This is a genomic window from Pseudomonas sp. SYWMCR5 (assembly GCF_057197165.1).
The window spans coordinates 1-57,671 of record NZ_JBXUNH010000008.1 but is presented as its reverse complement, the minus strand read 5'-3'; the positions used below and the strand labels follow the sequence as shown (position 1 = coordinate 57,671).

The window sequence follows — 57,671 nt, the reverse complement described above, 5'->3', positions numbered from 1 at the left end:
GAACAGCGCGTAGGACTGGAACATCATGTTGATCGGCCGCTCGTAGGGCGGCATGTCGGTGATGTCGACACCATCGAGGAAGATCCGACCTTCGGTCGGACGCTCGAAGCCTGCAAGCATCCGCAGCAAGGTGGACTTGCCGGAACCGGAGCCGCCCAGCAGGGCGAAGATCTCGCCCTTGCGGATTTCCAGGGACACATCGTCCACGGCGATGGTTTCGTCGAACTTCTTCGTGACCCGGTCGATCTTGACCAGCACCTGCTTGGGCTGCTGGTCACCCTCGAGGGCTTTCTTATAGGCACCGGAGGCAACTGCCATGAGTGAAACTCCCAACAAGATTTTTGTGCCCGAGCGGCCTGCGTGCAGGGCCACGTCGGGTCTGGATTTTTACTTGCCCGACTTGACCTTGGTCCAGCTGCGGGTCATCAGACGTTGCACCTTGGGGGGCAACTCCGCGTTGACGAACATCTTGTCCAGCACTTCCTGCGGTGGGTAAACCGCGGCGTCAGTTCTCACAGCCTGGTCCATCAGGTCGCCAGCCTTGGGGTTGGGGTTGGCATAACCGACGTAATCACTGACCTGGGCGATAACCTCAGGTTTCAGCAAATAGTTGATGAAGGCGTGGGCCTCTTTCACGTTCTTGGCGTCCTTGGGAATCGCCAGCACGTCGAACCAGAGGTTGCCGCCTTCCTTGGGAATGGCGTAGGCCAGGTTCACGCCCTTCTTGGCTTCTTCAGCACGGGCCTTGGCCTGGAAGACATCGCCGGAGAAGCCTGCCGCGACGCAGATGTCGCCATTGGCAAGGTCGGTGATGTACTTGGAGGAGTGGAAGTAGGTCACGTACGGACGTACCGCCAGCAGCTTCTTCTCGGCCTTGGCGTAATCCTTGGGATCGGTGCTGTTGGGGTTGAGCCCCATGTAGTTGAGCACCGCCGGGAGCATCTCGTCCGCCGAGTCGAGGAAGGCCACACCGCACTTGGAGAGCTTCTTCATGTTCTCGGGTTCGAACAGCACCGCCCAGGAGTCGATCTTGTCCACGCCCAGCGTGGCCTTGACCTTGTCGACGTTGTAGCCGATGCCGTTGGTGCCCCACAGGTAAGGCACGGCGTACTGGTTGCCCGGATCGTTCTTTTCCAGCCGCTTCATCAGCGCTGGGTCCAGGTTGGAATAATTGGGCAGCAGATGCTTGTCGAGCTTCTGGAACGCGCCCGCCTTGATCTGCTTGCCGAGGAAATGGTTGGACGGCACCACCACGTCATAGCCGGTGTTGCCGGCCAGCAGCTTGCCTTCCAGGGTTTCGTTGGAGTCGAAGACATCCTGCACGGGCTTGATGCCCGTCTCTTTCTCGAAGTCCGCGAGCGTGGTCGGGCCGACATAGTCGGACCAGTTGTAGAAGTGCACCGTGGGCGCCGCTTGAACGCTGCAGGCCAGCGTCAGACCTGCTCCAGCCATCATGGCCTTGCGCAATACAGAAATAGACAAGTGGTTGGTCCTCACAATCAGAGCCTTCGGTGGCGGCTGGGAGCAGCCGTACACGCAAAACCGGCGCGCAACTTACCTGCGTGGCTGGGATGTCGCAATCAACAATCGAGGTTTATGCCCCCTGGGCCGGAAAACCCCGGCCCAGAGAGCCCCGCACAGGGCTTACTTGCCCGACTTGATCTTGGTCCAGCTACGGGTGATCAAACGCTGGGCGGCCGCTTCAGGGGCGGCGATCGCGTACAGATGCTTCTTCACTTCCGCTGGCGGATAGATGCTCGGGTCGCTGGTGATGTCCTTGTCGACGAACTGGGTCGCGGCCTTGTTACCGTTCGGGAAGCGCACGGCGTTGGTGATCTCGGCCATGATTTCCGGTTGCAGCAGGAAGTTCATGAACTGGTAGGCAGCATCTTTATGCTCGGCATCTTTCGGGATGGCGACCATGTCGTAGAAGGTGCCAGCGCCTTCTTTCGGAATGATGTAGTCCAGCTTGACCTTGTCGCCGGCTTCGTGGGCGCGGGCCTTGGACTGCTCCAGGTCACCCGAGTAGCCGACGGCCACGCAGATGTTGCCGTTGGCCAGGTCGCCGATGTACTTGGAGGAGTGGAAGTAGGTGATCGAAGGACGGATCTTCAGGAACAGGTCCTCGGCCGCCTTGAGGTCTTCCTTGGTGGTGCTGTCGGTCGGCTTGCCCAGGTAATGCAGCGCGGCCGGAAGCATTTCGGTCGGTGCATCGAGGAAGCTCACGCCGCAGCTCTTGAGCTTGGCGATGTTCTCGGGCTTGAACACGGCGTCCCACGAATCGATCTTGTCCACGCCCAGCGCGGCCTTGACCTTGGCCGGGTTGTAGCCGATGCCAATGGAGCCCCACATGTACGGGAAGGCGTACTTGTTGCCTTTATCGCTGGCGTCGCCAACGGCCTTGAGCAGGTCTTCGTCGAGGTTCTTCCAGTTCGGCAGCTTGGAGCGGTCGAGCTCCTCGTAGACGCCGGCCTTGATCTGCTTGGCCAGGAAGTTGTTGGACGGCACGACGATGTCGTAGCCCGACTTGCCTGCCAGCAGCTTGGCTTCCAGGGTTTCGTTGCTGTCGAAGACGTCGTACTTGACCTTGATGCCGGTCTGCTTCTCGAACTTGGCGATGGTGTCCGGAGCGATGTAGTCCGACCAGTTGTAGACGTTCAGCACCTTGTCTTCAGCGTGAACAGCAGTGGCCATGGCACCCATCAGGGCGGCGGCCAACAACGTCTTGCCCATTTTCTTCATGCGTTATGCTCCAGAATTTTTTTAGTAGCCATCTGTTCAGCTGCCAGGTCCCGTGGTGCAAGCGCCGGACGACTGAAACAACCGCTAGTCTGGCAAGTTACAAGGCGCTGTTTCAACAAAAGCAGGGCCTTGTAACGACTTAATGTCACATCGCTAGCCTAGCAAACGCCTATCGAATCGCTTCCAGGGTCAGATCCAGGCACTTGCGCGCCTTTTCCACCAGCTCGTCCACTTCTTCATGGCTGATCACCAGTGGCGGCGCGATGATCATGGTGTCGCCCACCGCGCGCATGATCAGGCCGTTGTCGAAACAGAAGTTGCGGCAAACCATGCCCACGCCCTTGCCTTCGTAACGGCTGCGGGTCGCCTTGTCCTTGACCAATTCGATTGCGCCGAGCAGGCCAAGGCCACGTACCTCGCCCACCAGCGGGTGGTCTTGCAGCTCGCGCAGTCGTTTTTGCAAGTACGGTGCCACTTCCGTGCGTGCGCGCTCGACGATCTTCTCGTCACGCAGGATGCGCAAGTTCTCCAGCCCCACCGCCGCTGCCACCGGGTGGCCGGAGTAGGTGAAGCCGTGGTTGAAATCGCCCCCTTCGCTGAGCACCTTGGCCACCTTGTCACGCACGATCACACCGCCCATGGGGATGTAACCGGAGGTCAGGCCCTTGGCGATGGTCATCAGGTCAGGCTTGAGATCGTAATAATCGGAGCCGAACCACTCGCCGGTACGGCCAAAGCCGCAGATCACTTCGTCGGCGACGAACAGGATGTCGTACTTGGCGAGGATCTCCTTGATCTTCGGCCAGTAGGTGTCCGGCGGAATGATCACCCCGCCGGCGCCCTGGATCGGCTCGGCGATGAAGGCGGCGACGTTGTCCTCGCCGACTTCCAGAATCTTCTTCTCCAACTGCTCGGCAGCCCACACCCCGAATTCATCCGGGGTCATGTCGCCGCCCTCACCGAACCAGTACGGCTGCGGGATGTGCACGATACCCGGGATCGGCAGGCCGCCCTGCTCGTGCATGCCGCTCATGCCGCCAAGGCTGGCGCCGGCCACGGTGGAGCCGTGGTAGCCGTTGACCCGGCCGATGAGCGTCTGCTTGTTCGGCTTGCCCTTGAGCGCCCAGTAGTGGCGAACCATGCGCAGCACGGTGTCGTTGCCTTCGGAGCCGGAGCCGGTGAAGAACACATGGCTCATGCCTTCGGGGGCCACGTCGGTGATGGCCTTGGCCAGCTCCAGCGCCGGCGGATGAGCGGTCTGGAAGAACAGGTTGTAGTACGGCAGCTCGCGCATCTGCTTCTCTGCCGCCTGGACCAGTTCTTCGCGACCATAGCCAACCGCCACGCACCACAGACCGGCCATGCCATCGAGGATCTTGTGCCCCTCGCTGTCCCACAAATGCACACCCTGGGCCTTGGTGATGATGCGCGGCCCCTTCGCCTTCAGCTGCTTGTAGTCGCTGAAGGGTGCCAGGTGGTGCTCGCCGCTCAGGTTCTGCCATTCACGGGTTTGCGGGTTGTTGACGCTCATCTGCTTCTCCACTATCCGATGGCCGCGCTCCTGCGGCCCCAGGGTTGATCACACGGCAAACAGCAGGAACTCGCGCTCCCAGGAACTGATGACGCGCTTGAAGTTTTCATGCTCGGCGCGCTTGGTGGCGACGTAGCCGGTAATGAACTTCTTGCCCAGGTACTGCACCAGCGACCGGCTGTTCTCCATACGCTCCAGGGCGTCCTCGATGGTCAGCGGCAGGCGCAGGTTGCGCCGCTCGTAGCCACGGCCCTGGACCGGCGCGCTGGCCTCGATGCCCTCGACCATGCCGATGAAGCCACACAGCAGGCTCGCGGCGATGGCCAGGTAGGGGTTGGCGTCGGCGCCCGGCAGGCGGTTTTCCACGCGGCGGTTCTGCGGGCCGGCATCCGGTACGCGCAGGCCGACGGTACGGTTCTCTTCGCCCCACTCCACGTTCACGGGCGCCGAGGTGTCCGGCAGGAAGCGGCGGAACGAGTTGACGTTTGGTGCGAACAGCGGCAACGCCTCGGGAATGAGTTTCTGCAGGCCGCCGATGTGATGCAGGAACAGCGTGCTCATGCTGCCGTCTTCATTGGAGAAGATGTTCTTGCCGGTGGCGATGTCGATCACGCTCTGGTGCAGGTGCATGGCGCTGCCGGGCTCGCCGGTCATAGGCTTGGCCATGAAGGTCGCGGCCACGTTGTGCTTGAGCGCGGCCTCGCGCATGGTGCGCTTGAACACCAGGATCTGGTCGGCCAGGTGCAGCGCGTCGCCGTGACGGAAGTTGATCTCCATCTGCGCCGTGCCGTCTTCGTGGATCAGCGTGTCGAGGTCCAGCTGCTGCAGTTCGCACCAGTCATAGACGTCTTCGAACAGCGGGTCGAATTCGTTGGCGGCCTCGATGGAGAACGACTGACGGCCAGTTTCCGGACGGCCGGAGCGGCCCACCGGCGGTTGCAGCGGGAAGTCCGGGTCTTCGCTGCGCTTGGTCAGGTAGAACTCCATCTCTGGCGCGACGATCGGCTGCCAGCCCTTGTCGGCGTAGAGCTTGAGCACTTTCTTGAGGACGTTGCGCGGCGACAGTTCGACCGGGTTGCCCTTCTTGTCGTAGGTGTCGTGGATCACCTGGGCGGTCGGCTCGATGGCCCAGGGCACGAGGAACACGGCGTCCTGGTCGGGGCGGCAGATCATGTCGATGTCGGCCGGGTCGAGCAGGTCGTAATAGATGTCGTCATCGACGTAGTCGCCAGTCACAGTTTGCAACAAAACGCTTTCGGGCAGGCGCATGCCCTTTTCGGCGATGAATTTGTTGGTCGGCGAGATCTTGCCGCGGGTGATGCCGGTCAGGTCGCTGATCAGGCATTCGACTTCGGTGATCTTGTGCTCTTTCAACCAATCGGTGAGCTGGTCGAGGTTGTTACTCATAAATACCTCAGGAGGTCATTTGACCCGGCCCCTGCGGGGCGGGCGCTACTGACGCCTGGCGTCGGTCAATGTCGGCGCATTCGGCGCGGCAGGGCCTGGCAAGGCCCACGCATTGATTCTGGATGGAGTATGTTGCCAAAGCAAAAACCCATGCGCAGGACGGCAGCCGATTCACGCGCAAAACGCGTATCGATCTCGAAAGCAAAGGGCAGGAAGGAAGAAAAGCGTGCAGTAAACTGCTACGGGGCGAGGGCTGACTGTGCCGGTCGTCAATTATTGCGGCCAGTCTGCTCCAGGGATGGGCCAGGCGCGCGAGGGCCTTTCGGCAAGCGGTGAAAATACCTGACTGCGCAGCGCAGGCGGCGCTTTCAGGTCGCGACTGGCGGACCATGTGACCCTCGTATTATTACTGTTATGGGTTGCGACCGAGCTTAGCCTCGTTCATTTTTTTTCACAACACCTCCGTAAAAAATAAAATACGCCACCATCGCCGTAGCCCTTTCCTACAGATTTAGCGGATAATGGGATGCCCTTATATGCAGCAAATCCGCCGTTGATGTGCCATTTCAGGGCATCAGGAGGTTGGCTTGACATCAGTTTGTCTTTTCGATTGACTGGGTCTGCAAGCCCCCCTTGATTGATATTTTTAACAACAAAGGTGTTGCATCATGTCGGTACCCCCGCGTGCCGTTCAGCTTAACGAAGCGAACGCGTTCCTTAAGGAACATCCTGAGGTTCTCTACGTTGACCTTCTGATTGCAGATATGAATGGTGTGGTTCGTGGCAAGCGTATCGAACGCACGAGCCTTCACAAGGTTTACGAGAAAGGCATCAACCTGCCCGCCTCCCTCTTCGCCCTGGATATCAACGGCTCGACCGTCGAAAGCACGGGCCTCGGCCTGGACATCGGCGACGCCGACCGCATCTGCTACCCGATCCCTGGCACCCTCTCCAACGAACCCTGGCAGAAGCGCCCGACCGCGCAACTGCTGATGACCATGCACGAAATCGAAGGCGAGCCGTTCTTCGCCGACCCTCGTGAAGTGTTGCGCCAGGTGGTGAGCAAGTTCACCGACATGGGCCTGACCATCTGTGCCGCGTTCGAGCTGGAGTTCTACCTTATCGACCAGGAGAACGTGAACGGCCGTCCGCAGCCGCCGCGCTCGCCGATCTCGGGCAAGCGTCCGCAGTCGACCCAGGTCTACCTGATCGACGACCTGGACGAGTATGCCGACTGCCTGCAGGACATCCTCGAAGGCGCGAAGGAGCAGGGTATCCCGGCCGACGCGATCGTCAAGGAAAGCGCCCCGGCGCAGTTCGAGGTCAACCTGCACCACGTGCCCGATCCGCTGAGGGCCTGTGACTATGCAGTGCTGCTCAAGCGCCTGATCAAGAACATCGCCTACGACCATGAAATGGACACCACTTTCATGGCCAAGCCCTACCCGGGCCAGGCTGGCAACGGCCTGCATGTACACATCTCCGTGCTGGACAAAGATGGCAACAACATCTTCACCAGCGAGGATCCCGAGCAGAACGCCGCGCTTCGTCACGCTGTCGGCGGTGTGCTCGAGACCCTGCCCGCTTCGATGGCGTTCCTCTGCCCGAACGTCAACTCGTACCGCCGTTTCGGCGCGCAGTTCTACGTACCGAACGCGCCGAGCTGGGGCCTGGACAACCGCACCGTGGCCCTGCGCGTGCCAACCGGCTCGCCGGACGCCGTGCGCATCGAGCACCGCGTGGCCGGTGCCGACGCCAACCCGTACCTGATGATGGCTGCGGTCCTGGCCGGTGTGCACCACGGCCTGACCAACAAGATCGAGCCGGGTGAGCCGATCGAAGGCAACTCCTACGAGCAGCTGGAACAGAGCCTGCCGAACAACCTGCGCGATGCCCTGCGCGAGCTGGACGACAGCGAGATCCTGAACAAGTACATCGATCCGAAGTACATCGACATCTTCGTCGCGTGCAAGGAGAGCGAGCTGGAGGAGTTCGAACACTCGATCTCCGACCTCGAGTACAACTGGTACCTGCATACCGTGTAAACGAAAACGCCGCCCTCAGGGGCGGCGTTTTTCATTGGACCTGGCCAGCCCTATCGCGGGACAAGCCCGCTCCCACAGGCTCTGCATCGGTCTTGAGATCTCTGCAGTACCTGTGGGAGCGGGCTTGTCCCGCGATAGGGCCGGTACTGACCTACAACGACTTCTCGAAAATCTTCGAATTGCGCTGGTAGTTGTACAGCGAAGCCCGCGCCGCCGGCAGGCGCTCCACGCCACTGGGCTGGAACCCGCGCTCGCGGAACCAGTGCGCCGTACGGGTCGTCAGCACGAACAGGGTATTGAGGCCCAACTGCCGCGCACGGGTCTCGATACGCTCGAGCAGATCGTCCCCCCGACCACCATGCCGGTACTCCGGATTCACCGCCAGACACGCCAGCTCGCCCGCCTCGGACTCGGCGATCGGATACAGCGCCGCACAGGCGATGATCATGCCGTCGCGCTCCACCACGCTGAACTGCTCGATCTCCCGCTCCAGCACCTCGCGCGAACGGCGCACCAGGATGCCTTGCTCTTCCAGCGGGCTGATCAGCTCCAGCAGGCCGCCGACATCCTCGATGGTCGCCTCGCGGACGATCTCGAACTGCTCCTGGGCTACCAGCGTGCCACCGCCGTCGCGGGTGAACAGCTCGGTGAGCAGCGCACCGTCCTCGGCATAGCTGACGATATGGCTGCGCGCCACGCCGCCCTTGCAGGCCTCGGCGGCAGCATCGAGCAGCTCGCCCTGGTAGTCGCTGCCCAGGCGCTGCAAGTGCGCCGGGACCTGCTGCGGCCGCAGCTCACGCACCAGCTTGCCTTTTTCGTCCAGCAGGCCCGGCTCGGCGCCGAACAGCAGCAACTTGTCGGCGCCCAGCTCGATGGCTGCGCGGGTGGCGACGTCTTCGCAGGCCAGGTTGAAGATCTCGCCCGTCGGCGAATAGCCCAGCGGCGACAGCAGCACGATGGAGCGCTCGTCGAGCAGGCGGCTGATGCCCTTGCGGTCGATGCGCCGCACCTCGCCGGTGTGGTGGTAGTCGACACCCTCCAGCACGCCGATCGGCCGTGCAGTCACCAGGTTGCCGCAGGCCACGCGCAGGCGCGAACCCTGCATGGGCGATGCGGCGATATCCATCGACAGGCGCGCTTCGATGGCCAGGCGCAGGGCGCCGACGGCGTCGATCACGCACTCCAGGGTCGCGGCGTCGGTGATGCGCAGGCCATGATGGTAGTGCGGGGTCAGGCCCCGGGCAGCCAGGCGGCTTTCGATCTGCGGGCGCGAACCGTGCACCAGCACCAGGCGCACGCCCAGGCTGTGCAGCAGCACCAGGTCGTGGACGATATTGCCGAAGTTGGGATGTTCGACGCCATCGCCGGGGAGCATGACCACGAAGGTGCAGTCGCGATGGGCATTGATGTACGGGGAGGCATGACGCAGCCAGTTGACGTATTCGGGCATGACAGGGCCTGTGGATAAGTGAACGAGACGGGTGAAGGCGCACAACGTTCGAAAGTCATCGTCGGAACAGGCTTGCGGTCACGCGCGGTCTCCTCTAGGCAGGAACGAATCAGGTCAGTGGACTTTTAGCTCAGGCAGTAGTGCCGGATAAGGTCACGCAATAGACGCACGGTAGGCTCGATTCGTGACATTTCAAGGTACTCGCCCGGCTGATGGGCGCAAGCGATGTCGCCGGGTCCGAGCACGATGGTCTGGCAACCCAGCTGTTGAAGATAAGGCGCTTCGGTGCCAAAGGCCACCGCTTCGGCACGATGGCCGGTCAGACGCTCGGCCAGTTGCACCAGCTCGGCATCGGCGGTCTGCTCGAACGGCGGCACCTCGGGGAACAGCGGCGCATAGTCGATGCGCACTTCATGGCGCTCGGCCACGGGCGTCAGCTTCGCGCGGATCGCCGCACGCAGTTGCTCCACGTCCATCCCTGGCAACGGGCGCAGGTCGAACTCCAGGGCGCACTGGCCACAGATGCGATTGGGGTTGTCGCCGCCATGGATGCAGCCGAAGTTCATCGTCGGCGTGGGCACGGTGAATTGCGGATTGCGGTAGGTCTGCTGCCACTGCTGGCGCAGGCCCATCAGCTCGCCCATCACCGCGTGCATGGCCTCCAGGGCACTGTGGCCCAGGCTTGGATCCGACGAATGGCCGCTGCGCCCGAGAATATCGATGCGGTCCATGAGGATGCCCTTGTGCATGCGGATCGGCTTCAGCCCAGTGGGTTCGCCGATCACTGCCGCCCGGCCCAGCGGTTGCCCGGCTTCGGCCAGGGCGCGGGCACCGGACATCGAGCTTTCTTCATCGCAGGTGGCGAGGATCAGCAGCGGCTGCTTGAAATCGTGCTCCAGCAGCGGGATCACCGCCTCGATCACCAGGGCGAAGAAGCCCTTCATGTCGCAACTGCCCAGCCCGATCCAGCGGCCATCCACTTCGGTGAGTTTCAGCGGGTCGCTGCTCCACAACTGCGGATCGAACGGCACCGTATCGCTGTGGCCGGCCAGCACCAGGCCGCCCGGGCCGGTACCGCGGCTGGCGAGCAGGTTGAACTTGCCTGGAGTGATCTCCTGGATCTCGCAACGGAAACCCAGATCGCCCAGCCAGTTGGCGAGCAGGTCGATGACCTGACGGTTGGACTGGTCCAATGCGGCCTGGGTGCAGCTGACCGAGGGGGCGGCGATCAGGGCGGCGAACTGGTCTTTGAGCGATGGCAACGGCATGCACGGACTCCTCGTAAAGCATGGGGGTCATCATAGCAATGCCGTCCCTTGGCAGGGCAACTCCTGTAGACTCTCCGCCAACCACGCCTTCCTTCGAGCCAGCGATGCACAAAGAAACCGAACTCAAGCTCCGCGCCAGCCGCGAGACCCTTGCCGCCCTGCGCGAGCACCCCTTGCTGAAGAAGCGCAACAAGTCCGGCTGGCAGACCCGCGAACTGCTCAACCAGTACTTCGACACCCCCGACCGCGAGCTCTCTGCAGCCCGCGTCGCCCTGCGCCTGCGCCGCGACGGCGAGGTCATCATCCAGACCCTCAAATGCCGTGGGCAGAGCGTTGCCGGCCTGTCCGAGCGCAACGAGTACGAGTGGTACCTGGACAAGGTCAAGCTGGACCTGAAGAAACTCGACGCCAGCTGCTGGCCCGAGCAATTGGCCGAGCTGGACAAGAAAACCATCAAGCCATTGTTCACCACCGATTTCACCCGCGAATACGCCGAGATCTCCTGGGGTCGCGGCAAGGCCAAGGTGGTGATCGAAGCCGCGCTCGACCAAGGCTTCGTGATCGCCGGCAAACGCAAGGAAGAAATCTGCGAGCTCGAACTGGAGCTGCGTGAAGGCGCCCCGGAAGCTCTGCTGGAGCTGGCCGCCGAGCTGTCCGCCACGCTGGCCTTGATGCCCTGCGACATCAGCAAGGCCGAGCGGGGCTATCGTCTGCTCGATCCCGACAGCTACGAGCTGAGCCTGCCACACACCGAGCTGGACGCCGAAATGGCCGTGGACGACGCCTACACCGCGCTCGCCTGGCAACTGCTGGGCAGCAGCCAGCGCCTGGCCGAACAGTACCGTCATAACGGCCACTGGCGCCTGCTGCAGGAATGGGTGCAGTGCCTGGCAGAGCTGCGCGCCCTCACCAGCAGCCTGGGCCAGGCCGCGCCACGGGCCACCACCCGTGACCTGCGCAGCCGCCTCGACGCCCTGCTCGAAGACTGGCGCCCACTGGTACAGGCCGGCAACGACGACGAAGACATCCGCCGCGCCGCACCCGAGCAGTTCGCCGAAGAGCTGGAAGACACGCGCTGGGGCCAGTTCTCACTGGAAACCTCGCGCTGGCTGCTGGCGCGCGCCTGGACCGTCGAGCGCAAGGGCCGCGGTGAGCGCCAGGGCAAGGCGCAACTGGCCAGCTGGCTGCACCACCAGCTGGGTGAAGAAGGCCGCGCGCTGAAGCTGCCGCTGTACACCCAGCGCCCGGAGGATCTGGGTGAACAGTTGCCGCGCATCGAGCAGTTGCTGACCTGGCTGCACCACGCCCGCCAGGTGCTGGAAGTGCCGCAACTGGACCGCCTGTACGGCGATCTGAAGAAGCTGCACGAACTGGCCGAGCAGCCGCTGGCCGAAGAGCAGTCGGGCGAACTGTTCGAAGCCCGCATCGAGCAGGCCCGCGCCATCGACCAAAGCCGCGCCTGGAAGCACCTGCTCAAGGTGTAAGACCGCGTCAGCTGCTTCGCGGGTATATCGGGGCACCGAACCGATGTACCCGCGAAGGCCTCACCTCGATAGCGGCAGGCAGGTGGTGGACTTGATTTCCGACAGCGCCACGATCGAGTTCACTTCCTGTATCCCTGGTACGTTCGACAACTTCTCGAAGAAGAACCGCTCGTAGGCCTCGATGTCCGAGGTGACGATACGCAGCAGGAAGTCGACCGCCCCCATCAGCACATAACACTCCAGCACTTCCGGAAAGCCGCGGATCGCCTCGGTGAATTCGGTGAAGTTCGACCGCCCGTGCGCGTTGAGTTTCACCTCGGCGAAGATTTGCGTGTTCAGCCCGACCTTCTTGCGGTCCAGCAAGGTGACCTGGCCGCGAATCACCCCTTCATCCTTCAGGCGCTGTATCCGACGCCAGCACGGCGACTGCGACAGCCCGACACGTTCGGCGATCTGCGCGCTGGACAACGACGCATCCTCCTGCAGCAGTTCAAGGATGCGTCGGTCGTAGGCATCCAACTCGCTTTGCATGATCAATTCTCCAAAGCCTACCAATGCGACAATTATTATTCGCCAAACCACAAAACCAGGTGAATCATAGCGAAGAAATGCCGGTTTCGACCTGCGAGAATTTCTCCACATCGAAGGAGACGCTCCATGAATGCACTCGAACGGCACACCCCTCAGCCCCGTAGCGACGCCTGGGCCGCCAGCGCCCTGCATGGCGAGGTCCGCTACCGCCTCGACATCGAGGCCGAGCCGGACAGCCTGTGCCGGGTACTCAACCTCTTCGCCCTGCAGTTCCTCACGCCGCACAGCGTGCAGGTGTGCCAGCGCGACGACCTGCTGGAGCTGGAGATCGGTATCGACGGCCTCAGTTGGCACCGCGCCGGGGTGATCGCGCAGAAGATGCGTAACCTGGTGTGTGTCGGCGAGGTCTTTCTGGAAAGCGTGCCGAAACTGTCTGAGGTGGCGGCGGGCTGACATCTGCCCCGCAAGATCCAGAAACGCCTTCGCCAAGGCACTGCCCCGCTGTGCAGCTACCCTTGCCTGGGCCTTTCAGCAGCCTCGGCAAGGACGCCGCCATGCACAACACTCAAGATGACAGCCTCGACCTCAAGCGCCTTCTCGACAGGCTGCTCGCCGAACATCGCCTGGCCCCCAGCGACGCCCTGCGTGCACTCGAACAGGCCCCCAGCCACCCTGGCCATCCTCTCGAAATCCTTGCCAGCCTCGCCCTGAGCGACCGCCTGCGCCCCGGCCATACGCTGGACCTCGACACCCTTTGCCAATGGCTCGCCGACAGCGTCGGCCAACCCTTCCTGCGCCTGGACCCGTTGCAGGTCGATCTGGCCCACGTCGCCGGCCTGATCTCCCCCGCCTTCGCCCAGCGCCACGGCATCCTTGCCGTGGCCATGGACGCGACCGGTGTTACGGTGGCCAGCGCACAACCCTACCAACGCGAGTGGGAAGCCGACCTGAGCCGCAGCCTCGGCCAGCCGATTCGCCGGGTGCTGGCCAGCCCTGTACAACTGCGCCAGCTTGGCGACACGTTCCAGCGCCTGTCGCGATCCGTACAGGGCGCCCACCAGCAGCAGCGGGCAAGCCTGGGCGAACTTGAGCAGTTGCTGGAGCTCGGTGGGCGCGGCGGCGCCATCAGCGCCGACGATGCCCACATCGTGCATATCGTCGATTGGCTGCTGCAGTACGCCATCGAGCAGCGCGCCAGCGATATCCATCTCGAGCCGCAGCGCGACGAGGGCCGCCTGCGCTACCGTATCGACGGCCTGCTGCATACGGTCTACCTGTTTCCGGCCAGCGTGGTCCTGGCGCTGGTCAGCCGCCTCAAGCACCTGGGGCGCATGGATGTCGCCGAGAAACGCCGCCCACAGGATGGACGCCTGAAAAGCCGCCTGCCCGGCAACGCGCAGGTGGAGCTGCGCCTGTCGACCCTGCCGACACCGTTCGGCGAAAAACTGGTGTTGCGCCTCTTCGACCCCGAACAGCTGCACGAAGACTTGGAGCGCCTGGGGCTCGAAGGGAGCTTGCTGGGTCAGTGGCACGCGCTGTTGGCAAAACGCCAAGGCATCATTCTGCTCACCGGCCCCACCGGCTCGGGCAAGACCAGCACGCTCTACGCCAGCCTCAAGCACCTGGCTACGCCACAGGTCAACCTGTGCACCATCGAAGATCCGATCGAGCGCCTGGAGCCCGGCTTCAATCAGTTGCAGGTCCAACCCAGCCTCGACCTCGGCTTTGCCAACGGCGTGCGCGCTCTGCTGCGCCAGGACCCGGACATCATCATGATCGGCGAGATACGCGACCGCGAAACCGCCCAGGTGGCGGTGCAAGCAGCGCTGACCGGACACCTGGTGCTATCGACCCTGCACACCAACGACGCCTGCAGCGCAATTACTCGCCTGCAGGAGCTGGGTGTGGCCGATTACCTGATAAAGGCCACGTTGATCGGCGTGATGGCCCAGCGCCTGGCACGCACCTTCTGCAGCGCCTGCAAGGGATGTCCTGGCACACGTGAAGCGGCGTGTCGCCTCTGTCGCGGCACCGGTTACCAGGGGCGCACCGGGCTGTTCGAACTGCTCGTGCTCGACGACGCCCTGCGAGCCCGGATTGGCCCGGGCAGCGACCTTGCCAGCCTGCGCCAGCAGGCTCTGGCACAGGGCATGCGCGAGCTGCGCCGCTGCGGTGAAGACCGGGTGGCCAGGGGCCTGACCAGCCTGGAAGAAGTCCTGCGGGTATGTGCCTGAGCGCCCGGCATACGCAGCGTGCAAAGGAACTTGCGGCCCGCGCGGCGATCCAAACTCGCATCACCCGCCCTCATCGTTCGAGGTAATTCACATGCGTTTCAAAACCGCCATTGCGGCTGCTGCCCTGCTGTCCCTGCCGATCGGCTCCGCCATGGCCGACGGCTTCTGGCGCAACGTCATTTCGTCCGGTGCGACCACCGGTTCCACCTACCTGACGTTCAAGGACCACAAGCTCGTCGCGGCCGCCCAGGACGATGCCGGCAGCTTCGTGGCGAGCGAAGGATCGATCCGCGGCCCTTACCTGGAAGCGGCGATGCGTCAGGTGCGCGCCGACAACCCTGGTGTCCAGGCCAGCGACATGGAACTGGCCAACGCAATCCTGGCCCGTAACCTCACCGCTCAGTAACCTGCACCCGACGCCCGCTGCGGGAGCGGGCTGCGCGCACAGACCCGCGCAGCACCGCCTCCACAGCAGGCCCGGGCTCAGCGATACGCGTCCACCGGCACGCAAGCACAGAACAGGTTGCGATCGCCGTACACGTTGTCCACCCGGTTCACCGCCGGCCAGTACTTGTGCAAGCGCACATGCGCACTGGGTGCGACCGCCTGCTCCAGACCATAGGGCCGATCCCAGGGCCCCAGTACATCGGCCAGCGTGTGCGGCGCATGCTTGAGCGGGTTATCGTCCGCCGGCCAGTTGCCCTCCTGCACCTGAGCGATCTCGTCACGGATCGCCAGCATCGCCTCGACAAAGCGGTCCAGCTCCGCCTTCGACTCACTCTCGGTCGGCTCGACCATCAGCGTGCCCGGCACCGGGAACGACATGGTCGGCGCATGGAAGCCATAGTCCATCAGGCGCTTCGCCACGTCCTCCTCGGTGATCCCGGTCTGCGCCTTGAGCGGACGCAGGTCGAGGATGCATTCATGGGCGACCCGCTGGTTACGTCCGCGATAGAGCACCGGAAAGGCCCCCGCCAGGCGACTGGCCAGGTAGTTGGCGCTGAGGATCGCCACCTCGCTGGCATCGGCCAGTTGCGGCCCCATCAGGGCGATATACATCCAGCTGATCGGCAAGATACTGGCACTGCCCCAGGGCGCTGCGCTGACAGCGCTGTTGTTCGGGTCCAGGCCCGCTACAGGCACCACCGGATGGCTGGCGACGAAAGGCTTCAGGTGCGCCCGCACCCCGATCGGCCCCATGCCCGGCCCACCACCGCCGTGAGGGATGCAGAAGGTCTTGTGCAGGTTCATGTGCGAGACGTCGGCACCGATATCCGCCGGGCGCGCCAGGCCCACCTGGGCGTTGAGGTTGGCGCCGTCCATGTACACCTGCCCGCCCTGTTGATGGACCACCTCGCAGATTTCGCGAATGCCCTCCTCGTACACCCCATGGGTCGAGGGGTAGGTGACCATCAGGCACGACAATCGATCCCCGGCTTGGCGCGCCTTGGCCTTGAGATCATCGAGGTCGACATTGCCCGCCTCGTCGCAGTCGACGATCACCACCTCCATGCCCGCCATCTGCGCCGACGCCGGGTTGGTGCCATGGGCCGACGACGGAATCAGGCACAGGGTGCGCTGCGGTTGATGACGGCTGCGGTGATAACGGGTGATGGCCATCAGCCCGGCATATTCACCCTGGGCGCCGGAGTTGGGCTGCATGCAGATCGCATCGAACCCGGTGATCGCGCACAGCCAAGCCTCCAGCTCGTCGATCATCGCCTTGTAGCCCTGCACCTGTGCGGCCGGTGCGAAGGGATGCAGCAGGGCGAAGCCAGGCCAGGTGATGGGGATCATCTCGCTGGTGGCGTTGAGCTTCATGGTGCACGAGCCCAGCGGGATCATCGACTGGTTCAGCGCCAGGTCCTTGTTCTCCAGCTGCTTGAGGTAACGCAGCATCTCGGTTTCGCTGTGGTGCAGGTTGAACACCGGGTGTTCGAGCAGCGGCGTGCTGCGCAGCAGAGTGTCCGGCACTGCCGGGGGCAGGGGCTGCTGGTCGAGGGTGGCGACGTCCAGCCCATGGTCGACACCAAGGAAGACGTCGAACAGCTTGAGTACCGTCGCTTCGTCACAGGTCTCGTCCAGGCTCACGCCCAGGTGCCCGCGCCCTAGGATGCGCAGGTTGATGCGCGCCTCTTCGGCACTTTCGATGATCGCGGCCTGGGTGCCGCCCACGTCGAGGGTGAGGGTGTCGAAGAAGTGCTGGTTGAGGCGCTTGATGCCCTTGGCCTGCAGCCCGGCCGCCAGGATCTGGGTCAGGCGCTGCACACGCTGGGCAATGCGCCGCAGGCCGTCGGGCCCATGGTAGACGGCGTAGAAGCCGGCGATATTGGCCAGCAACACCTGGGCGGTGCAGATGTTGGAGTTGGCCTTCTCGCGGCGGATGTGTTGCTCGCGGGTCTGCAGGGCCATGCGCAGGGCGGTGTTGCCACGGGCATCGCGGGACACGCCGATGATGCGCCCAGGCATCGCCCGCTTGTAGTCGTCACGACAGGCGAAATACGCAGCATGAGGCCCGCCATAGCCCATCGGCACACCGAAGCGCTGGCTCGACCCAAGCACCACGTCGGCCCCGGTTTCTCCAGGCGGCGTCAGCACCACCAGGCTCAACAGGTCGGCGGCAACGCACGCCAGCGCCTGCTGGCCATGCAGGTGCTCGATCAGCGGCCGCAGGTCGCGGACCTCGCCATGGGTGTCGGGGTACTGCAGCAGCGCGCCGAACACCGAGTGCTTGCCGAGGTTTTCCAGCGAATCGACGATCAGCTCGAAGCCGAAACCTTCGGCACGGGTTCGCAAGACCGAGAGCGTCTGGGGGTGGCAGTGCTCGTCGGCGAAAAACGCATTGCTCTTGCTGCGTGCAACCCGCTTGGCCAGGGCCATGGCCTCGGCGGCGGCCGTCGCCTCATCGAGCAGCGAGGCGTTGGCCAGCGGCAGGCCACTGAGGTCGATGATCATCTGCTGGAAGTTGAGCAGCGCCTCGAGGCGGCCCTGGGCGATCTCGGGCTGATAGGGTGTATAGGCCGTGTACCAACCAGGGTTTTCCAGCACGTTGCGCAGGATGACGGTTGGCGTGACGGTGCCGTGATAGCCCATGCCGATCAGGCTGGTCCACACCTGGTTCTGCCCGGCGTATCCGGCCAGCCTGGCCAGGGCCGCCTGCTCGTCGAGGGCGGGGGGCAGGTCAAGCGGGCGACCAAAGCGGATACCTGGCGGGACAGTCTGCTCGATCAGGGCATCGCGACTGGCAACGCCCAGGGCCGCGAGCATGGCGCTCTGCTCGCTGGCATCGGGGCCCAGATGGCGCTGCAGAAAAGGGTTGGGCACTTGCAGTTGCTGCAGGGATGGCGACTGGGACATGGCGATCTTCTCTTCCTGGACCAGTTCTCGTGGAGACTTACAAGTCTAGGAAGGGATCGACGATGTTGCGGAAAAACTTGCATCCAGGGCCGCATCGCAGCCCTGGTCCGATCAGGTCAACCGCCGACCCGGAAGCGATCCACTTCCTGGCGCAACTGCCCGGCCAGGCCCTCGAGCTCCTTGGCCGTGGCCGCCAGTTCATTGGCCACGTCGTGCTGCTCGCTGTTGGCCTGGGCGATGCTCTGCAGGTTACGGCTGAGCAGGTTCGCGGTGCTGCTCTGCTCCTGGGTCGCAGTGCTGATGGCCGTGAACTGCTCGCCCGCCGCGCGGCTCTGCTCGTCGATGCGCGCCAGTGCCTCAGCGACCTTGTCGTTGCGTTCCAGGCCTTCCTGCATCAGGCGATTGCCCTGCTCCAGGGTGCTGATGGCATGCCCGGTCTGCTGCTGGATACTGGCGATCATCCCGGAAATCTCGTCGGTGGCCTGACGCGTGCGCGCCGCCAGGCCACGCACTTCGTCGGCGACCACGGCGAAACCACGGCCCTGCTCGCCAGCGCGGGCCGCCTCGATGGCGGCGTTGAGCGCCAGCAAGTTGGTCTGCTCGGCAATCGCGGTGATGACCCCGACGATGCCGCCGATTTCCTGCGACCGTGCGCCCAGGCTGTCCATCACCGTGGCGGTGCCGCCCAGCGCCTCGGCGATCTGCTTGAGCGAGACGGACGCCTGGTCCATGGCGCTGCGGCCGATGCGCGTCTGCTGGGCGTTGTCCTGGGCCATGCGCTCGGTGCCGGCCATGTTCTCGGCGATGTTCATCGACGTGGCGCTGAACTCCTCGACGGCGCCAGCCATGCTGGTGATCTCGCCTGACTGCTGCTCCATGCCCTCGCAGGCACCAGACGAAAGCCCGGCCAGGGAGCGCGAGCGCGCGCTGACCTGCTCGGAAGCACTGCGAATGTGCTCGACCATGGTCGCCAGGGCATTCCCCATCTGGTTGAAGCTGCGCGCCAGTTGGCCAATCTCGTCTTCGCTGGTCACCGCCAGGCGCGCACTGAGATCACCCGCGCCCAGGGCTTCGGCCTGGCGCACCAGGTCGTCCAGCGGGCGCAGCTTGCGCCGCAGCAGCCAGAGCGTGGCGAGCACGGCCAGGACCATCGCCAGCAGGCTGCCGATCGCCAGGCGCAGGCCGACACTCCAGGTCACCTCGCGGATTTCCGCCTCGGGCATGCTCGCCACAACAGTCCACGGCCCCTCGGCAAAGGGTTCGACCACGCTGAACAGTTGCTGCTGGCCGTTGGTCCAGAAGCGGCCCTTGTCGCCCAGGCCGGCCACTGCGGCAACCGCAGCCTGCGGATCGGCCACGCCCGCAGGCGGCACCAGCCACTGCCCCTGGTTGTCGAGCAGCGCCAGCGAGCCGGTCTGGCCGATGCGGAAGCGCTTGAGATTGGCGAACTGCGCATTCTGCGCATCGGTGTAGTCGAAGCCGACGAACAGCACGGCGATCACCCGGCCGCTGGCATCGCTCACCGGCACGTAGCGGGTCATGTAGTTGCGGTCGAACAGCAGCGCACGCCCTACATACATCTGCCCGGCGAGCAGCTTGGCGTAGGCTGGGTGCTGGCGATCCAGCTGCGTGCCGATGGCGCGGCTGCCGTCCTGCTTCTTGAGGTTGGTGGTGATGCGCACGAAGTCATCGCCGCTGCGCACGAACAGCGTCGCGATGCCGGCAGTCATCTGCTGGAATTCATCGACGACCCTGAAGTCGTTGTTCATCAGCTGGTCGCCCAGGTACAGGGCGGGCGTGGCCTGGCCGGCTACCTGCACGGTCTCGTCGGCATGCAACGACAGACCCGAGGCAAAGCGGCGCTCGAACAGGCCACTCAGGCGCTGGGTGTTGTCCTTGAGCGAGCCGTGGAAGGTGTCGAGCTGGTCGGCCAGCAGCCGCGCTTCACTGGCCAGGTGTTGCTGGCGGGTGGCGAGGTTGGCGTCGTCCAGCGAGCGCAGGGCGAACAGGGTACTGCCGGTGATCACCAGCGCCAGCACGATGGCGAGGGCGATGCCGAGTTGCGAGGCAATCCGGGCACGGGGTCGAGACATTGCGAAGCTCCTGGCAAGAGGCCGGGATCGTCCTGATCACGCTGACCACCCGCTTCATATTGAACGGGAAATCGCGTCCTCTTCCGGGACGCTGGTGCTAATAGATCGGCGTCGCGGGGGAATACTTGAGTGTCGGACCGGGAAATGCGCAAACGTTTTCCATGCGGTGTGACCGTGGAATCGCGGCGCCTGCTTCGCGGGCAAGCCCGCTCCTACAAACTCACGAATACCCTACTCACTGAGGCGCTGTGGCCTTCCAGCCACCACCCAGCGCCAGGAACACGCCGATCTGTCCCATCGCCACCTGGGTATTGGCTGCCGCCAGTTGCGCACGCACGTCGGTGTAGGCGCGGGTCGCCTGCAGGTCGGCGAGGAACGACTCGCGCCCGGCCTCATAGCAGCGATGGGTCTGGTCGGCCGCTTCCTGCGCCGAACGCTCGGCGTCGGCCAAGGCATCGCGACGGTCCAGCAGGGCGCTGTACTGCGCCAGGCGGGTCTGGGTTTCGCGGATGGCGTTGAGCACCACGCCATCGAAATGCGCCAGCGCGGCCTGGGTCGAGGCTTCGGCTTCGCGGATCCGGGCGCGGGTGCCGTTGGTGGGGATGGCCCAGCTGATCTGCGGGCCGAAGCCCCAGCGGTTGGTCGAAGGCTCGCCGAGGTTATCAAGAATGCCGATGGTGCCGACCTGGGCGCCAATGCTGATGTTCGGATACAGGGCGCCGGTGGCCACGCCAATGGTCGCGGTGGCAGCCGCCAGTTGGCGCTCGGCCTGACGCACGTCGGGACGGCGCTTGAGCAGCGCCGCGCCATCGCCCACCGGAATCAGTTGGGCCAGATGCGGCAGCTCGGCGCACTCGGCGGTGCCAGGCGGCAACTGGTCGACCGGTTTGGCCAGCAATGCGGCGAGGGTATAGAGCCCAGCCTCGCGCTCGGCCTTGAAGCGCGGCAGCTCGGCGCGCAACGACTTGAACTGGGTCTGCGAGCGAGTGACGAGGGTCTCGTCGCCACGGCCGGCATCGCGCAGGCGCTGGTTCAACTGCACGCTCTGCTGCTGCAGGTCGAGCGATTCGCGGGCGATGTGGTACTCCTCATTGGCCGAGCACACCTGGGTGTAGGCCTTGACCACATCGGCCACCAGGGTGATGCGCGCGGTGTCGGCGGCTGCCTGCACCGCGTCGGCATTGGCCTTGGCAGCTTCGGTGCCGCGCTTGAAGGTGCCCCACAGGTCAAACTGGTACGAGGCGCTGAGAATCGCCTCGCCGATGTTGGCCACCGGGACTTTCTCCGGCAGCAGGAACGCTTCGCCGGACTCCTGCAGACGCTGGGCACCGGCCTTAGCGCCGCCGCTGAAGCCCCCCTGCGACTCGGCGACCTCGACCTGCGCGCGGGCCTTGGCGATGTTCGCCGCCGCCACGCGCAACTCGGTGTTGGCGCTCAACGCCTGGCGCACCAGCGCATTGAGGCGCGGGTCCTGGTACAACTGCCACCAATCATCCGGCACCGGTGCCGACACCACGCTCGCGGCATCCTGGCGCAACGGGCCGTTCAGGTCGCTGCGCTGCACCGCGGCATCCTCGGGCACCTGGTAGTCGGGGCCGACCATGGCGCAGGCCCCCAGCGACAGCGCCAGCCCTGCCAGCATCAGGCGCTTCATGGCCGCGGGCCCTCGATGATCGACACTGTCGCGGTACGCCCGGCGATCATGCGGAAGTCTGCCGGCACCTCATCGAAGGCGATGCGCACCGGGATCCGCTGGGCCAGGCGCACCCAGCTGAACGCCGGGTTGACGTTGGGCAACAGGTTGGCGCCACTGACGCGGTCACGGTCCTCGATCCCTGCCGACAGGCTTTCGACATGGCCGCGCAGGCGCGTGTCATCGCCCATCACGCGGATGTCCACGGCATCGCCGACATGGATGCCACTGAGCTTGGTTTCCTCGAAATAGCCATCGACATGGTACGAGGCACTGTCGACCACCGACAGCACTGGCCGGCCCGCCGTGACGAACTCATGGGCACGCGGGGCGCGGTCGTTGAGGTAGCCATCCACCGGGCTGCGCACCACCGAACGGTCGAGGTTGAGCTGGGCGGTATCGACCGCCACCTGCGCCTCGCTCACCGCCGAGCGGGCACGGGCCTCGCGCGACTGGCTCTCTTCAAGCTGCTCGGCCGCCACCAGGTTGCCCAGCTTGCGATTGCGCCGGGTTTCGCGGGCGGCCTGGGCCAGGGTTTCCTCGCGCTCGGCCAGGGTCGCCCGGGCCTGGCGCAAGGCCAGGCCGAAGCGGTCCTGGTCGATGGTGAACAGCACGTCACCACGCTTGACCACCTGGTTGTCGCGCACCTCGACCTTCTGGATCAGCCCGGACACATCCGGGGCGATCTGAATCACGTCGGCGCGGATATGGCCGTCGCGGGTCCAGGGGGCGAACATGTAGTACACGACCATCTGCCAGACCAGCACGGCCGCGAAGGTCACCACCAGCAATGTCAGGACCACACGGCCCAAGGTCAACAACGGTTTTTTCATGGCAGCATCAGGCTTCGGCAAAAGTGATCCACCGCACCCAGCAGTACGGCGTAGAGGGCAACGTTGAACAACGCCCGGTGCCAGACCAGGCGGTAGAAATGCAGGCGCACCAGCACAGCGTGCACGCCCAGGAACAGCAGGTAGGTGGCAAACATCATCACCAGCAGCGTGGGCAGGAACACCCCGCTGATATCCATTTCACCGATCACAGCGGCGCTCCGTCGATTCCAGGTGGCAGTTGCGGTTGTTCGACCGGCTCGAGCATCACCTCGACGCCTGGCAACAGTGCCAGGCGCAAGCCGGCCAGGGCATGCAGCAGGTGGACACGGGGCTCGCCGCGCTCGTTCAGTTGGTCAGGCGCCAACGCCAGGCGTGCCCGCTCCATGTTGCGCAGCAGCGCTGCAGGTGCGTGCAAACGCTCGCCGGCACGCAGGCAGCTTGAGTAATGGCCGCCGACTTCTTCGATGACGGTCTGCAGGCGCTCACGGGCCTGCAGGCCCACACGCGGCATGTAGGCCAGCAGGTCGAGCAGGTTCAGGCCCACACGCAGGTCGCGCAGGGCGATGCCGCTGTCCTGGCCGGTCTGCGACAGGCGCGGCAGATGCTGCATCAGGCGATCGAGCATCTGCACGCCTACCTTGCGCTGTTCAGCCAAGGTCGCAGGCTCGGTCATCTCGACGATGTCGCGCCAGGCGAAGCGGGTCATGCGCTTGGCGGCCAGCTCCACACCGAACGGGCGCACCACCAGGGTCCAGATGAAGGCAAACAGCAGCCCCACCGGGCCTGCCAGGTTGGCATTGAGGAAGGTGAAGAAGTCGGCGTCGTAGGCGCCCTGGATGCTGATGAAGGTCGAGGTGTTGACGATGGTCAGCAGGGTGCCGAGGTAGAAGCGCGGCTGCACGGTGAGGGTGCCGACCACGATGAAGGGTACGGCGAATGCCAGCACCAGCATCGGGAAGTCGTGCAGGTTCGGCAGCACCAGGAACAGATAGACGCTGGAGAAGATCACCGACATCAGCGTCCAGAAGAAAAAGCGGTAAATCTGCGGCGCTGGGTCGTCCATCGCCGCAAAGAAACTGCAGGCCACGGCGGCGAGGATCACGGCACTGGCGCCGTCGTTCCACCCCAGCCCGATCCACAGGCCACAGGCGACGACGATCGCGGTGACGGTGGAGAACACCGAATACAGCATCAGGCCGCGGTCGAAGAATGGCGTCAGGCGGCCCAGCCGCCAATGACGGTAGACCGCCCGCCAGGGCTTGGTGTCGTCCAGGCGCAGTGCATGCTGCAGGGTGCAGCAGTCCTGCCAGAGATCGAGCCATTCGCTGAGGCGGTAGAGGGCGTTGGACAGCAGCAGGGCGTGGCGCTGGTCGAGCGCATCGGCGCGCGGTTGCAGGCGGTCGATCTGCTCGTGCAGCGCGGTCCAGCGCGCGACCGAAGCGCTGTCGGCGGTGCCCTTGAGCCACTCGCGGGCCGATGCCAGCAGCGGCTGGACCTGTGCAAACTGCTCCGGCGCACGGCCTTCGAGGGCGACCAGCGCGTCGTCGAGGGCATCGATCACCGGCAGCAGGTGAATCATCCGGCCGCGCAGCTCGCGGGCGTTCTTCACGGTGTGCGGGCCGGCGCCTTCGTGGCCGAGCTGGCCGATCATCAGCTCCAGGCTGTTGAAGGTGGCAACCATCGAGCCGCGCAGGCCCGCGACCTTTTCGGCCACAGCTTCTCGGCTCAGGTACAGATCGCTGTAGCGGATCGCCTCGCCAAACCAGGTGCCCGTGGCGCCCATCACCACCGGCGCCAGACGACGCGGCCAGAATATCGCTCCCACCACGGCGGCGCAGACGATGCCAAGGCAGATTTCCTGGGCCCGCGAAGAGGCGACATCGAACACCGCGAGCGGGTTGTCGACCACGGCCAGGGCAATCATCGGCAAGGTGTAGCCGGCCAGCATCAGCATGTAGTTGTTGGCCGTGCGCAGGTTCAGCGAGAGAAACAGCAAGGTGCCGGTCCACAGGGCGATGGCGATGCTCAGCAACAAGGGCGACTGCACCAGCGGCGGCACCAGCAGCACCGCACCACCCGCACCGAGCAGCGTGCCGACCGCGCGGTACAGCGCCTTGGAACTGGTGGGGCCGACGAAGGGGCTGGAGACGATATAGACCGTGGCCATCGCCCAGTAGGGGCGCGGCAGTTGCATCAGCAAGGCGATGTACAGGGCAATCATCGACGCGGCGAAGGTACGCACGCCGTAGAACCAGTCGCGGGCAGGCGGCACTGAACTGAAGAAGCCGTTCACGCCGACGTCCCCTGTGCAGCGACTTCGAAGGCACGGATCACCCGCAGGGTCGCTTCCAGGTCGGCAGCCGAGATGCCATGCAACACCTCGCGACGCAGGCGCACCAGCTCGCGCTCGATGGATTCGGCCAGGGTACGTCCTTCGGCGGTCAGGCTCAGCGCCTTGGCGCGTCGGTCGAGCGGATCCTCGGTGCGGCACACCAGCCCGGCCTTGCACAGTTGGTCGAGCAGACGCACCAGCGACGGGCTTTCCAGGCCGGCGGCCTGGGCCACGGCCACCTGATGCACGCCATCGCCCAGGCGCACGATCATCAGCAACGGCACCGCGCAGGCCTCGGAGATGCCATAGCCGGTCAGCGCCGCATGGCAGATGCGTCGCCAGTGACGACCGGCAACGACCATGCCGCTGCTGACTTTCAGGTGCAGTGCATCGAGTGTCATATGGAGGAACCGAGGATATTCATAGTTTGCTAACTATCAATATACGCCCAGCCCTCCCCCCCTCGTCAACCGGGGGCGATGAACAGTGTGTTTACAGTCGGGATCGGCGGCGAGGCCTTCGCGGGCAAGCCCGCTCCCACGCGCCCGCGAAGGCCTCACCACCCCACCGGACTCAAGACTGAACCTGATCCTCCAGCTTCATGGTCAAGGCCAGGGTGCTGCCCAGTGCGATCGCCTGATCGCGCCACTCCAGGTAGCGCGCCCCATCGCGGCGACTGAAATGCACTGCCAGTTCCTCGGCCGCCTGCATCACCCCAGCCCCTGCCGCGAGCTCCAGCCAGTACAGCGCCGCCCGCGTATCCGGTTCGACATGCAGTCCATACAGCAGCCGGTAACCCACCTCGAACCGGCAACGTGCCTCGCCACGCTGGGCTCCGCGCAGGAACCACTGGTAAGCCTCGGCCAGGTCCACCTCCCAGTCCTGATCGGCATCGCAGACTTCTTCCTCGTACAGGTCGCCCAGGGCCGCGGCAGCGTGCGACAGCCCCCGCTCGAAAGCATGCCGGTAATGCTCCGCAGCGGTGGCATAGCACACCGCCACGCCTTTGCCGAAATAGTGCTGCTGCCCCAGGTTGAACCAGGCTGCAGCATTGCCCTGCAACGCTGCCATGCGCAGCAGATGGCTGGCCAGCGCCGTGTCGGCGCGCCAGTAGCGGCCATTGAGCCAGATCCAGCCCAGGTCGTTGAGCACCGCGGCATTGCCTTCCAGTGCCTGGTGCCGCAGGTCGGTGTAGATCGCCTGCACATCCACTGCCTCGTCCAGACGGCTCACCAGCGCAGAGCGCTCACCCAGCACCGCCCACTGGGTGGGCATGCCGACGCCAGCGAACAGGCGCAGGTGTCGCCGTGGAATGGCTGGCGCAGGCACGATGCGCTCGGGCAGGAGACGGGCGAGCAGCGAATGGATATTGCTGGCAGCAGACATGTTCATCCTCATTGAACGTCCCACAGTTCCGACCTCGACTGTGATGAGGCGATTCTGCGCGACGACACGACGAAACCTGTCGCGAACGATTCACCTCGACGCAACCAAATCGCGGTTCCGCGATCTCAGCGCAAAGTAGCGAATTGCCATCTGCCGCGGTGCCCGCCATGCTAATGCCGCAAGCCTAGACAAGGACGTTACCCTTTGCCGTTCGCCACTACCCGCGCCACCCTCAGCCGCCAGTGGGCGCTGCTGCGTCAATTGCCCAGCCGTTCACCGGGAGTCACCAGCGCCGAACTGGTCTGGCGACTGCGCGATGTCGGCTTCAATGTCAGCAAGCGCACAGTCGAGCGCGACCTCAACGAGTTGTCGCTGATCTTCCCGCTGGAGCGCAATGACAAGAGCATTCCATTCGGCTGGCATTGGTCGGCCAGCGCCATGGGCGAGCCGCGTGGCAATTTTGACTTGCTGGACTACCTGCGCGGCGACCCGCAGCAGCCCCGCCAGGGCACGGGGCTGGAACTGCAGGCGTGGGTCAGCGATCAGCTGGCGCGACAGCTGCGAGAAGTGCCGCTGAGCGCGAACATGCAGTTGACGGCGCTGCAACATGGCCATCGATTGCGGGCGACGGTAGAAGACGGCTGGACGTTACGCTGGTGGGTATTGGGCCAGGGTGAGGCCGTGGTGGTCGAGCAGCCGGAGGCGTTGAGAGATGAGATTCACAAGACGCTGAGTAATGCGGCCGCCCGATACCTGGCCTGATAACGCAGAAACAGGCACCCAACCTGCTTGCGCGCGGAACTACCTCTGCATCCCCCAACGCCGTACGGTCAACCGCTCGAGGGTATTGAACACCAAGCCCTCCACCAGCAAGCCGATCAGGATCACCACCGCCAGCCCGGCAAATACCTTGTCGGTGTACAGCTCGTTGCGGTTCTGGAAGATGTACCAGCCCAGCCCGCCCTTGCCGCTGCTGGCGCCGAACACCAGCTCGGCGGCGATCAGGGTGCGCCAGGCGAAGGCCCAGCCGATCTTCAGACCCGAGAGAATCGACGGCAATGCCGCCGGCACCAGGATGTGCAGCACCAGTCGCAACCCACGCAGGCCATAGTTGCGCCCGGCCATGCGCAGGGTCTCGGACACCCCGAGAAAGCCCGCGTAGGTGTTGAGCGCCAGTGCCCAGAGCACCGAATGCACCAGCACGAAGATCAGGCTGTTGTCGCCCAGGCCAAACCACAAGAGGGCCAGCGGCAACAGTGCGATGGCCGGCAGTGGGTTGAACATGGAGGTCAGGGTACCCAGCAGGTCGCGGCCGAACTGGGTCGAGACCGCCAGGCTGGTCAAACCGAAGGCCAGTACGATCCCCAGCACATAGCCCTTGAGCAGCACCACCAGCGAGACGCCGACCTTGGCCGGCAGCTCGCCACTGGCCATGCCGTCCCAGAATGCCGCCGCCGTTTGCAGAAAGGTCGGCAGCAGCAGGTCGTTGGCGGTATAGCGCGCCACCGCCTCCCAGATCAGGGCGAGCAGTACAAGAATCACGGTCTTGCGCAACCAGGCCTGTTGCCACAGACGTTGGGCAAGCGGCAGATCGCGCTCCAGCGAAAGCCCTGGCAAAGGCTGCAGCGGCACTTCGTATTCCTGGCGTGCAGGTGTGGTCGTCATGCGCAGGCTCCTCCTGTCAGTAAGCGATGCGGATATCGTTGAAGCCCAGATCCGAGGCCTGCTCCGGCTCACCGGCTTCGTCGAACAGCAGGCGATGGATACGCCGGGCGCTGGCCTGGAAATCGCTGCCACCCAGGCTGCCCAGGTCGTATTGGTGGCTGTGCACCTCGGCCCGTACCCGTCCCGGATGCGGCGACAGCAAGAGGATGCGGTTGCCCACCACCAGCGCCTCCTCGATAGAGTGGGTGACAAACAGCAGCGTGAAGCGCACCTCTTCCCACAACAGCAGCAATTCTTCCTGCATCTTGCGCCGGGTCAGGGCGTCGAGCGCGGCGAAGGGCTCGTCCATCAGCAGCACCTTCGGCTGCGTGGCCAACGCGCGGGCAATCGCCACGCGCGCCTTCATACCGCCAGACAAGGTGTGTGGGTAGGCATCGGCGAAGGCGGCCAGGCCGACCTTCTCCAGATAGTGCAACGCCCGCGCCTCGGCTTCGGCGCGCTTGAGCTGGCCCGAGACCAGCAGCGGAAACATGACGTTCTGCTTGACCGTCTTCCACGGCGGCAACTGGTCGAACTCCTGGAACACGACGATGCGGTCAGGGCCTGGGCCCTTGACCGGCTGGCCCTGCAACAGGATCTGCCCTTCGCGCGGCTCGATGAAGCCGGCCACGGCCTTGAGCAAGGTCGACTTGCCGCACCCGGATGGGCCCAGCAGCACGAAGCGGTCGGCGCGATCGACTTCGAAGCTGACCTGGTGAGTGGCCCGCACCACGCGCTGCGCGGTGCGGTATTCGAGGCTGAGATTGTCCACCTTGAGCAGCGGTGGGGTGTCGACACGGCTCAGGTTGCTGACCGTGTGGCCTGGCAATGGGGCGGTCATGGTCGATCAGCTCCCTTGCAATGGGCGCTCATCCTGGAAGAAGTAGTCCTTCCACGACTCGGGCTTGTGCTTGATGGCGCCGACCCGGTAGAGGAATTCGGCCAGCGGGTAAGTGTTCTTCGGCGTGATGGTGAACTCGTACTGCGGGTTGTCGATCAGCTTGATCAACGCATCGCGATCGATCTTGGCCTTGGTCACGCGGATGTAGGTGTCGGCGGCTGCGGCCTTGTCTTTCTGGGCGAAGTCGGCGGCTTCGGCGAGCGCATCGATGAATGCCTTGTAGGTCTTGGGGTTGTCCTTGCGGAATTTCTCGGTGGCGAACAGCAGGGTCGGCGAGTTGGGGCCGAGCAGGTCATAGCTGTTGAGCACGATGTGCACGTTCTTGTTGGCCAGGGCCTGGTCCTGGAACGGCGGGTTGGAGAAATGCCCGTTGAGTTCGGTGCCGCCGGCCAGCAGCGCGGCTGTGGCATCCGGATGCGGCACGGCCAGGGTGTACTTGTCGAGGCGGTTGTACTCCTTGTCGCCCCACTGCTTGGCCGCCGCGTACTGCAGGAAGCGCGACTGCACCGAAACACCCACCGCCGGCACGGCGATACGGTCCTTCTCGGAAATGTCGGCGATGGTCTTCACATTGGGATTGCTGCTGACCAGGTAGTACGGGAAGTTGCCCAGCGAGGCCACGGCCTTGACGTTCTGCCGACCGTAGGTGCGATCCCAGACGGTCAGCAGCGGCCCGACGCCGGCGCCGGCGATGTCCACCGAGCCCGACAGCAACGCGTCGTTGATCGCCGCGCCGCCGGAAAGCTGCGCCCAGTCGACCTGAATGTCGATGCCCTGCTCCTTGCCGTGCTTCTCGATCAGTTGCTGGTCACGAACGACGTTGAGCAACAGGTACACGATGCCGAACTGCTCGGCGATACGGATCTTGCCTTCGGCCTGGGCCACCGCCGGCGCCGCGAGGCCGCCTACGATCAGGCTCGCGCCCAGGCCGATGCTGGCCGCCAGGCGGCTGATGGATTTACGCATGATGAGAGTCCTCAGTCGTCAGAACGGGGCATCGCCCTGGATGGTGGTGCGATAGAGCTTGCGGCGCAGGTGCGCGGGGCAGCCGGCAGCCAGGTGGATCAACGAACGGTTGTCCCAGAACACCATGTCGTGGGGCTGCCAGGCGTGACGGTAGATGTTCTGCTCGAGCACGCTCAGGGCGTAGAGCTGCTGCAGTACATCGCGGCTTTCGTCATCGGGCAGGCCGACGATGCGAGTGGTGAACCCCTCACTGACGAACAGCGCCTTGCGGCCGTTCTCCGGGTGAGTACGCACCACCGGGTGGATGACTTCGTTGACCTGGGCCAGTTGCTCGGCGGTCAGGGTCGGGCGCCAGTTGCCTTCGAACTTGGTTTCCGAATAACGGGCGGTATAGGAATGCGCGGCGCTGCGCCCTTCGATGACCTTGCGTAGCGCGTCGGGCACAGCGTCCCAGGCCTTGTGCATGTCGGCGAACAGGGTGTCGCCGCCCTCGCTGGGCAGCTCCTGGGCATGCAGCATCGAACCGAGGCTCGGCAGCTCTTTATAGGAGAGGTCCGAATGCCAGAACTTGCCGGCATCACCCAGGCCAATGTTGCGACCGTCTTCGATGATGTTGGAAACGATCAGGATTTCGGGGTGGTTTTCCAGCAGGAACTGCTTGAGCACATGGATCTGCAGCACGCCGAAACGGCGGCTGAAGGCGATCTGCTGTTCGGGGGTGATGCGCTGGTCGCGGAACACCAGGACATGGTGGTCGAGGTGGGCGCGATGGATGCGGTTGAAGTCCTCGGCGTTGACCGGCCGGGACAGGTCCAGCCCGATGATCTCGGCACCGACGGCACCGGAGAAGGGGCGGATTTCGAAGCGTTGCGGCTGCGCGCTGTCGATGGACGACAAGGCGTTCGAGGCGGCTGACATTGTTCACTCCCACGCAGTGCGCGACTTCCAGGGGCGCGCATCGATTCAGAAACGCACGGGGATTTCCCGTATGGGTTCGAGTCGTGCGGCGCGCCGATTGGTCGGCAGGTACGCAGTAGGAGCGACTATAAAGTCATAAGAATGGAAATTTAAATATCTTTAGCGAATATGCATATACGGGCTGCGATGGCCTGGTGGAAAAACTGCGGGAGTTTCTGTGTAGGAGCGGCGGTTCGGCGCCCCGACTTGTCCCGCGAACACGCGCGTAGCCCGTGCCAGGCAGCGCGGTGTTCTTTTCGCGGGCAAGCCCGCTCCTACAGGGACCACCGGGCCGGGTCGTGATCAGCGCTCGCGCAGCGCCTCGGAGCGGGCCTTGATGATTGGTTTGAGCAGGTAGCTCATGATGGTCTTCTTGCCGGTGAGGATATCCACCGTGGCGACCATGCCCGGGATGATCAGCAGCGGCTTCTCATCCGAGCCCAGATGGCTCTTCTCGGTGCGCAGCTTGATCAGGTAATAGGTGGTCTTCTTGTCTTCATCGGTGATGGTGTCGGCACCGATTTGCTCGAGCTTGGCCTTCAGGCCGCCATAGATGGTGTAGTCGTAGGCGGTGAATTTGACCGTGGCCTCCTGCCCCGGGTGCAGGAAGGCAATATCCTTGGGCAGGATCTTCGCTTCCACCACCAAGGTGTCGTCCAGCGGCACGATCTCGATGATGTCGCTGCCCGGCTGGATCACGCCGCCGATGGTGTTCACCAGCAGTTGCTTGACGATACCGCGCACCGGCGATGTGACCATTGTGCGGTTGACCCGGTCATCCAGCGCCTTGCTGGTGGCCGTGGCCTTGTTCAGCTCGGTGCGAGCCTCGTTGAGCTGGGTGAGGGCCTCGCTGCGGAACTTGCCGCGGGTTTCCTCGATCTTGCTCTGCACTTCCTTGATCGCCGCCTCGGCGCGGGGAATGGCCAGGGCGGTGGAGTCCATCTGGCCACGGTTCTCGACTTCGGCGCGGCGCAGGCGCAGCACCTCGACCTGCGAGATCGCGCCCTGGGCCACCAGCGGCTCGGACATGGAGATTTCCTGGCGCAGCAACTGCAAGCTGTTGGCGTACTGGGCGCGCTTGGAGTTGAACTCGCGCAGCTCCTGCTGCTTCTGCACCAGTTGCTGCTCCAGGCCGCTGATTTCATCCTGCAGTTGCTGGCGGCGGCTCTGGTACAGCGACTGCTCGCTGGCTGCCTGGCTCGGCGCAGCCTTGCGCAGTTCCTCGTCGATCTGCAGTGGCTTGTCGTCGACCTCGGCGCTCAGGCGCTGTACACGCAGCGCCATGGCCAGGCGTGAGGCCTCGGTTTCGTCGACGTTGGAGGCGAAGCGCGTTTCGTCCAGGCGCAACAGCGGCTGGCCGACTTCGACGATCTCCCCCTCCTTGGCGTAGATCTGCGCAACGATCCCGCCTTCCAGGTTCTGGATCTTCTGCACCTTCGACGACGGGATGGCCTTGCCTTCGCCGCGCGTCACCTCATCGATGGGCGCGACACTGGCCCAGACGATCAGGAACACGAAGAAGGCGATCACGCCCCAGATGGTCAGCCGCACGATGCGCGGGGCATCTTCGATCAGTGCCTTGTTGACCTCTGGCAGCGGCTGGCCTGCCAGCGACTCGGAGCCCTTGAAGTAGCGGCGCAGGTTGTCCTTGAAACGCCCGATATCCAGCTTATGCAACACTGATCTGCCCCTTCTTCAGCGCTTCCATGACGGCGGCTTTCGGGCCATCCGCGACGATCTGTCCACGATCGATGACAATCAACCGGTCCACCAGCGACAACAACGACGCCCGGTGAGTGACCAGCAGCACGGTCTTGCCTTCGATCACCGCGCCAAGGCGCTGCTTGAGTCGCTCTTCGCCAGTGTTGTCCATGGCGCTGGTGGGCTCGTCGAGCAGCAGGATCTGCGGATTGAGCAGCAGCGCACGGGCCAGGGCGACGTTCTGGCGCTGGCCGCCGGAGAGATTCTGGCCGCGCTCGCCGACCTGCAGCTCGTAACCGTCGGGGTGCAGGCGGGCGAACTCATGCACGCCCGCCAGCTCTGCGGCCTGCAGGATCAGCTCGTCTTCGATGTAGCGGGCGCCGCTGACCAGGTTGTCGCGCAGGGTGCCGGCCAGCAACTGGATATCCTGGGGCACGTAGCCGATGTTGTGGCGCAGTTCGCTGACGTCGATCTGGCGGATATCGACGCCATCCACCAGCAGCGAGCCGCCGTCGGCCTCATAAAGGCCAACGATCAACTTGGCCAGCGAGCTCTTGCCCGAACCACTGCGGCCGATGATGCCGACTTTCTCACCAGGCCGGATGACCAGGTTGATGCCCTTGAGTGCCTGGTTCTGCTGGTTCGGGTAGGTGAACTCGACGCCGCGGAACTCGACCGCGCCCTGCAATACCTGACGGCTCAGCGGACGCTCTTCGAAGTTGCGCTCCTGGGGCAGTTCCATCATCTGGTCGGTCGCGACCATGGTCACCTTGGCCTGCTGGTAGCGGGCCAGCAGCCCATTGAGCTGACCCAGCGGGCCGAGCGCGCGGCCACTGAGCATGTAGCAGGCCACCAGGCCGCCCATGCTGAGGTTGCCGTCGATGATCAGGTAGACGCCGACACAGATCATCGCCACACCGGCGAGCTGCTGGATCAGCATGGTGATGTTCATCGCCAGGCCCGACAGGACCTTGACCCGCAGCTCGAGGCGGCTGAGCGTGCCGAGGGTCTGCTCCCACATGTACTGGCGCTCGCTCTCGGCGTTGTTGACCTTCACCGCATCCAGCCCGGCAAGGGTCTCGATGAGGCTGGACTGGCGCTCGGAAGCCAGCGCCATGGTGCGCTCCATCGTCGCCATCAATGGTTTCTGCAGGGCATAGCCGATGCCCAGGGCCAGCGGGAAGGCCAAAACCGGAATCCATACCAGGTGCCCACCGATGATGGCGATCACCATCAGGATCAGCAGGGTGAACGGCAGGTCGATAAGGCTGGTGAGGGTGAGCGAAGCGAGGAAGTCGCGCAGCCCCTGGAACTCGTGGATGTTCTGCGCAAAGCTGCCGACCCGCGCGGGGCGGTACTTCATCGACATACCGACGATCCGCTCGAACAGCGTCGCGGAAATGATCAGGTCGGTCTTCTTGCCGGCGAGGTCCAGACAGAGGCTGCGCAACCCCTTGAGGATGAGGTCGAAGACATAGGCACCGGCGATACCCACTGCCAGCACCCACAGGGTCGAGGTGGCCTGGTTGGGAACCACGCGGTCGTAGACGTTCATCACGAACAGCGGCGCCGCCAGGGCAATCAGGTTGATCACCAGGCTGGCGGCGATGGCGTCGATGTACAGCCATTTGCTGCGCATCAGGGTGTCGCGGAACCAGGAGCGGGCGCGCGGGATCAAGTTGCCGTGGTTGACGTCGAACTTGTGCTGCGGCTGAGCGAAGAACACTTTGCCGCTGTAGTCGCTGAGCAGCGCCTCGCGGGTGACCAGCACTTCCCCGCCGTCGCTCTCGCTGAGCAGCAGGCGCGCGGTGTCTTCATTTTCCCAACCGACCAGGACGGCGCTGCGGCCTTCCTTCAATAGCAGCATGGCCGGCATGGCCATGCTGGGGATCTGCTCGAGCTTGCGCTGCAGCAAACGCCCCTGCAAGCCCGCGCGCGCGGCGGCGCGCGGCAGCAGCTCGACGCTCAGGCGCTGCGCCGGCAGCGGCAGGCCGGTGGTCAGCATGGCCCGGCTGGCGGGCTTCTGGTGCAGGACACACAGGGTCAGCAGGCTGTCCAGTAGCGGATCGTCATGCTGACTGCGTGGATCATGGTTGAGTTGTACTCGACTGACTTCAGATTCCACGCGGCGCTCTCTTCATCCTTGCGGTTGGATAGGACAGGTGCGCCTTCAGTTCATGCCTGGCAGGTTCACCTTTGGCTTCAGATCGTTCTGTACGACGGTCGCCATGGGGGCTACGACACCCTGGCTCTTCAGCAGTTGACCAATGGTCGCCTTGATTCGGTACTGAGTAAACAACTGCGTGTTCTTCACTTCAACCAGACGACGTTGCGCGGTGAAGGTTTCATTCTCGCTGTCGAGCAGGTCAAGCAGGGTTCGCTCGCCCAGACCGAACTGCTGCTGGTAGGCGCTGCGCACCCGGGTGCTGTGATCGACATACTGCTGGGCGATCGGCAACTGGGCGTTGGCGTTGTCCAGAGCATTCCATGCCAAGCCTAACTCCTCATTGAGCTGACGCAAGGCGTTGTTGCGGATATCCAGCGCCTGGTTGGCCAGATACGACTTCGATTCGAGGTCGGCCTTGTTGCTGCCACCGGCGTACAGGTTGAAGTTCATGCGCAGCATGGCCTGCCATTCATTGTTGTGGCCGACAGAGCCGTCGAGATTGTTGTCTGCCGTCCGTCCGAGCTCCGCGTCAAAACGTGGATAGAAACTAGACTTAGCCGCTTCGTATTGTTTTTCGGCCGCAGCGATGTCGGATTCTGCCGAACGCAGGATCGGGCTGCTCTCGACCATCTGGTGGCGCGCCTCGTCCAGGGTGGCCGGCAGCAGGTCGATGAACGGCGCGGGCGCGCTCAGTTCGTCAGGCATCTGCCCGACCACGCTCAGGTAGTTGGTGTTGGCATCGGCCAGGTTGGTCTGTTCGGTGATCAGGTTGTTGCGCGCCTGCGCCAGACGCGCTTCGGCCTGGTCGAGGTCGGCCAGGCGGCCTACGCCACGGCTGGTGCGCAGCTTGATCTGGTCGAGGATGCGTTCGTGGTTGCGCAGGTTGTCTTCGGCCAGGCGCACCATCTCGCGGCGCGAAAGCACATCGAGGTAGACCTGGGCGACGGTCAGCGCGGTGCGTTCGGAGGTGCCCATCAGGGAGTAGGCGCGGGCATTGACGGTGGCTTGCTGACGGCCGACTTCGCTGGAGGTGGCGAAACCGTCAAAAACCATTTGTCGAAGACGGATACTTGACTCGCCGCGGTTCAAGGTCTCCCAGCGATGCGACGTACTCGGCGAATCGCTGCCCTCGCGGCCGTAGCCGGCGGTCATGTCGACGCGCGGCAGGTAACCACCCTGCGCGGCGCGCAGTTGATAGTCCGCGGCGGTGCGGGCGTTGACCCCGGCCTGGATTTCCGGGTGCACGTCCAAGGCCTGTTGCATGGCTTGCGGCAGGGTTTGTGCTTGGGCAATGGAGGCTGCAAGGGCGAGAGGAAGAACGGTGAAAAGTGACGCACGCATTTTTACTGATTCCCAAGTGGCGCTGTTGTCCCAAATCACGGCCGAAGCGGGTCTGGCCCGTGAAAATAGCGGCCGAAACTGAACGATTGGCGAGCTTGCGAGACTGTACGTAATTAATACGAAAGGAAGAGGCTTTTACCCAAATATCAATGTGACATTAGTTTGCCGATTGTTTAGGATGGCGAGAGGAAGGTCAATACTTTGGCATAAACTTAATAGCCGAAAATTATTGACGCAATATTGACGCATAAAAGCGTCAAATCATTTTTGTAACATTCCAGCGGAAGCAGGTTCGCACGCCGGCCGGAAGCCAATTGAGACACATCCCGGAGAGTTCCATGAGCACTGTCGTTGCCATCGTCAAAAGCATTGTTGGCCAAGTCATCGCAGTATCCCCGGAAGGCATCAAGCGCGTGCTGATCGAAGGCGACCGCCTGTTCGCAGGCGAGGAAGTCCTTACCGGCCCGGGCGGCGCCGTGACCCTGGAATTGGCCGACGGTCGCATGCTCGATCTGGGCCGCGACTCTCAATGGAGCGCCGATGCGCCCGACAGCAGCACCGACCTGGCCCAGGCCACTGCGCAGGCCGCACCCTCGGTCGAAGAGCTGCAACAGGCCATCGCCTCCGGCGTCGACCCGACCACCGAGCTGGAAGCGCCCGCTGCCGGCCCTGCTGCCGCAGGCGGTGGTTCGGTCGGTGGTGGCCACAGCTTCGTGCTGCTGGAAGAAACCGCAGGCGTTGTCGACCCGAGCATCGGCTTCCCCACCGGCCCCCTGGGCTTCGCCGCAGGCCTGGCAAACGAAGAAGTCGGTGGGCTGGATAGCAACAACGACACCACCACCAACAACAATCCCATTCCAACCGGCCTGAGCCTGAGCGCCACCCCTTCGATCAGCGAAGCGGGCGGCGTCATCGTCTATACCGCCACGGTTGGCCAGGCGCCGCAGAGCAACCTGACCGTCACCCTGTCCAACGGCGCGGTGATCGTGATTCCGGCTGGCCAGACCAGCGGCTCGGTCAACGTCAACATTCCTGCCAATGACACGCCGTACATCGATGGTGGCCAGATTTCCACCACCATCACCGGTACCACCGGTGGCAATGGCCTGATCGTTACGCCGAACCCGACGCCTGCGGTGACCCAGATCACCGACACGATCGATACCACCACCGCCACCCTGACCGCTTCGCCAAGCGTCACCGAAGGCGGCGTGATCACCTACACCGTGACCCTGACCAACCCGGCGCAGACGCCGGTCACCGTCACCCTGTCCAACGGCCAGACGATCACCGTCGAGGCTGGCAAGTCCAGCGGCTCGGTCGATTTCCAGACCCCGCCCAACGACGTCTACAACAATGGCAGCACGGTCAGCACCACCATCACCGGCGCCACCGGCGGCAACTTCGAGAACCTGGTGCCGAACCCGACTCCGGCACAGACCGTGATCAACGACTCGGTCGACACCACCACCGCCACCTTGACCGCTTCGCCAAGCGTCACCGAAGGCGGCGTGATCACCTACACCGTAACCTTGACCAACCCGGCACAGACGCCGGTCACCGTCACCCTGTCCAACGGCCAGACCGTCACCGTCGAAGCCGGCAAGACCAGTGGCTCGGTCGACTTCCAGACCCCAGCCAACGACGTCTTCGTCAATGGCAGCACGGTCAGCACCACCATTACCGGCGCCACCGGCGGCAACTTCGAGAACCTGGTGCCCAACCCGACCCCGGCACAGACCGTGGTCAGCGACAGCATCGATACCGTGACTGTCAGCATTGCCAGCAACGGTAACGTGACTGAAGCCCAGCAGCCGACCTTCACCGTCTCCGTAAGCCAGAAGCTCGACCACGACCTGACCGTGACTCTGAGCAATGGCGACAAAGTTACCATCACCGCAGGCCAGACCCAGGCCACCTACAGCCTGCCGGCGCAGGGTGACGACGTATTCAAGGACGCGGGCTCCGTGACCCTGGGCGTGACCGACGCCAGCGTACCGGGCAAGACGTTCGAGGATCTGAAGCTTGGTGGTGCGGCCACCGTCCAGATCAGCGACACCGAGAGCGAAGTCGTCGCGACCCTGACTGCCGACAAGACCACCGTGTCCGAAGGCGGCCAGATCACCTACACCGTCACCCTGACCAATGGTCAGGGCCTGGATGTCACTGGCCATGGCGGCCTGACCTTCACCCTTTCGGATGGCACCAAAGTCACCATCCCGGCGGGCAGTGCTACCGGCACGGTCACTATCACTGCTCCGGACGACGTCTATGTTGGCGGCCAGCCAGCGATCGTGAACAAGCTGGAAGGTGTCACTGGTGCGGATAACTTCGAAAAACTGACCTTGGGTCAGGGCGAAGTGAAAACCGATGTCACCGATGAACCGGGTACTGGTACTCCGGGTACTGGCAACGAAGGCGACAAGGTTTCGGTCACCATCGTCAGCAATGGCAATGTCACCGAAGATCAGCAGCCGTCGTTCACCGTAAAAGTGAACCAGCCACTGGACCGTCCGCTCACCGTCACTCTGAGCAATGGCGACAAGGTCACCATCGCTGCAGGCCAGACGCAGGTTGAGTACAAGGCTCCAGCTCAAGGCGATGACGTCTTCAAGGATTCCGGTTCGCTCACCATTGGCGTGACCGATGCCAGTGTTCCAGGAAAAACCTTCGAAAACCTCGAGCTGGGAAGCTCCGCCACTGTTCAGATTGCCGACACCGAAAGTGAGGTTGTCGCCACCCTGACTGCTGACAAAACCACCGTCAGCGAAGGCGGTGAGATCACCTATACCGTTACCCTGACCAACGCCCAAGGTCTGTCGGTTACTGGCCATAACGGCCTGGTCTTCACCCTCAGCGACGGCACCAAAGTGACCGTTCCGGCTGGCAGTGCCACCGGCACCATCACCATCCATGCGCCGGACGACGTGTACGTTGGCGGTCAGCCATCGATCATCAACAAGCTGGAAGGTGTTACCGGCGCGGATAACTTCGAGAAACTGACTCTGGGTCAGGGCGAAGTGAAAACCGATGTCACCGATGAGCCGGGCACTGGCACACCAGGCACCGGCAACGAAGGCGACAAGGTCTCCGTCACCATCGTTAGCAACGGCAATGTCACCGAAGATCAGCAGCCGTCGTTCACCGTAAAAGTGAACCAGCCGTTGGATCGTCCGCTCACCGTTACCTTGAGCAATGGCGACAAGGTCACCATCGCGACGGGCCAGACCCAAGTTGAATACAAGGCACCGGCCCAGGGCGATGATGTCTTCAAAGACTCGGGTTCCCTGACCGTGGGCATCAGTGACGCCACCGTCCCAGGCAAGACCTTCGAGAATCTCGAGCTGGGCGGTTCGGCAACTGTTCAAATCGCTGACACCGAAAGTGAAGTTGTCGCGACGCTGACTGCTGACAAAACCACCGTGTCTGAAGGTGGCGAGATCACCTATACCGTTACCCTGACCAACGCCCAGGGCCTTGACGTCAAAGGCCATGGCGGCCTGACCTTCACTCTGTCGGATGGCACCAAGGTGACCGTTCCGGCTGGCAGCGCTACCGGCACCATCACCATCCACGCACCGGACGACGTGTACGTCGGCGGTCAGCCGTCGATTATCAACAAGCTGGAATCAGTCACTGGTGCCGATAACTTCGAAAAACTGACTCTGGGTCAGGGCGAAGTGAAAACCGATGTCACCGATGAGCCGGGCACTGGTACTCCGGGCACCGGCAACGAAGGCGACAAGGTCTCTGTCACCATCGTCAGCAACGGCAATGTCACCGAAGATCAGCAGCCATCGTTCACTGTCAAAGTGAATCAGCCACTGGATCGTCCGCTCACCGTCACCCTGAGCAATGGCGACAAGGTCACCATCGCCGCAGGTCAGACTCAGGTTGAGTACAAGGCACCTGCACAAGGTGATGACGTCTTCAAGGATTCGGGTTCTCTGACTGTCGGCATCACCGATGCCACCGTTCCGGGTAAGACCTTCGAAAACCTCGAGCTGGGTGGCTCGGCCACTGTTCAGATCGCTGACACCGAAAGTGAAGTTGTCGCGACCCTGACTGCTGACAAAACCACTGTCAGCGAAGGCGGCGAGATCACCTATACCGTCACGCTGACCAACGCCCAAGGTCTGTCGGTTACTGGCCATAACGGCTTGGTGTTCACGCTCAGCGACGGCACCAAAGTCACCGTTCCGGCAGGCAGCGCCACCGGCACCATCACCATCCACGCGCCGGACGATGTCTACGTCGGCGGCCAGCCGTCGATCATCAACAAGCTGGAAAGTGTTACCGGCGCAGATAACTTCGAGAAGCTGACTCTGGGTCAGGGCGAAGTGAAAACCGATGTCACCGATGAACCGGGTACTGGTACTCCGGGTACTGGCAACGAAGGCGACAAGGTTTCGGTCACCATCGTCAGCAATGGCAATGTCACCGAAGATCAGCAGCCGTCGTTCACTGTCAAAGTGAATCAGCCACTGGACCGTCCGCTGACTGTCACCCTGAGCAATGGCGACAAGGTCACCATCGCTGCAGGCCAGACGCAGGTTGAGTACAAGGCTCCAGCCCAAGGTGATGACGTCTTCAAAGACTCGGGCTCCCTTACCGTTGGTATTTCCGACGCTTCCGTACCAGGTAAAACTTTCGAAAACCTGGAGCTCGGCGGCTCGGCCACTGTTCAGATCTCTGACACCGAAAGTGAAGTTGTCGCGACCCTGACTGCTGACAAAACGACTGTCAGCGAAGGCGGCGATATCACCTATACCGTCACGCTGACCAACGCCCAAGGTCTGTCGGTTACCGGCCATAACGGCTTGGTGTTCACGCTCAGCGACGGCACCAAAGTCACCGTTCCGGCAGGCAGCGCTACCGGCACCATCACCATCCACGCACCGGACGACGTGTACGTCGGTGGCCAGCCAGCGATAGTGAACAAACTGGAAGGCGTTACTGGCGCAGATAACTTCGAGAAACTGACGCTGGGTCAGGGCGAAGTGAAAACTGACGTCACCGATGAACCGGGCACTGGCACTCCGGGTACTGGCAACGAAGGCGACAAGGTTTCCGTCACCATCGTCAGCAATGGCAACGTTACCGAAGATCAGCAGCCGTCGTTCACCGTAAAAGTGAACCAGCCGCTGGATCGTCCGCTGACTGTCACCTTGAGCAATGGCGACAAAGTCACCATCGCTGCAGGCCAGACTCAGGTTGAGTACAAGGCTCCAGCCCAAGGCGATGACGTCTTCAAGGATTCCGGTTCGCTCACCATTGGGATCAGTGACGCCACCGTCCCAGGCAAGACCTTCGAGAATCTCGAGCTGGGCGGTTCGGCAACTGTTCAAATCGCTGACACCGAGAGTGAAGTTGTCGCGACGCTGACTGCTGACAAAACCACCGTCAGCGAAGGCGGTGAGATCACCTATACCGTTACCCTGACCAACGCCCAGGGCCTTGACGTCAAAGGCCATGGCGGCCTGACCTTCACTCTGTCGGATGGCACCAAGGTGACCGTTCCGGCTGGCAGCGCTACCGGCACCATCACCATCCACGCACCGGACGACGTGTACGTCGGTGGCCAGCCAGCAATCGTGAACAAGCTGGAAGGCGTTACTGGCGCAGATAACTTCGAGAAACTGACTCTGGGTCAGGGCGAAGTGAAAACTGACGTCACCGATGAACCGGGCACTGGTACTCCGGGTACTGGCAACGAAGGCGACAAGGTTTCCGTCACCATCGTCAGCAATGGCAACGTTACCGAAGATCAGCAGCCGTCGTTCACTGTCAAAGTGAACCAGCCGTTGGATCGTCCGCTGACCGTCACCTTGAGCAATGGCGACAAGGTCACCATCGCTGCGGGCCAGACCCAAGTTGAATACAAGGCACCGGCCCAGGGCGATGATGTCTTCAAAGACTCGGGCTCCCTGACCGTGGGCATCAGTGACGCCACCGTTCCGGGCAAGACCTTCGAGAACCTCGAACTCGGTGGCTCGGCCACCGTGCAGATCGCTGACACCATCAGCGAAGTAGTCGCGACCCTCAGCGCCGACAAGACCACCGTCACCGAAGGCGGCCAGGTGACCTACACCGTCACCCTGACCAACGCCCAGGGCCTGTCGGTTACCGGCCACAACGGCTTGGTGTTCACCCTGAGCGACGGCACCAAAGTCACCGTGCCGGCTGGCAGCGCCACTGGCACCTTCACCATCACCGCGAAAGACGACGTGTACGTCGGTGGCCAGCCGAACATCGTCAACAAGATCGAGTCCGTCACCGGAGGCGACAACTTCGAGAAGCTGACCCTCGGCAGCAACACCGTCACCACCTCCGTCACCGACGAACCTGGTGTGGGCACGCCGGGCTCCGGCAACCAGGGCGACAAGGTCTCGGTCACCATCGTCAGCAACGGTAACGTCACTGAAGATCAGCAACCGTCGTTCACCGTCAAAGTGAACCAGCCGCTGGATCGTCCGCTGACTGTCACCCTGAGCAATGGCGACAAGGTCACCATCGCCGCGGGCCAGACGCAGGTCGAGTACAAGGCGCCAGCCCAGGGCGATGACGTCTTCAAAGACTCGGGTTCCCTGACCGTGGGCATCAGCGACGCCACCGTTCCGGGCAAGACCTTCGAGAATCTGGAGCTCGGTGGTTCGGCCACCGTGCAGATCACCGACACCATCAGCGAAGTCGTTGCAACGCTGTCTGCTGACAAGACCACTGTCACCGAAGGCGGCCAGGTCACCTACACCGTCACCCTGACCAACGCCCAGGGCCTGTCGGTCACCGGCCACAGCGGCCTGGTGTTCACCCTCAGCGACGGCACCAAGGTCACCGTGCCGGCTGGCAGCGCCACTGGCACCTTCACCATCACCGCCAAGGACGACGTCTATGTCGGCGGCCAGGCACCGATCGTCAACAAGATCGAATCGGTCACCGGCGGCGACAACTTCGAGAAGCTGACCCTTGGCAGCAATACCGTCACCACCACCGTCACCGACGAGCCGAGCGGCCAGGGCGACCTGACCACCGTGGGCATCAGCGGCGACACGTCGGTGACCGAAGGCGACACCGCGCACTACACCCTGACCCTGACCAATCCGTCCAAGACCGAGGTCACTGTCACCCTGAGCTACAGTGGCACCGCCACCAACGGCCAGGACTACACCGGCGTGGTCACCGTGAAGATCCCGGCTGGCAGCAGCACCGCCACCTTCGACATCAAGACCATTGATGACCAACTCGTCGAGGGCTCGGAGAACTTCACCGTCCAGATCAGCGGTGTCAGCGGCGGCGGCTTCGAAAACCTGCAGGTCAACCCGAGCAAGTCGAGCGTCACCACCACGATCATCGACAACGACCACATGCCGGTATCGCCAGGCGGCGCCGTGACTGGCACCGAAGACACCGACTACGTGTTCCAGTGGGGCGACTTCAAGGTCACCGACGCCGATGGCAACACCGGCCTGGGCGTGACCATCAGCAAGCTGCCGGATCTGGGCAACCTGAAGTTCTTCAACGGCACTTCGTGGGTCGACGTGTCGCTCAACCAGACCATCAGTCAGGCCGACATCGCCGCTGGTAAGCTCAAGTTCGTGCCGCTGGCCAACCAGTCGGGCGCAGATGGCTATGGTGGCAGCGGCGTGGGCAACAAGCAGGCCGACTACGCACAGATCAAGTACAAGCCAAACGATGGCACCAACACCGGCAGCGAAGTGACCATGAAGGTCGATATCACGCCGGTCGCCGACAGGCCTGACCTGTCGATCGGCAACAACAACGTCAACTCGATCGGTCTGACCAAGGAAACCTGGAACAGCCTCAACGGCCTGGGCAACAACGGCAACGGCATCACCGGCGACCAGCTCAAGAACGTGTTCGCCAACTCCGGCAACGCCAGCAAGAGCGAGCAGGTCACCACGGTCGATACCACCGCCACCGTGACCCCGGGCACCGGCTCGAAGACCTCCGGCCTGATCTATCTGGAAGCCGGCAAGACCTACACCTTCAGCGGCACGGCCGACGACAGCCTGCAGATCGTGATCGGCGGCAAGAACGTCGCCAGCGGCACCTGGGGCAACGCTAGTGGCGCCATCACCGGCAGCTACACGCCGACCACCAGCGGCTACTACACCCTGGAGATCTACAACGCCAACCAGGCCGGCCCAGGCAGCCTGGACATCAACATCAAGGTGGGCAACGGCGCGGTCACCGACCTGAACAGCTCGACCATCCCGATGTACCCGAACCTCGGGGCGATGACCAATGCCGGCCTGACCGTTTCCGAACTGCACGGCAGCAACGGCCAGGGTTACTACGACGGCTACAAGCTCAACGAAGGTCGTGAGAATGGCGCCCCCGTCAAGCTGGTCGGCATCAACACCAACCTGACCGACACCGACGGCTCGGAAACCCTGAGCGTGAAACTCAGCGGCATCCCGGCGGGCTCGGTGATCAGCGATAACGCAGGCCATAGCCTCACCGTCGGTAGCAGCGCGGTGGACGTCACCGGCTGGAACCTGGGCAGCCTGGCAATCAAGCCACCGACCTACTACAGCGGCCAATTCGATGTGAAGGTCAGCTCCACGTCCACCGAAAGCGTTGGCGGCAGCACCGCGACCAACGAAGGCACCATCAAGGTCACGGTGTACCCGCAGACCTACAACACCAGCAACCTGACGTCGGAAGGCGACAGCTTCACCGGTACCGATGGCAACGATATCGTCGTCGCCGACGTGGTCGGCCTGCACGTGGTGCCAGGTCAGAACTACAACATCGCCTTCATCGTCGACACCTCGGGCAGCATGGGCTCGTCTGGCGTGGATGCGGCGAAGCAGTCGCTGGAGTCGGTGTTCAAGACCCTGGCCGCCAGCGTCAAGGGCGACCAGTCCGGTACCGTGAACATCCTGCTCGTGGACTTCGCCAGCCAGGTGAAATCCTCGGTCTCGGTGACCCTCAACGATGCCGGCCTGCAGACCCTGCTCAACGCCCTGAAGACGCTGAACTCCAACGGCGGCACCAACTACGAGGACGCCTTCAAGACCACCGCCAACTGGTTCCAGAACCTCCAGAATGCTGGCAACACCGGCAGCAACCAGACGTTCTTCGTCACCGACGGCAAGCCGACCTACTACCAGACCAGCGAGCGCGGCAACCCGACCCTGGGCAACACCAGCACCACGCTGGACAGCTTCCTGACGGCGAACAACTGGAAACCAGGCAATACGATCTCCAAGTACCTGGACAATACCAACTACATAACCATAGACAGCACCGGCAAGCTGACCGTACAGACCTACTCCTGGGGCGGCTGGAGCGTGACCACCAGCGGCGATGTACGTGCCGAAGGTAACGGTGGCTACGAGCTGTCCACCCGCGCCGGTAACGGCTCCGATACCACGACCGCGACCATGAACGACTCGACCGCCGCCTTCAAGCTGCTGTCGGGTCTGTCGCAGGTCGAGGCCATCGGCCTGAACAGCGATATCAAGACCAACGATCTCAAGCCGTTCGACACCGATGGCAAGCCACAGACCAACATCGACCCGAGCAAACTGGCCGAAGCCATCCTCGGTCACACTGAGGTCACCCAGCCGGGTAACGATACGGTCAACGGCGGTGACGGCAACGACATCATCTTCGGTGACCTGGTCACCTTCGACTCGGTCGCAGGTACCGGTGTCGATGCGATCCGCGGTTATGTCGCCAACAAGCTGGGCGTCGATGCGGGCGATGTAGATGCACGGGCAATGCACAAGTACGTGACCGAGCACTACACCGAGTTCGATATCTCGCGCAGCAACGACGGCAACGACACGCTGATGGGCGGTGATGGCGACGACATCATCTTCGGCCAGGGTGGCGACGACTACATCGACGGCGGTCGTGGCAACGACATCCTGCTCGGCGGCACCGGCAACGACACGCTGCTGGGCGGTGAAGGCAACGACATCCTCATTGGCGGTGCTGGCAACGACGTGCTGATCGGTGGCAAGGGTGATGACATCCTCATCGGTGGCACCGGTGCCGACACCTTCGTGTGGAAGGCCGGCGACCTGGGCAATGACGTGATCAAAGACTTCAAGGCCACCGAGGGCGACCGCCTCGACCTGCGCGACCTGCTGCAGGGCGAGAAGGCCAGCACCATCGACAACTTCCTGAAGATCACCACCGTGAACGGTGAGTCGACCCTGCAGGTCAGCACCGAAGGCAAACTCAATGCTGCCGGCGGCCTGGCCAACGCTGACGTGACCATCAAGCTCGAGGGCGTGAACTGGTCGAACACCACGATCAACTCGTTGATCAGTGGCGCCGACCCGACCATCAAGATCGACAACTCCAACAGCTGATGCCCACGCCCCGGGCGGCCTTTACCGGCCGCCGGGGGTGCGGCGCTTTCCTGCCGTCGCCTCACGGCGCATACTCGCCTGCCAGGCCCGGCAGGCCTGCTGAACTTTGCCTATGCTGCTGACAACCAAGAAGGAATCATCGTGACGAGGGTCGATGCCATGTTCTACGTGCAACGCGATGCCAACGGCCAGTTGCTGCGGGTAGAAGCAGCTGCGTTTGCCGAGCACACCGACACGCTGCCGGCCGACCATACCGAAATCCAGGAATGGTTCGCCGATGATGTCGTGGAGAACAGTCTCAAGCAGCTCAAACAGAGCGATCTGGACATGATCCGTGTGCTCGAGGACTTGATCGAGGTGTTGACCGCCAAGGGCGTGTTCAGCATCACCGACCTGCCCCCTGGTGCCCAGGCCAAACTGCTCAGCCGTTCCACCGCGCGCAAGGCGTTGGGAAGCCTGAACAACCTGATCGAAGACGATGAAGAGGGCGGGTTGATCTGAGGATCTGCGGGTACAGCGCCCTCATTTCCAGGGCGCTGGCTCTCCAACCAGTTGCCCCTGGATTCCCTGCACGCCCATCTCGCGCAGCACCTGCAGCTCCCCTTCCGTCTCCACACGTTCGGCGATCAACGGCAGGTCGATGCTGTGCGCTGCCCCCTGGATCGCTTCGATGAACAGCCGCTTGTGCCGCTCCTGGTCGATGCTGCGGATATAACCGCCATCGATCTTCAGGTACGCCAACCCAAGGTGAGCCAGGTTGCCGATCATGCTGAAGCGCCCGCCGAAGCGCTGCAGCGCCAGACCGAAACCGAGCTTGTGCAGGTGGCGGGTCAGTTTCTCCAGCTGTGCCTGCTCTGGCAGTTGCTCCTCGCCGATCTCGAAGGTCAACCTGGGCCCCAATGCCGCATGCTGCCCCAGCAGCTCGTAGACTCGCTGCAACGCCTTGGCATCGGCCAGGGTGGCGGCGGAAAGGTTCAGCGCCAGCGACTCGCCATGCTGCTGCAGATGCCGCAACACGTTCTCCAGCACCAGCAGGTCGAGCCGTGGCATCCAGCCGAAGCGCTCGAGCCAAGGCAGGAAGCGCCCGGCGGCGAGCGCCTCACCCTGTCCATCGTGCAGACGCGAAATCACCTTGAAGTGCAGGACACGCTCTGGCGCCTGGCAATCCACCACGGGCTGGAAGAACAGTTCGAACTGTCCCTTGTCCAGCGCCTGGTCAAGGCGTGAATGCCAGGCGTGATGGCTGTCGGCAGCCTGGGCCGCGGCGCCCTGCTCCAGGCAGACCCAGCCCGGTTCCGGTTGGCTCTCGGCCCGTGCCAGCGCCTCGTCTGCCAGCTTCAACAATGCTTGCGGTGCATCCCCAGGGCTGAACGGCGCCAACCCGATACAGGCCACCGGGTCGACATCGCTGGCCCCCGTCACATGCAGGCTCTGCAAGGTCGCCTCAAGGGCCTGTGCCAGTTGCACTGCCTCCTCATGCACCATCCCCGGCGCCAGTACGGCAAACTCGCCACCGCGGCTGCGGGTGATCAAGTCCTTGGTTTCCGGATAGCTGGCGCATGTGCGCCGCAACTGCTCGCCCACCGCCTGCAGCAACTGGTCGGTGCGCTGGCCGCCCAGGCGGGCGTTGAGGCCGGCCAGGTCCTGCACCCGCAGCAACAGCAGGTAACCGGCTCGGGCCTCTTCGAGGTTGCTGACACGCGTGTTCAACTGCATTTCGAAGTAGCGCCGGTTGGCCAGCCCCGTGAGGCTGTCCTGGTACGACTCGCTGCGCAGCTTTTCGCTGCGCTCGGCCTGTTCGGTGAACAGTGCCTTGAGCTTCTCGACCATCTGGTTCATCGCCTGTACCACCCGACGCAGTTCTGGCGTACGCGGCAGCTCGGGCAGGCTGAGGAATTCACGGCGGGCGATGGCGTGGGACTGCGCCACCATGTAGTCCAGCGGCCGCAGTTGGCGGCGCAACAGCAGTGCGCCCAGCACCGCACTCACCACCCCGCACAGCAGCAACCAGCCAAGGCTGCCCAGGGCGCTCTGCCAGAGCTTGGCCAGGGCGAACATCGGGTGGCTGATCACCTCGACGCGCGCAGCCTGCTGCCAACCCCGGCTGACAATGGCATCGCCGCCGGCCGGCTCCAGCCCGATCAGGCCGATGAACCAGCGTGGCACGCCATTGCTGTCTGGTTCGGCATGGCGCTCGACGAGGACGGCGTTGGAGTCCAGGTCGATGACCTTGATGCTCGAGTAATAACCGCTGTCGAAGATCGAGCTGACCATCAGCTCGACCATCGCCGGATCATCGATGTTCGGTGTGAGCGACAAGGCCAGCGCCGTCGCCGCATCCTGGGCGTGGGAGCGCAGCTGGTTGACGTACTGGCTGCGCGAACTCTCCAGGCTGAACATGAAGCTGCCGCTGAAGGCGATGGTCAGGAGCAGGCATATGGCAAGCAGCAATTGTTTGAACAGTGACATCTGTGCTCCTCAATAAACCGGTTCGGCCGGGAACCCTTCGGCCTGCATTTTCTTCAGCACGTCCTGCCAGCGTGACAGGCGCTTGGTGTCGCCGACCTTCTTGTTGCCCCCGGCGCCGGTCAGCCACAGACCTTCGCCGTTGAAGGCATAGACTGGCAGCAGGTCGTTGCGCTGGCTGGCCGGCTTGATCGCGTCCATCAGGCTGTCGAGCACCAGCGGCTGGGCCTGTGGGCTTGAATAATAGGTCAGGACCATGTGCGCCCGGTTCAGGCGCAACGCCTTGACGTAGGTGATGCGCAGTTTTTCGGCGGGCACACCCATGCGGCGCAGGCTGAAATACTTGGCGATGGCGTAGTCCTCGCAATCGCCGGCACCCTTGATCAGCGACTGGACCGGCGTGGCCCAGTAATCGACCTCATGCCACAGGTCGATGTCCTCGACATAGCGCAGCTGCTTGTTGAAGAACAGGTTGACCACCTGCAGTTTGTCCAGTTCGCTGCCCTGGTTCTGCGTGGCCATCAGGTTCTGCCAGGCGTCGATACGCCCCTGCCCTGCACCAAGCGGGCCGTACAGCTGTTGCGCGCGGCGGCTGATCTGGGCGAAATCCCAATCCGCATGCAGGCCGCCCAGCAGCAGGCAGCCAAGCAGCACGGCGAGGCCGAGGCGACGCACGGCCAAATTGAGCATTCCAGGTATCGCCACTGCGAACACCCATCCAGACCAGTCCAAAGCAGCGATGGTGCGGCTTGCCGGGGGAAAAGACAATGGCACCTTACAATCACGGTGCGCGTGAAAAAGCGTAGGAGGTTACGATCATCGAGCCAGGAAAAGTCCGACTTCCTTTGCTCGATGACTTCATTCACGATAGCCGCATTCCATCGGCCGCAGGCACCGTCACCGCGGTTTGACAAGCCATCACCCCGCTGACTAGGGTTATTGGATCCAATCATCGCAATCATCGAGGCAGACTCCGCGTGGCCGAGAAAACCAGACTCCTCAGCTCCGTGCTGGGTAACGAGCAGGTGCCAGCGCACCTTGCCCGCAGCGTGATCGAAGAGCGTCTGCGCAGCGCTATTGTCGATGGGCGGCTGCCTCCCGGCACCGCCTTGCGCCAGCAGGAGCTCGCCGGCCTGTTCGGGGTCAGCCGCATGCCAGTGCGCGAGGCGCTGCGCCAGCTCGAGGCGCAATCGCTGCTCAAGGTGGTGATGCACAAGGGCGCCGTGGTCGCACCGCTGATCGGCGAAGATGCCGTCGACACCTATGGCCTGCGCGTTCTGCTCGAGACCGAAGCGCTGCGCCAGTCGATTCCCCACCTGGACGCTAGCGACATCGCCCTCGCCCGCAACTACATCCAGCAACTGGAGAACGAGACACGCCACGCGGAGATCGGCCGCCTCAACCGCCTGTTCCACATGACGCTGTACAGCAAGGCGCACAACCACAAGTTGCTGCGCATGATCGAGATCGAGCTCAACGAAGAGGAGCGCTTCCTGCGCTTCCACCTGTCGTCGATGGGCCTGGGCAAGCTGACTCAGGACGACCACATCGCACTGGTGGACGCTGCCAGCGACAAGTTGGTGGACCAGGCCATCGACGTGCTGGAAAGGCACCTCAATACGGCATCACGTACCATCAGGAACTACCTGAACAGCCAAGCCGGCAAATGAATCACCCGCTGACATAGCCAAAAGCCGTGTCAGCCATGAAGCTCCGGCACCGAACGGAGCGAAGGACAGACAGTGCACGTCCAGAAACCACCGGCACCAGAGCACTCCGGGCAACCCTCGAGAATCCGTCTGATCTGCCTCGCCTGTAGCCAGGAGCACCTGGAGCAATATCGCGCCTGGTCCCATGCCTTGAGCGACCATATCGAACTGATAGCAGTGGATGTTCGACGCCATGCCGAATGCAGCCCGTGCGACCCGCTGCAAGGCCCCTCTCCCCTGGCCCGAACCGTGGCCAAGCACCTGCATCCTTACCTCGAAGGGCCCCATGCCATGTTTGGCCAGCGCCTGGGAGCCCACATGGCGTTCGAGCTGGCACAACTGGCGGAACGCGAGTACCCCGGGCAGACCCGCCATTTGTTTGTTTCCAGCTGTGACAGCCCAAGGGTGGCAGAACCCGATGCCAGCGCGAATGCCATACGGTTACCGGTGACGGTCCTCTACCCACCTGGAGCCCTCCCCGAAATGCTTGGCTGGCACGCCTTCGTCCGGCGCGAACTGGAGCTCATCGAGTTGCCCGACCATAGGGTCGACAAGTCGTATCAAGACCAAAGACTCGTGAGAATCTTCAACACGCATCTTGGCTTATTGAGCCTCTGAGCAGGCTACTCCCCCTCTTGAAGGCGTTGTTTCCCCTGATGCGCTGCCAATGACCATGGCAGCGCGAGTCGTTTGAGCCCACTCTAGTCGCGCTGCGACTGCCGATCGTCCGTCCCGGGCCCGGTCGCATGCCTTCCATTTACCCGCAGAAGGAGCCCGACACCGGGGCAAGGGCCGCGTGGCGATCAGCCGCCCCTCAACAGTGGAACATCCTCGTACTTCCATTCACCAGTGCTTCGAGTGAGGCATTCACTCAACTTTTTTTCTGATGACTAATTATCGGAAGGGGCCTGTCTTGCCAAAATAAAACACTTCAAATGTTTTATTCAGCACACTATTGCTCGAAACTTTTCAATTATTAAAATATTTCAAAAAACATTTGCGGCAAACTTTGATGTTGTTCTAACTTTTATATCGCCGACACCCGACACGGCTTGACTACGTACGCGCCAGACGAATCAAGGGGCGGCCACCATCACCGAGACTGTTCAGCCATCGAGTACCTGTCGAGGACCCCGTTCGCCCGGCGTATTTCAGCGGCTGCAACTTATCGGGAAAACATGCCAACTTTCACACAATGGATATCAACCATGAGCACATTGAAGCGCACACTTTCCAGTCATAAATCCACGCTCGCCCAACACCCGCTCTTCTCAGAAATCGACACTATTGAAACCTTGCAACGTTTCATGGAAACCCATGTTTTCGCGGTGTGGGACTTCATGTCGCTGACCAAGCGCCTGCAACGGGAACTGACCTGCGTAAGCCTGCCCTGGCTACCACCGGTGGACCCCGCCGCCGCCCGCCTGATCAACGAGATCGTGCTCGGCGAAGAATCTGATGACTGCCTGCAGCACGGCCACTACAGCCACTTCGAACTGTATCTGGACGCCATGCGCGAAGTGGGTGCCAGCACCCAGGCCATCGAGCGCTTCGTCCATCTGCAACAACAGGGCCTCGACTACGCCACTGCCCTGCAGCGCTGTGGCGCCAGCGAGGCCGCCAGGCACTTCGTCGGTGACACTCTCGAGGTGGCACTCAACGCACCTGCCCATCGCGTGGCAGCCGCCTTCCTGCATGGCCGCGAAAGCGTCATCCCGGCGATGTTCCAGCAGATCCTCGACGAATGGGGCATCGACCAGGCGCAGGCCCCGACCTTCCGCTATTACCTGCAGCGCCACATCGAGGTCGACGCCGAAGACCACGGCCCGGCCGCCGAAGCATTGCTGGCACGCTTGGTGAACGATGACCCGCAACGTCAACACGAGGTGTACGAAGCCGCCATCGCCGCGGTCCAGAGCCGCACCGCGCTGTGGGACCGTCTGCGCGCCTCGCTGCAGGTCACCGCCAGCGAGGTCACGCCATGAACGCGCTCGATTACCGCTCCTTCGCCGACAGCTGGGAGGAGCGTGCCACCATCCGTACTCGCCCGCGGCGGCGGCTCGAGGACGACCAGCGTCTGATCTACCCCCTCAGCCGCCAACCCTTGGTACTCAGCGCCACCTTCCAACGGGCTTGCCCGCACCTGCGTGATTTCGTGCTGGTGCAGAGTCTCTACAAGTTCATCAACGACGTGGTGATCTTCGAGACCGAGATCGTCGACCGCACGGCCCGGCGGATTGCCAAGGACCGCTTCACCGTGCGCTTTCCCTTCGCCTGCCGCTATGACGCCATGACCGTGGTGGTCGACGAGGACTACCACGCGCTGGTGGCCATGGACTTCCTGCAGCAGACCATCGCCCTGACCGGCCTCGAGCCGATCGCCCTGCCCACCGAGATCGAACTCAGCCGTGCGATCCCTACCGCACTGGCACGGGTGCCGGAAACGCTGCGGGACGCTCTTGAGCTGATCTGCGTCGGCATTGCCGAAAACACCCTGACCGACGATGTCGCCGCCTTCGCCCGCGACGACACGGTCAAGCCCTCGGTGAAGGGGCTGATGGCCGATCACCTGCTCGACGAAGGTCGGCATTCGAGCTTCTGGGCGCGGCTGACGCGCATCTATTGGCAAGCCGCGCCCGAGGTCGATCGCCAGATGATCGCCCAGGTGCTGCCCGTGTTCCTGGGCCAGTACCTGACCAACGACATCCAGCAGGCCTTCGACTTCAACCTGATCGAGGCCTTGCCAGTCAGCGAAACGCTGCGCCAGTCGCTGCGCGAGGAAGTGCTCGGCCTGGCCTACCCGATCAACCACCAGCATCCGTTGCTGGGCAACATCCTGCGCTTCTTCCGCAGCAGCTCGATGCTCGAGTCGCCCTGCGTGCAGGAAGCCCTGCGCGGCTACCTGCCCTGAGGAGATCCGCATGCGACGTCTCGACATACTGATGGTCGGCCACAGCCTTGCGCTGCGCAGCCTGGCCCGAATACTCGACGAGCAGGGCCACGCCACCCTGCTGGCCGATTCACCCTCGATGCTACGCCAGGCCTTGGCCAGCCATCACTCTCTGGTTCTGGAGGACGGCAGCCTGGTGCTGTGCACCAGTGACTGGGCACACCTGGGGCAAACGCCGTTGCTCAGGGTGCGCCTGGGCGCCAGCCACGCCGACACCCTGCCACACCTGGAACTGCTGTGCTGGTGCGCCAGTGCCACGGCTGCGCGCCTGATCAGCCGCGTACCGCTGGTCGCGCCCATCTCGGGCAATGGCCAGCAACTACGTGAAGATGCGGTGCGAGCTTTGGAGGAGTTGGTCACCCGGCAGGTCGCGTACCTCGCCCGCGACCCTCAGCATCTGAACGAAGCGTGCGCCGTCGAGCCCGGCTTGCAAACGCGTGAGCACGGTCTGGATTGGCTGCAAACGCTGGCCTACCGACATCCGTTCAACCGCTCTCAACGCACAGACCTGCTGGTAAGCAGCGAAGTCGGCTTGATGGAGGGCCTGGACCAAGCTCTGCGCCAACACGCACGGCAACCGGCGCTGAACCGCGATGGCCAGCGCAGCAGCTATCACGACTTGCACGCACTGAGCGCGGCCTTGCAACGGGCACTGCTGCCGTTACTGCCTGATCAGGACGATAAGCAAGTGGTGGTGGGCGTCTGCCTGGCCAAGTCGCCAGCACTCTACGCCAGCGTGTTGGCGATATTGGGTTGCGGCGCAATCTACCTGCCACTGGACCCGACGACACCCACAGAACGTCGTCAACGCATTCTGCAGGATGCTGGCGCCCGGGTCCTGCTGCATGACGGCCAGCCACAGGCCGAGTTGGCCCTGCTGGATGTGCGCACGCTGCAGGTGCCCACTGACAGCTGCCTGCCCTCGCTGGTCCTGCGGCCCGAGACAGCAGACCGGGCCTGCGTGGCGATCTATACCTCAGGCACCACCGGTCAGCCGAAAGGCGTGCTGCTCAGCCAGCGTAACCTCACCCACTTCATCGCCTGGTATCGCGAGCATGTCGCACTGGATGCGCACAGCCGGGTGCTGCAGTTCTCAACCATCGGCTTTGACGCCTCGCTGCTGGATATCCTGCCGACCTTCGCCTGCGGCGCGGAACTGGTCATGCCCAGCGATGACCAGCGCCGCGATCCCCAGCAACTGGTGCAACTTATCCACAGCCAGGCGGTGAGCCATGCGTTTCTGCCGCCAGCGCTGTTGAGCATCCTCCCGCATGACAGGCCGCTTGGCCTGCGCCACCTGATCACCGGGGGCGATGTCTGCGAGCCCCAGGTCATCGCGCGGTACAGCGAACAATGCCGGATGCACAACATCTATGGCCCTACCGAAACCACGGTATTGGCGACGACTCGCGTCTGCGCTGCCGGGGACAGTAATCGCAACCTGGGGGTGCCAATCGCCAATACCCAGGTACTGATCCTGGACGACGACTTGCAGCCGGTCACTCAGGAGACACCCGGAGAGCTGTACATCTGCGGCCCGGGGGTCGGGTTGGGGTATCTGAACAATCCGGAACTGACCGCCGAGCGTTTCGTCGTACTCGACCTGCCCGATGGCCGTTCGCTGAGCACCTACCGTACAGGTGATATTGGCAAATGGACCGCACAGGGCATCGAGCTGTGCGGGCGACGCGACAATCAGGTGAAGATCCGTGGGTTTCGCGTAGAGCCGGAAGAAATCGAGCACTGCCTGCGCAACAGCGGCCTGTATGCACAGATCGCGGTGGTGATCGATGCCCAACGCCGCGTCCTGGCTTTCGCCGCGCAACCGACGTGTGATGCGGCCGACACTGGATTGCGTGAGCATGCTGAGCGGCATCTGCCCGACTACATGCGTCCGGTGTTCTACCAGGTATTGGAGCAAATGCCCTACACCGCCAACGGCAAAGTCGACCGCCAGGCGTTGCGGGCGCATCCACTGACCTTGCCAGCGGCACAGCGGCTAGCACCCAGCACACCGACCGAGCAGCGTCTGCTCGGGCTCTGGAGTGAGCTGTTGGAACTGGCCCAGTCGGATATTTCCGTCGACGACAGCTTCTTCAGTCTGGGCGGGCATTCGATCCTGCTATCGCGGCTGCTGCTGGAGGTGCGCCAGGCCTTCGGCCGCGGCGTGGCGATCAACCGCTTCATCGAACAGCCGACGCTACAGCGCCTGGGTGCGCTGCTCGACGGTGACGGTAACTCCCTGGAGACTTCGCTCCAACGCCTGGAGCAGGACGCCAACCGTGACCTGGACCTGCAGGTACTGCCTCTGCAGGCCATGGGCGATGTGCACAAGGTTATCGTCACGGGCGCCAACAGCTTTCTCGGCGTACATCTGGTCGAAGCACTGCTCGACTGGGGGGCCACGGAGGTGGCGTGCCTGGTACGTAGCAGCGCAACCCAGAGTGCCACTGAACGCTTCAGACAGGCGTTGGCAGACAATCAGCTAAGCCTTGATGACAAGCGCGTACGGGTATTCGACGCGGACCTGCGCCGCCCTCGGCTGGGGCTGAGCGAAGCGGACTACGACGATCTCGACCTGAACTACGGCGCACTGCTGCACAACGCTGCCCAGGTCAATCACGTACTCGATTACCAGGCCTTGGTCAGCGACAACATCGAACCGCTGTTCGAATGCCTGCGCCTGTGTGAAGGGCGACGCAAGAAGGTCTTCAACTTCGTCTCGACGCTGTCCGCTTGCAGCGCAATGGACAGCGACGGCCGCGTGCTGGAGCAAGGCCCCGCGCCGACTCCGCCAATCTACATCCGCAACGGCTACAACCTGAGTAAATGGGTCGGCGAACGTATCCTCCAGCGGGCACGTGAAGCAGGGGTACGGGTGAATCTGTTCCGTCCCGGCAATATCAGCTTCGACAGCCGCAACGGCGTGTGCCAGCCCCAACGCAATCGCTTGATGCTGATGCTCAAGGGCTCACTGCAGCTGGGCCAGGTACCACGGCTGGAGATCGATTTCGACCTCATGCCGGTGGACTTCCTGGCCCGCTTCATCGCCTTTCACAGCAGCAGGCACCAACCCGCGCAGTGCGTCTTCAACCTGCACAACCCCGAACCGCTGCGTTGGCAAGACTACCTGGCCGCATTCCGCGAGCAGGGCCACCGCTTCGAGCTGGTCGAGGTGGAGCAGTGGCAAGGCCAGCTGAGGCGGGTAGATCGCGACAACGCGCTGTTCGATGTCCTGGGCTTTTACCTCGACGGCTTCGAGGAGGACATCGGCGATATCTCCAGCATCGAGCACGGCAATGCCCGCGAGGGTGTTCGGCGCATGGGCGCCCGCTACCCGGCCAAGGATACGCAGTTGCTGCGCCGCGGCTGCCGCTACCTGAGCGCTATCGGCTTTCTCTGATTCCTTCGTTCATTCACAACAGGAGCAACATCGCATGCAAACACTCAAACCCGACACGCTGGTCCGTAATCCACAAGGCTGCCTGGTGGTATCCAGCGTGGACATTGCAGCCCCGGCGGCGGCTGCATGGAACATCGTCGGCAACTTCGCCGGCTTCCCGGTGTTCATTCCCGCCTTGGCCCATATCGAGATGACCGGAAGCGGAGTGCGTTCGGTGCGCAAGAAACTGTTCAAGGATGGCAATGTGGTCATCGAGCAGTTGAACTCGCGAGACGAGCAAACAATGCAGATGACCTGGAGCCTGATCTACACCAGCCTGAATATCGGCAACCTGTGGGCTGCGATGCAGGTCGAGGCGCTGGATGCGCATCGCAGCCGTGCGGTCTGGACTATCCAGGCCGAACCCTGGGAAGGCGGCCCGGAGGCATTGCCAGGCTTCCAGGCATTTCTCCAGGGCTTTGCCGATGAGGCGATGGCGAACGTGCGCAATCTACTGAGCTGAAGGCGATAACCCGAGCCGCTGTTGTGGGATCTGCGCTGACCGCAGCAGCGGTTTTTCTTGGGCACCAGAAAGACAAAACCCCTACCTGCTCACGCAGATAGGGGTTTTGCGAAATGAATCTTGACGATGACCTACTCTCACATGGGGAAACCCCACACTACCATCGGCG

The 57,671-nt window shown here is 63.3% G+C and carries 39 protein-coding genes (1 of these 39 running past the window's edge); 14 read left to right on the top strand and 25 right to left on the bottom strand.

From position 1 onward, the window contains the following. From AC2CGW_RS19795 to AC2CGW_RS19775, 5 genes are all read right to left on the bottom strand, one after another. On the bottom strand, positions 1 to 318 hold the start of the coding sequence (locus AC2CGW_RS19795; RefSeq protein WP_054894983.1) for an ABC transporter ATP-binding protein. It extends 825 nt beyond the left edge of the window; only the first 318 of its 1,143 coding nucleotides appear in the window; its start codon is at positions 316 to 318; its stop codon lies off the left edge, out of view. Positions 319 to 387: 69 nt separating this feature from the next. After that, positions 388 to 1,482 (bottom strand): polyamine ABC transporter substrate-binding protein, encoded by a 1,095-nt coding sequence (locus AC2CGW_RS19790; protein ID WP_063541738.1) that lies wholly within the window; start codon positions 1,480 to 1,482, stop codon positions 388 to 390. Between the two features lie 162 nt (positions 1,483 to 1,644). Then, the gene (locus tag AC2CGW_RS19785; protein ID WP_288376384.1) at positions 1,645 to 2,742 is read right to left on the bottom strand and encodes a polyamine ABC transporter substrate-binding protein; all 1,098 of its coding nucleotides are present in this window, start codon (positions 2,740 to 2,742) and stop codon (positions 1,645 to 1,647) included. Positions 2,743 to 2,911: 169 nt separating this feature from the next. Continuing rightward, entirely contained in the window at positions 2,912 to 4,273 is a 1,362-nt protein-coding gene (locus AC2CGW_RS19780) for an aspartate aminotransferase family protein (RefSeq protein WP_186665477.1), read from the bottom strand. 48 nt (positions 4,274 to 4,321) lie between these two features. Further along, the gene (locus tag AC2CGW_RS19775; protein ID WP_054894987.1) at positions 4,322 to 5,680 is read right to left on the bottom strand and encodes a glutamine synthetase family protein; all 1,359 of its coding nucleotides are present in this window, start codon (positions 5,678 to 5,680) and stop codon (positions 4,322 to 4,324) included. A gap of 668 nt (positions 5,681 to 6,348) precedes the next feature. Here AC2CGW_RS19775 and AC2CGW_RS19770 point away from each other — a divergent pair. After that, entirely contained in the window at positions 6,349 to 7,725 is a 1,377-nt protein-coding gene (locus AC2CGW_RS19770; protein WP_186665474.1) for a glutamine synthetase family protein, read from the top strand. Positions 7,726 to 7,876: 151 nt separating this feature from the next. Here the strand turns inward: AC2CGW_RS19770 and argA are convergent, their stop codons facing one another. Together argA and argE are read right to left on the bottom strand one after the other, a co-directional pair. Beyond that, a complete protein-coding gene (gene argA, locus AC2CGW_RS19765) occupies positions 7,877 to 9,175 on the bottom strand; it encodes an amino-acid N-acetyltransferase (RefSeq protein WP_186665472.1) in 1,299 nt (432 codons plus the stop codon). A gap of 125 nt (positions 9,176 to 9,300) precedes the next feature. Further along, complete coding sequence (argE, locus tag AC2CGW_RS19760) at positions 9,301 to 10,443, bottom strand: acetylornithine deacetylase (RefSeq protein ID WP_186710831.1); 1,143 nt, start codon at positions 10,441 to 10,443, stop codon at positions 9,301 to 9,303. Between the two features lie 104 nt (positions 10,444 to 10,547). Here argE and AC2CGW_RS19755 point away from each other — a divergent pair, with 104 nt between their 5' ends. Continuing rightward, positions 10,548 to 11,927 carry a CYTH domain-containing protein gene (locus AC2CGW_RS19755; RefSeq protein WP_186665469.1) on the top strand — a complete coding sequence of 460 codons (1,380 nt, stop codon included), beginning with the start codon at positions 10,548 to 10,550 and terminating at the stop codon, positions 11,925 to 11,927. A 60-nt stretch (positions 11,928 to 11,987) separates the two neighbouring features. Here AC2CGW_RS19755 and AC2CGW_RS19750 read toward each other — a convergent pair whose 3' ends face one another. After that, positions 11,988 to 12,458, bottom strand: coding sequence for an Lrp/AsnC family transcriptional regulator (locus tag AC2CGW_RS19750; RefSeq protein ID WP_186665468.1), 471 nt, complete (start codon positions 12,456 to 12,458; stop codon positions 11,988 to 11,990). Positions 12,459 to 12,584: 126 nt separating this feature from the next. Here AC2CGW_RS19750 and AC2CGW_RS19745 point away from each other — a divergent pair, with 126 nt between their 5' ends. The 3 genes from AC2CGW_RS19745 to AC2CGW_RS19735 all read left to right on the top strand — a co-directional run bounded on the left by AC2CGW_RS19745 (position 12,585) and on the right by AC2CGW_RS19735 (position 15,098). After that, entirely contained in the window at positions 12,585 to 12,911 is a 327-nt protein-coding gene (locus AC2CGW_RS19745) for a hypothetical protein (protein WP_065862344.1), read from the top strand. A gap of 101 nt (positions 12,912 to 13,012) precedes the next feature. Beyond that, positions 13,013 to 14,692, top strand: a complete 1,680-nt coding sequence (locus AC2CGW_RS19740) for a GspE/PulE family protein (protein ID WP_484574476.1) — start codon at positions 13,013 to 13,015, stop codon at positions 14,690 to 14,692. 91 nt (positions 14,693 to 14,783) lie between these two features. Beyond that, entirely contained in the window at positions 14,784 to 15,098 is a 315-nt protein-coding gene (locus AC2CGW_RS19735) for a DUF2388 domain-containing protein (protein ID WP_054894995.1), read from the top strand. Between the two features lie 77 nt (positions 15,099 to 15,175). Here the strand turns inward: AC2CGW_RS19735 and gcvP are convergent, their stop codons facing one another. From gcvP to AC2CGW_RS19695, 8 genes are all read right to left on the bottom strand, one after another. Further along, on the bottom strand, positions 15,176 to 18,049 hold the full coding sequence (gene gcvP, locus AC2CGW_RS19730) for an aminomethyl-transferring glycine dehydrogenase (RefSeq protein ID WP_186710835.1): 2,874 nt from the start codon (positions 18,047 to 18,049) through the stop codon (positions 15,176 to 15,178). A gap of 116 nt (positions 18,050 to 18,165) precedes the next feature. Beyond that, positions 18,166 to 20,142 (bottom strand): methyl-accepting chemotaxis protein, encoded by a 1,977-nt coding sequence (locus AC2CGW_RS19725; RefSeq protein WP_484574475.1) that lies wholly within the window; start codon positions 20,140 to 20,142, stop codon positions 18,166 to 18,168. 235 nt (positions 20,143 to 20,377) lie between these two features. Next, the gene (locus AC2CGW_RS19720) at positions 20,378 to 21,796 is read right to left on the bottom strand and encodes an efflux transporter outer membrane subunit (protein ID WP_484574474.1); all 1,419 of its coding nucleotides are present in this window, start codon (positions 21,794 to 21,796) and stop codon (positions 20,378 to 20,380) included. Beyond that, on the bottom strand, positions 21,793 to 22,668 hold the full coding sequence (locus AC2CGW_RS19715; RefSeq protein WP_186665461.1) for an efflux RND transporter periplasmic adaptor subunit: 876 nt from the start codon (positions 22,666 to 22,668) through the stop codon (positions 21,793 to 21,795). Before AC2CGW_RS19715 ends, AC2CGW_RS19720 begins: the two co-directional genes overlap by 4 nt. After that, complete coding sequence (locus tag AC2CGW_RS19710) at positions 22,665 to 22,877, bottom strand: DUF1656 domain-containing protein (RefSeq protein WP_484574473.1); 213 nt, start codon at positions 22,875 to 22,877, stop codon at positions 22,665 to 22,667. The genes AC2CGW_RS19715 and AC2CGW_RS19710 overlap by 4 nt, the downstream gene beginning before the upstream one ends. After that, positions 22,874 to 24,961, bottom strand: a complete 2,088-nt coding sequence (locus AC2CGW_RS19705; protein ID WP_484574472.1) for an FUSC family protein — start codon at positions 24,959 to 24,961, stop codon at positions 22,874 to 22,876. Before AC2CGW_RS19705 ends, AC2CGW_RS19710 begins: the two co-directional genes overlap by 4 nt. Continuing rightward, complete coding sequence (locus AC2CGW_RS19700) at positions 24,958 to 25,401, bottom strand: MarR family winged helix-turn-helix transcriptional regulator (protein ID WP_186665457.1); 444 nt, start codon at positions 25,399 to 25,401, stop codon at positions 24,958 to 24,960. Before AC2CGW_RS19700 ends, AC2CGW_RS19705 begins: the two co-directional genes overlap by 4 nt. A gap of 172 nt (positions 25,402 to 25,573) precedes the next feature. Then, on the bottom strand, positions 25,574 to 26,386 hold the full coding sequence (locus AC2CGW_RS19695) for a tetratricopeptide repeat protein (protein ID WP_186710839.1): 813 nt from the start codon (positions 26,384 to 26,386) through the stop codon (positions 25,574 to 25,576). A gap of 204 nt (positions 26,387 to 26,590) precedes the next feature. Between AC2CGW_RS19695 and AC2CGW_RS19690 the strand changes: the two genes are divergently transcribed. Further along, positions 26,591 to 27,148 (top strand): WCX domain-containing protein, encoded by a 558-nt coding sequence (locus AC2CGW_RS19690; RefSeq protein WP_484574471.1) that lies wholly within the window; start codon positions 26,591 to 26,593, stop codon positions 27,146 to 27,148. 39 nt (positions 27,149 to 27,187) lie between these two features. On the opposite strand, the gene AC2CGW_RS19685 is transcribed toward AC2CGW_RS19690, so the two are convergent. The 7 genes from AC2CGW_RS19685 to AC2CGW_RS19655 form a co-directional block, all read right to left on the bottom strand. Next, positions 27,188 to 28,051 (bottom strand): ABC transporter permease, encoded by an 864-nt coding sequence (locus AC2CGW_RS19685; protein WP_186665452.1) that lies wholly within the window; start codon positions 28,049 to 28,051, stop codon positions 27,188 to 27,190. A gap of 16 nt (positions 28,052 to 28,067) precedes the next feature. Beyond that, on the bottom strand, positions 28,068 to 28,931 hold the full coding sequence (locus AC2CGW_RS19680) for an ABC transporter ATP-binding protein (RefSeq protein WP_186710842.1): 864 nt from the start codon (positions 28,929 to 28,931) through the stop codon (positions 28,068 to 28,070). A gap of 6 nt (positions 28,932 to 28,937) precedes the next feature. Continuing rightward, positions 28,938 to 29,957 carry an ABC transporter substrate-binding protein gene (locus tag AC2CGW_RS19675; RefSeq protein WP_186710844.1) on the bottom strand — a complete coding sequence of 340 codons (1,020 nt, stop codon included), beginning with the start codon at positions 29,955 to 29,957 and terminating at the stop codon, positions 28,938 to 28,940. A gap of 18 nt (positions 29,958 to 29,975) precedes the next feature. Next, on the bottom strand, positions 29,976 to 30,875 hold the full coding sequence (locus tag AC2CGW_RS19670) for a TauD/TfdA dioxygenase family protein (RefSeq protein ID WP_186710846.1): 900 nt from the start codon (positions 30,873 to 30,875) through the stop codon (positions 29,976 to 29,978). A 342-nt stretch (positions 30,876 to 31,217) separates the two neighbouring features. After that, positions 31,218 to 32,594 (bottom strand): HlyD family type I secretion periplasmic adaptor subunit, encoded by a 1,377-nt coding sequence (locus tag AC2CGW_RS19665; RefSeq protein ID WP_186665448.1) that lies wholly within the window; start codon positions 32,592 to 32,594, stop codon positions 31,218 to 31,220. Further along, positions 32,584 to 34,740 (bottom strand): type I secretion system permease/ATPase, encoded by a 2,157-nt coding sequence (locus tag AC2CGW_RS19660; RefSeq protein WP_186665447.1) that lies wholly within the window; start codon positions 34,738 to 34,740, stop codon positions 32,584 to 32,586. Before AC2CGW_RS19660 ends, AC2CGW_RS19665 begins: the two co-directional genes overlap by 11 nt. Positions 34,741 to 34,785: 45 nt before the next feature. Further along, positions 34,786 to 36,123: a TolC family outer membrane protein gene (locus AC2CGW_RS19655; protein WP_186665445.1), complete on the bottom strand. Its 1,338-nt coding sequence runs from the start codon at positions 36,121 to 36,123 to the stop codon at positions 34,786 to 34,788. Between the two features lie 338 nt (positions 36,124 to 36,461). Between AC2CGW_RS19655 and AC2CGW_RS19650 the strand changes: the two genes are divergently transcribed. Continuing rightward, entirely contained in the window at positions 36,462 to 46,472 is a 10,011-nt protein-coding gene (locus tag AC2CGW_RS19650) for a retention module-containing protein (RefSeq protein WP_484574470.1), read from the top strand. Between the two features lie 159 nt (positions 46,473 to 46,631). Further along, positions 46,632 to 46,973 carry a tryptophan synthase subunit beta gene (locus tag AC2CGW_RS19645; protein WP_186670455.1) on the top strand — a complete coding sequence of 114 codons (342 nt, stop codon included), beginning with the start codon at positions 46,632 to 46,634 and terminating at the stop codon, positions 46,971 to 46,973. Positions 46,974 to 46,994: 21 nt separating this feature from the next. On the opposite strand, the gene lapD is transcribed toward AC2CGW_RS19645, so the two are convergent. Beyond that, positions 46,995 to 48,941, bottom strand: coding sequence for a cyclic di-GMP receptor LapD (gene lapD, locus AC2CGW_RS19640; protein ID WP_484574469.1), 1,947 nt, complete (start codon positions 48,939 to 48,941; stop codon positions 46,995 to 46,997). 9 nt (positions 48,942 to 48,950) lie between these two features. After that, the gene (lapG, locus tag AC2CGW_RS19635) at positions 48,951 to 49,712 is read right to left on the bottom strand and encodes a cysteine protease LapG (protein WP_186711566.1); all 762 of its coding nucleotides are present in this window, start codon (positions 49,710 to 49,712) and stop codon (positions 48,951 to 48,953) included. A gap of 203 nt (positions 49,713 to 49,915) precedes the next feature. Here lapG and AC2CGW_RS19630 point away from each other — a divergent pair, with 203 nt between their 5' ends. The 6 genes from AC2CGW_RS19630 to AC2CGW_RS19605 all read left to right on the top strand — a co-directional run bounded on the left by AC2CGW_RS19630 (position 49,916) and on the right by AC2CGW_RS19605 (position 57,502). Beyond that, positions 49,916 to 50,608 (top strand): GntR family transcriptional regulator, encoded by a 693-nt coding sequence (locus tag AC2CGW_RS19630; protein WP_186670444.1) that lies wholly within the window; start codon positions 49,916 to 49,918, stop codon positions 50,606 to 50,608. A gap of 72 nt (positions 50,609 to 50,680) precedes the next feature. Then, on the top strand, positions 50,681 to 51,265 hold the full coding sequence (locus AC2CGW_RS19625) for a thioesterase domain-containing protein (RefSeq protein ID WP_484574468.1): 585 nt from the start codon (positions 50,681 to 50,683) through the stop codon (positions 51,263 to 51,265). Between the two features lie 590 nt (positions 51,266 to 51,855). Further along, positions 51,856 to 52,632, top strand: a complete 777-nt coding sequence (locus AC2CGW_RS19620; protein WP_484574467.1) for a DUF3050 domain-containing protein — start codon at positions 51,856 to 51,858, stop codon at positions 52,630 to 52,632. Next, positions 52,629 to 53,558, top strand: a complete 930-nt coding sequence (locus AC2CGW_RS19615) for a diiron oxygenase (protein WP_426352972.1) — start codon at positions 52,629 to 52,631, stop codon at positions 53,556 to 53,558. Before AC2CGW_RS19620 ends, AC2CGW_RS19615 begins: the two co-directional genes overlap by 4 nt. Positions 53,559 to 53,568: 10 nt before the next feature. Next, positions 53,569 to 57,000 carry an amino acid adenylation domain-containing protein gene (locus tag AC2CGW_RS19610; RefSeq protein ID WP_484574466.1) on the top strand — a complete coding sequence of 1,144 codons (3,432 nt, stop codon included), beginning with the start codon at positions 53,569 to 53,571 and terminating at the stop codon, positions 56,998 to 57,000. A gap of 34 nt (positions 57,001 to 57,034) precedes the next feature. Beyond that, positions 57,035 to 57,502, top strand: coding sequence for an SRPBCC family protein (locus AC2CGW_RS19605; RefSeq protein WP_426352974.1), 468 nt, complete (start codon positions 57,035 to 57,037; stop codon positions 57,500 to 57,502). Positions 57,503 to 57,671: the final 169 nt, after the last annotated feature.

Excerpts from the sequence above, each read along its gene's own strand:
- AC2CGW_RS19645 (WP_186670455.1), top strand. The coding sequence starts at position 46,632 with ATGTTCTACGTGCAACGCGATGCCAACGGCCAGTTGCTGCGGGTAGAA.
- AC2CGW_RS19685 (WP_186665452.1), bottom strand. The coding sequence starts at position 28,051 with ATGACGACCACACCTGCACGCCAGGAATACGAAGTGCCGCTGCAGCCT.
- AC2CGW_RS19770 (WP_186665474.1), top strand. The coding sequence starts at position 6,349 with ATGTCGGTACCCCCGCGTGCCGTTCAGCTTAACGAAGCGAACGCGTTC.
- argE (WP_186710831.1), bottom strand. The coding sequence starts at position 10,443 with ATGCCGTTGCCATCGCTCAAAGACCAGTTCGCCGCCCTGATCGCCGCC.
- AC2CGW_RS19605 (WP_426352974.1), top strand. The coding sequence starts at position 57,035 with ATGCAAACACTCAAACCCGACACGCTGGTCCGTAATCCACAAGGCTGC.
- AC2CGW_RS19735 (WP_054894995.1), top strand. The coding sequence starts at position 14,784 with ATGCGTTTCAAAACCGCCATTGCGGCTGCTGCCCTGCTGTCCCTGCCG.
- AC2CGW_RS19620 (WP_484574467.1), top strand. The coding sequence starts at position 51,856 with ATGAGCACATTGAAGCGCACACTTTCCAGTCATAAATCCACGCTCGCC.
- AC2CGW_RS19700 (WP_186665457.1), bottom strand. The coding sequence starts at position 25,401 with ATGACACTCGATGCACTGCACCTGAAAGTCAGCAGCGGCATGGTCGTT.
- AC2CGW_RS19745 (WP_065862344.1), top strand. The coding sequence starts at position 12,585 with ATGAATGCACTCGAACGGCACACCCCTCAGCCCCGTAGCGACGCCTGG.
- argA (WP_186665472.1), bottom strand. The coding sequence starts at position 9,175 with ATGCCCGAATACGTCAACTGGCTGCGTCATGCCTCCCCGTACATCAAT.
- AC2CGW_RS19775 (WP_054894987.1), bottom strand. The coding sequence starts at position 5,680 with ATGAGTAACAACCTCGACCAGCTCACCGATTGGTTGAAAGAGCACAAG.
- lapD (WP_484574469.1), bottom strand. The coding sequence starts at position 48,941 with ATGTCACTGTTCAAACAATTGCTGCTTGCCATATGCCTGCTCCTGACC.
- AC2CGW_RS19725 (WP_484574475.1), bottom strand. The coding sequence starts at position 20,142 with ATGTCTCGACCCCGTGCCCGGATTGCCTCGCAACTCGGCATCGCCCTC.
- AC2CGW_RS19750 (WP_186665468.1), bottom strand. The coding sequence starts at position 12,458 with ATGCAAAGCGAGTTGGATGCCTACGACCGACGCATCCTTGAACTGCTG.
- AC2CGW_RS19740 (WP_484574476.1), top strand. The coding sequence starts at position 13,013 with ATGCACAACACTCAAGATGACAGCCTCGACCTCAAGCGCCTTCTCGAC.
- AC2CGW_RS19650 (WP_484574470.1), top strand. The coding sequence starts at position 36,462 with ATGAGCACTGTCGTTGCCATCGTCAAAAGCATTGTTGGCCAAGTCATC.
- AC2CGW_RS19720 (WP_484574474.1), bottom strand. The coding sequence starts at position 21,796 with ATGAAGCGCCTGATGCTGGCAGGGCTGGCGCTGTCGCTGGGGGCCTGC.
- AC2CGW_RS19695 (WP_186710839.1), bottom strand. The coding sequence starts at position 26,386 with ATGTCTGCTGCCAGCAATATCCATTCGCTGCTCGCCCGTCTCCTGCCC.
- AC2CGW_RS19615 (WP_426352972.1), top strand. The coding sequence starts at position 52,629 with ATGAACGCGCTCGATTACCGCTCCTTCGCCGACAGCTGGGAGGAGCGT.
- AC2CGW_RS19780 (WP_186665477.1), bottom strand. The coding sequence starts at position 4,273 with ATGAGCGTCAACAACCCGCAAACCCGTGAATGGCAGAACCTGAGCGGC.
- AC2CGW_RS19680 (WP_186710842.1), bottom strand. The coding sequence starts at position 28,931 with ATGACCGCCCCATTGCCAGGCCACACGGTCAGCAACCTGAGCCGTGTC.
- AC2CGW_RS19675 (WP_186710844.1), bottom strand. The coding sequence starts at position 29,957 with ATGCGTAAATCCATCAGCCGCCTGGCGGCCAGCATCGGCCTGGGCGCG.
- AC2CGW_RS19755 (WP_186665469.1), top strand. The coding sequence starts at position 10,548 with ATGCACAAAGAAACCGAACTCAAGCTCCGCGCCAGCCGCGAGACCCTT.
- AC2CGW_RS19655 (WP_186665445.1), bottom strand. The coding sequence starts at position 36,123 with ATGCGTGCGTCACTTTTCACCGTTCTTCCTCTCGCCCTTGCAGCCTCC.
- AC2CGW_RS19610 (WP_484574466.1), top strand. The coding sequence starts at position 53,569 with ATGCGACGTCTCGACATACTGATGGTCGGCCACAGCCTTGCGCTGCGC.
- gcvP (WP_186710835.1), bottom strand. The coding sequence starts at position 18,049 with ATGTCCCAGTCGCCATCCCTGCAGCAACTGCAAGTGCCCAACCCTTTT.
- AC2CGW_RS19715 (WP_186665461.1), bottom strand. The coding sequence starts at position 22,668 with ATGAAAAAACCGTTGTTGACCTTGGGCCGTGTGGTCCTGACATTGCTG.
- AC2CGW_RS19785 (WP_288376384.1), bottom strand. The coding sequence starts at position 2,742 with ATGAAGAAAATGGGCAAGACGTTGTTGGCCGCCGCCCTGATGGGTGCC.
- AC2CGW_RS19670 (WP_186710846.1), bottom strand. The coding sequence starts at position 30,875 with ATGTCAGCCGCCTCGAACGCCTTGTCGTCCATCGACAGCGCGCAGCCG.